Source organism: Armatimonas sp., assembly GCF_043757465.1.
Taxonomy (GTDB): Bacteria; Armatimonadota; Armatimonadia; order Armatimonadales; family Armatimonadaceae; genus Armatimonas.
The window spans coordinates 56,773-113,384 of the sequence record NZ_JAYVPL010000124.1; the positions used below are offsets into that span (position 1 = coordinate 56,773).

Below are 56,612 nucleotides of genomic sequence, written 5' to 3' on the forward strand. Positions count from 1 at the left end.
CCAACGAGCTGCTCACGCGGACGCTGGCGACATTCCACTTCATGAACCGGATTCATCGGACGCACACCATGCCGTCGCTGATGGAGGGACTCTATCTGGCGGATCGGGGGAAGCTCTCGGCCAAAGGCATGTTTCTGGCGCTCTTTCTGGCAATCCCCCTGGGCACCGTGGCGGGATTTCTGGCGCACATCTACTTTGGCTACCGCTACACGCCCGTGAGCTGGGTCTCCGGTGAGCTGGGCGGCTTTATCAGTAATATCCTCTCCACCCCGCGCCCGCCTAACCCCACCGCCATGCTCGCTGTCGCAGGCGGCTTCGGAACCGTGATGCTCCTGGATTTTGTCCGCTTCCGCATCCCCGGCTTCTGGCTGCACCCGGCGGGCTACGCGCTGGCCATGAACTTCGGCGTGGACTACTACTGGTTTGGCCTCTTAATAGTTCTCATCGTCAAAGTATTCGTCCAGCGCTTCTACGGCCTCAAGGGCTACGGCCAGCTCCGCCAGATCGCGTTTGGCCTGATCGTGGGCGAGTTCATGGCCGAGCTGATCTGGGCGACATTCTCCATGCTCAACGACAGACAAACCACATACTCGATCTCCATCAATGGCAAGATGAGCTGGGACCAGTGATTGACGCAGCCCCGGCACGCGGGGTATCCTTGGGGCGCTATGTCAAACCGCTACACACCCCTGCGCTGGGGAATTCTCGGGGCTGGGAGTATCGCCAACCGCTTTACCGAGTCCATCGCGCTGCTCTCGGATCAAAATGTCGTCGCTGTCGGCTCACGTGATGCCGAAAAAGCCGCCGCCTTTGGGAGCAAGCACAGTATCACCAACCGCCACGCCAGCTACGAAGCTCTCTGCAACGACCCGGACGTGGACGCGATCTATGTCGCCACGCCCCACACCTTCCACAAAGAGCACAGCCTCCTAGCCCTCAAGAGTGGCAAGCATGTTCTGTGTGAGAAGCCCTTCACGATCAACAAAGCCGAGGCCGAGGCTGTTATCGCAGTCGCCAAAGAAACGGGCCTCTTTCTGATGGAGGGTATGTGGAGTCGCTTCTTCCCGGTCTGGGATAAAGTGCGTGCGCTGATCGCCGAGGGCGCGATTGGCAAGCCACGCATGCTCTACGCCGACTTTGGCTTTCGCTGCGGGCCCAGCCCCTCCAATGTCGGCGACGACGGTAGAATCATCGGGCTGAACCCCCAGGCGCGCCTCTTCAACCCGGAGCTCGGTGGCGGAGCGATCATGGATGTCGGAATCTACCCGGTGAGCCTGGCCCAGATGCTGCTCGGGAACCCGGATCAAGTGGCATGCCTGGGGACGCTGGGACACACGGGCGTGGACGAGAACGCGGGGATGCTGCTGCACTTCCCCAGTGGCGCACTGGCTATCACCAGCACGTCGTTTCAGGTCAGCACGCCCCAGAGCGCGACTCTGATTGGCGAGAGTGGCAAGATCGAAGTGGCGGCCCCGTGGTGGACCCCGCGCAAGCTCACGCTGACCCGAGGCGGTGAGGCCGAGGTCTTTGAGCTGCCCTTCGACGGCCCCGGCTTCCAGTTTGAGGCCATCCACTTCGCCGAGCGCCTGCGCGCCGGCCACACCCAGAGCGATATTCTCTCCCATAGCGACAGCCTCGCCGTGATGGGTGCTCTGGACAACTTACGCGCACAAATTGGGCTAAAGTACCCGATGGAGTAGTTCCTCACCCCCATGAACGGGGGCGAAAAGAAAGAAAAACATGTCAATGTATTCACCCCTTCGCTGGGGATTTTTAGGCTGTGGCTCCATTGCCAACCGTCTGGGCGCAGATGTGTCCAAGCTAAGTGATCATAAGATTCAGGCAATTGCCTCGCGCGATCCTGAGAAAGCGGCCAAGTACGCCGCAAAGTTCGATGTGCCGACCCAGCACACCGACCCCGATGCCTACACCAAGCTCGTCAACGACCCGGAGATTGATATTGTCTACGTGGCGACGCCGCATAATTTCCACCGTGAGCAGGTGCTACTGGCGCTGAACGCAGGCAAGCACGTGCTGTGTGAGAAACCCTTCACGGTGAACCTCAAGGAGGCCGAGGAAGTGGTTGCCAAGGCGCGGGAGAAGGGGCTGTTCCTGATGGAAGGTGTCTGGAGCCGCTGCTTCCCGGTCTGGGTGAAGGTGCGCGAGCTGATCGCGGAGGGCACGATTGGAAAAGTGCGCCAAGTCTATTCGGACTTTGGCTACGGTGCAGGTACTCTGGATGATAAGAACCAGCTGATTATCGGCAATCCCAATGGGCGGCTTTTCTCTCGCGAGCTGATCGGGGGGGGGCTGATGGATGTGGGGGTCTACCCGATTAATATCGCCATGATGCTACTGGGGAAACCAAGTGTGGTGAAGGCGTTCGGGCAGCTTGGAAGCACAGGTGTTGACGAAAATGTGGGGGTCGTACTGGGCTTCCCAGACGGTTCCCTCGCTACCTGCACGACCTCGATTCAAGTCACCACGCCGTTTGTTACCACAATTATCGGCACCAAGGGCAAGATCGAGGTTCCGTTCTGGTGGCGCCCCAAGAGCCTGATTCTAACGGCGGATGGTCACACCCAGACACTAGAGTTTGAGCACGAGGGCGAGGGCTTTCAGTTTGAGGCGATGCATGTGGCGGAGTGCCTGCGCGCCGGAAAGACGGAGAGTGAGATTCTCCCGCTCGATGGGACACTGGCCGTCATGCGTACCTTAGACGCGGTGCGTGTGGAGATTGGCCTCAAGTACCCTGGGGAGTAGCCTTTGGGGCGCGTCTATGCCACGCCGCGAAAGCGCCGATCCGCCCAGCGGGTGGCGTACTGGAGCTGAAGCACATAGCGTGTCCGGTCGGAGAGATTCGGTGCGCCCCGGTGCCAGCACTGGTGGTTGGTGAGATACACATCTCCCGCCTTGCAGAACACTGGCACGGGGCCCTGTCCTTCAAACACGGGATTCTCTTCGCCTTTCGGGGGCCGACGGCCTGAGTAGTGGCTCCCGGGCACAAACTGGGTAGGGCCATGCTCCAGAGTCTCGATAGCACTCAGAGCCACTTGCACCGTCAGCCAGAGCACGGGCAGGCGAATCCGGGCATCGAAGCGCGGGATCTCCTCGGGGAGGGGCAGCTCCAGCACATCGTCCACGTGCCAGAGCGAGATCGCCTGCCCTGGCTCGTTACGGATCACATTGAGGGCATTGAAAGCGGGCTGTGGCCCCAGTGCCGCACTCGCCAGCGCTTGAATCTCAGGCCGCTCGACTAAGCTGGCGAAGAGCGGGTCGTACTCTGCGCCGCGCCGCAGTACAAACGCCCCGTAGACATGCGAGATAAACTTTGGGTCAACCTGCTCGCGGTTGGCAAAGCACGCGTCGGTTTTCTCACGCAGCGCCGTTACTTCGTCGGGCGTGAAGATGCCAGGGAAATGGAGAAAGCCCTCGCGGAAAAAGACATCAATGTCAGCGGTCATCTTGGGAGTTTACCTGAACTTTGGCGGCTGCTCCCTGAGTAGCTTGGGGTAGGCAACCGATCACACTCACCAATCGCCATGGGTTTGTTGCCGATAATCGGCAAAATATAGTCGTACCAGCTCTGGTTAAAGCCCTGATCGTAGACATCAAAGGCAAAGATCTCCCAGTAGCGTGCGCCGGTATTGTACTCCGCGAAGTCTCGGGTCAAGTCCTGCATGTCCCAGGTCCAGAGACCAGGGTACTTACCAACTCGCTTGAAGATCTCGTCGGTTTGGAGCGACGGCTTGCCATCAATGCTCTTAAGATAGTCTAAGACGGCAACTTTGTTCATGGTGTTATTGGACTGTGACATCGCAGAAAGTCAGGGCGGCGATTCCGTTGGCTCCTCGCAGGAGCCGCTTCTGGCTCCAGGCCGCGCTGTCAAGATAGGTAATTTTCTGCGCCGTCGTCGGCTCCGTGAGCGTGAGAGTCAGCCGATTGCCCGAAACCACGCCCGAGGCTATTTTACCTTTTTGACCATCGAGATAGAACTCGCTCGCCAGCGCACTGTCCCAGACAATGGCCTGATCGAACTCCAGAGTCAGTGAGTCTTTCTTGGCGCTGGTAAAAGTGGCACGCCTCAGACTTGGCGGCGTGATCGGCTCCGTAAAGATCTTGCCGTAGCTGTCGCGCTGGATTATCGGGAAGATCAGCCGTGCGAACTCGGCGTAGCCTGCCGCAGGGAAGTGGCAGCCACCGGGTGGATCAATGCCCAGTGTGGACATAATACTCATCTTCGAGAAGAGCGAGGGCAGCTGACGCTGGACATCGCGGAGCTGATTGTCGGAGCCGTCAATGCCCATCGCGCACGACTTGGGCCAGATCTGGAAGAGATAGTGGCGCTGGAGATTCGGGAAGTCCAGCTTCCAGGCGGCAGTGAGATCTATAAAGTACTCCCGATAAGTCTCCCAGCCAAAGCCGCCGGTGGGGCCATCCGCGCCCTGATCGTTCTCGCCCTGGTGCCAGAGAATCCCTCGAATGCCGTGGGTCAGCCCGGCCTGGCGCACACGCCCCAGCAAGCGCCCGTAGATGGTAGTGGGGTCGGTAGGGTTGTTGGGATTGCGCTGGTGCTGGTCAATACGCGTCCCCCCGACGGCACCATTCAGAATGCAGAGGGGAACCTTCTCACTCTCCATCAATCGCCGCGCCAGCTCCATCCCCCAGTAGCCGATCTCACCCGTCTTGCCATCTTGATTTCTATGGCGAGCGTCTTCCCAGCGCGTCCCGAACGTCCGAATCCACTCGCTCTGAAACGCGGGGGTTTCCTTGCCAAAGTCCGTGGCGACCGCGTTGGACTGCCCCTGGATCACAAATGCATCGCCGCAGACGAGATTCGAGGCCGTGCGCAGAACGGTCGCTTGACCGCCCGTGACACTCCCAGACTCCGTACGGTAGTGGATCAGACCCGGCTTGAGCGATACGGAGAGCGCATAGGCACGGCTCGCAGGGAGCTTCTGCGTGACGGTCTTGACCAGTGTCCCGTCAGCGTAGAGGCGCAAAAACACGGAGTCGGCGGGGGTGTTCAGCATGCCCTTGTCGTGGAGCGTCCCCTCGTTTCTGGCATTGCGGGCATAGAACTGGTTGTCCACGGGCTGCTCATCGGGGGCGGGCTTGCGCTCGATCCAGGGATCGGCCTTGGGCTCCGTCACCGCAAGTTTCACCGCCTGTGTCACGGGTGCGCCGCCGTTGTCCACCGAAACGCTCACCGTGAGTGTCCCGCTGTTTTGGGCACGAGTGAGGCGCAGCTTGCCGGGAAGCACCTCTTTGCGGGTCGCGAGCCCGTCCACTTTCCAGGCGTAGCGCAGTGGCAGAGCGCTCTTGTCCGCCGTCGCTATAATCTCAATCGGTGTGCGTCCGTCCCACTGGCGCGGGGCTTTGAGCGAGATCACGGGGTCAGCAATCGCCTCCTGGATCGTCACCGGAATCTCGCGGCTCTTGACGCCCTCGGGATAGACAGCTTTGAGCAAGAGTGTGTGTTTTGTGTCGCCGCTTACTCGGCCCGCGTCGAGCGTGTAGGCAAGCTGGTCGGTGGCGACAATCTTCTCTTGCCCCTTGTGCTTGAGCACCCAGAAGAGCTTCTGCGCCCCGCCTGCCTGCGCCGTGATCGTGGCCCGCTCGCCCTCGCGCACGGTGAGCTGTGGCGACGAGACGGAGAACTCACTGCCGGGCTGCACGAGCATTCCCACCAGCGTCTGCAAGGGTTTCTGGTTCTCGTACTCCAGGTTCACCCAGTCGGCAGAACGTGCAACAGAGGAAACTCTAACTTCATCCATCTCGCCCACAAAATCGTAGCTGTTGTACCAGCCACCGATCCAGAAGCGAGCGGGATTTTGGATATTCAGCGGCGCGGCTGATGACTGCGCTGTGCCGTCTAAGACACCGTTCACATAGACCCGCGCATTGCCCTTTTCGTAGGTGTGTACCACGTACAGCCACTCCCCCATTGGGAGCTTGCTCTTTCCCGCGACATTGGCATCGGAGAAGTAGCAGTCCATGCTGACATGCGGCGGACTACGAAACTGCATCGTCACTTTGCCCTGGCGCTCCTCGTTGCCCCAGCCAAGAATCCGCACGTTGGGGCGCTCCGCCCGAAACCACGCCTGCGAGCTATGCGGCTGGCTGCCCGCGGGGAGGCTCGTGAGCTTCTCGCCTCCGGCAACTCCCTGATTTTCGGCAAAGCGCCGCGCCACCCCAATCAGGCCAGGCGCGAGAGTGGTGCCTTTGTTCGTCGCCGTGAGCTTGCCCGTTGCGTCTGCCAGTGTTTCGTCCATGTGCCAGACACTCAGGTAGCCATTGGTTGCATTAAACACTGCCGGGCCGCTGGACTCGCTCTTTGCCGCCGGGTTGCCCCAGTGTAGCCGTAGCTCCTGGCGCGCATTGCCGGTGATCTGAGGGACACGCACCCAGACACTCGCCGTCCCCGCTTGCGCGTCCCACTGCTCGATCTGATAGGCAAGCGGCTGGCCCTTGCTGTTCGTGACCCGCAGATCCTCGCCGTGGGGCTGTGCCTGAGCAAACGCAAACGTCTCACGGCGGAGGCGAACCAGCACCGGAAAGTCCGTGAGTATCACCGATGCGGGCAGGTTTGCGCCGTCGGGAGTGGTGAGTAAGTAGACGGAGCCGGAGTGCTGCCAGGCTTGCCCTTGCGGACGGGCGGCAGGGCCGCCTTGCAGACCAAACAAAAAACACGCGAGAAACGCGAGAACCACAGGGGCATTTACCACCGAGGATTGCTGTGTTTTCATGCCACCACCCGTGCTTCGGCCCACGTACCCAGAACATTATCGCCGGTAAACTCTAGCATCAGGCAGCCTTTGTTCGTAACATCAATATCAATGGTCTTTGGTGGTGCATCGGGGCGGAGCTTGCCGCTGTCAAACAGCACTTTATTGCCGAAGAAGTCCTCTTCCAGAACGCGAAAACGCCCCTCAACGGTGGGCAGATTCGACGGATCAAGGCCGACCGTGGCTTGGAAGCGGCTCGCGCGGCCATTGAGCTTGTACATCGCGACCGACTTGCCCTGGCAACCCAGTCCCTTGCGGTAGAAGTTCCCATTGAGCACCAGCGGCTCGCGTTTTGCACTCTGGTCACTGACCGGCGGACGGTCACGTCGCCAGATGTAACAGAGATCGCTGAGATAGGTGACGCCGTTCTTGGTGACCGTGTAGCGCTCTAAAGGCAGCGGTTCAGGTGCGGGCAGAGGGCGGCCACGGGAGCCGATCTTAAGAAGCTGGTGCTCGTGCTGCGCGAGGCGTGGACTGGTGAAGGAGCCCTCAAAGGCACCGATGTCTTTGCGGAGCCACAGATCACGAACTTTTTGACGACCCGTTAGTCCAATCAGCTCCCACGGAACCGTGATCGCGGCGGGCTTATCGCTCTTATTGAGAATCAGCACGGCGGTTGTCCCGTCGGCGAGGGGCTTGTTGTAGATCTCCTGGCCATTGTTTTTCAAGACTTTGTAGCCCTGAATGCCGCGCGGATCCTGGTTGATCGCAATCACTTCCTTAGCCGTCAGAATAGTCCGCACGCTCTCGGGCATCTTGCGCAAGTCGTTGCCCGCCATGAGTGGTGCGGCCAGGATGCACCAGAGACTGAAGTGGGCGCGGCTCTGGGTATCTGTCTTGAGGTTGCCCACTTGTAGCATGTCGGGGTCGTTCCAGTGCCCCGGCCCGGCAAACTGCCCCAGGCCATTGAAGGCCGGATGGGTCACGTGGTCGCCCGCCGACGTCTCAGCGCAGTTGTAGACCGAGTCCATATTCGGGTAGATGTCATACGATGTCCGCCAGAGCTGGCCGATCTTCTCGCCATCCCAGGCCCACGCGCCACTGCCAAAGTCGGACATACTCAAAATCATCGGGCGGCCTGCCTTGGCAATCGCATCCCGGTAGAGCGTGTAGTCATCGCTACTGAGGCGCTTATTGAGCTCGGCGTAGCAGCTATCGAGCTTAAGATAGTCTACGCCCCAGCTTGCAAAGGTCTGTATGTCCGTCGTCTCGTGCTGGTAGCTTCCGGCGAGGCCCTGGCAGGTTAGCTTGCCCCGGTCTTCGTAGATGCCAAAGCGCAGCCCTTGGGCGTGAATGTAGTCCCCGATAGCCTTCATGCCGTTTGGGAACTTCATCGGGTCGGCCACTAAAATCCCCTTGCTATCGCGCTCCTTTTGTAGCCAGCCATCATCAAGCACTAAGTAGCGGTAGCCCGCATCGCGCATCCCAGAGCGCACCAGCGCATCGGCGATCTCCTTGATGGTCTTCTCATCAATCTTCTGCTCAAAGGCGTTCCAGCTATTCCAGCCCATCGGCGGAGTCTGTGCGAGTTTTTGGGAGGTAGTCATGATTTTTTCCTAGCGCGGAGGCGGATTGGATTGCCGCGTCGGCCTGCACTCACGGGATAGAGGTTCCACTGGTTGGCTCCAGCGGGCTCCAAGTGAAACTCTCGTGTGTTGTCACGCAGCTCAGCCTTGAGCTTCTCGGCGAATGCGCCGGTTTGCCGCGCGGTCTCCCACTGGTGGATCGCCTCAAGAATCGCGGGGATCGCCCCGAAGCGCTTTGCGGTCTCGGTGGAGAGAGGGTCGGCACTTAGCTGTGCGGTGCTGGCGAGGCTGGTCGCCAGTGCGAAGCCCGCATCGAAGCCCGCCGCCCGTGCCAGCAGCCACTCGGCGTCTTCGAGAGTGGTCTCAGGACGCAGGGCGAACCAACCCAGCATCCGGGGCATGAGGTTGCGGCTGTAGTGGAGCTGGTTCTTGAAGCGATAGAGTGTCTGGCTTTCCCGAAAGCCCGCGTACCAGGGCTCGCCCCAGTTCATGCGGGTGTAGACATGCCAGTTGAAGTGCCCGGGGTTACTGGCATCGTTGATCTGACCTTTTAGCTCGGGGGAAAGGCTTGTATACCAGCTCTGCGTGAAGAGCGTGCGCCCGTACTGTCCCATGCCCGTGGACCAGTTGCCCTCCAGACCATCGAGCGAGATCTGGAGAGTGCCTGTCTGATTACAGAGCGCGGCGATATTTTTAGCCATGTCTTGTGTCAGCAACGCATCCGTGAGAAAGACCTTGTAGTCGTGGTCCATCAGCTTGCCAACGGCGCTCTGGTTCGCGTGCGCCGTGGCTTGCGTCCCCCACGCCCCGCGCTGGCAACCCAGAAGCCGCCAGGGTGCGCTGGTCGAGACACTCTCAAAACGAATCAGCTCCTCGCCGATTGCCACAGTGCTCAGCGCGGTCTTCTTTACAAACGGCTCGGGGTCGGCAATCCGTAGCTCGGTCTGGGTGACGGAGATACTCGCCGTGAGTACACTCGTGCCGCTTCGGGCGAGGCGTGGGTCGGGGCGGGGCGTGACATACGGATCGTTGGGGGTAACAAAGTTGGAGAGCGTGTGAAAGCCGACTCGAACTCCGGCTTTTTTGGCACGCTCCACACACTCGCGCAGACCCGCGACCCCGTGAGGAAAGAGTGCTGGCTTCAGGCGAAAGTGCCCCCAGGTCTCAAACGGCGAGCTATGATAGAGATAGCGCAGCCCCGCCTTCAGAGTCATCTCAATTGCGCGATCAATCGTGCTCTCGCTAAAGTCCACGATGAGATAGGAGTCTGTGGCTCGGGGGGATTTCTTCGCCCAGACCCCATCGAGCAGTGGATGCGGCAGGCCCTCCGCGACTTCGATTGCCCCGAGCGTGTCCAGCGCTTTTGCGGCGGGGCAGGCAAAGAGCGCGATCTTGCTGCCGACCACGCCACCGTCGTCGAAAGCAGGTGCAGGGAATTTCTCGATGCCCCAATTGGCGATTAGCCGCGTCTGGCTGCGGTTGCGACAGTAGCACTGAATCACGCTCCCAAAGGCGGTGCGCCGTGCTGTGTCGCCGCGAAAGAGCTGGTCTTTCTTGAGCGCATCGGGCAGATCGGGGTAGCTGCCCGTGTCATCGGCGGTGTAGTCGGGTTCAATATCGCTCTCCTGCCCGGGAAAGCCCCCGAGGGTCTTGGTATTGAGCGCCTGAATGCCTATCGCCCACTCGGAGTCGCGCACCACCCCGATAATCTCGCCAATTGTCTCCCCGATCACGGTCGGGTACGGCCCCCAGACCACCAGCTCGACAGTTTCTTTTGGAGCCACTTCGACGAGCTCCAGCGTGAGATGGGTTGGCTTAGCCTGCACCGCGAGCGCCGCGCTGACGCCCGTCGCGCCAAAGCCAAGCGTCAGCCGCTTGGTCTTCGCGTTCCAGCGCGCGGTCTCGGGTGCGTAGAGCTTCCCAGCGATCCGTAGTTGCAGAAGCGGAGCGGGCTGCGTAGAGGCAAGATAGCTCCGGCCATCACGGCGGCGTGCCAGCGCGACCAAGGCGCCACTAGCACCCAGCACAAAGGTGGCATCGCGCGTTGTCCAGGTAACGACGGTCTCTGTCTTTATCACACGCTACTATAGCCCAAAAAACGAGAAATTCCTCTTCGCTGACTGAGGGGGCTAGAGGGTACGATATTGTGTACAATAAGCCACGCCATGCACAGACGCCTCCTTGCTCTTCTGCCGCTCGCTGTCTTGGGTACACTCGCGCTCGCCAGCCGCGAGAGTAGCCTCTGGTCGCTCCAGCCGGTGCAACTCCCCCCCATCCCCCGCCCGGCAGGGGGAATAAAATGGGCACGCAATCCCATTGATGCCTTTGTGCTAGCAAAGCTCGAAGCCAAAGGACTAAAGCCCGCACCGGAGGCCGATCGGCGCACGCTCATTCGGCGAGTGAGCTTCGATCTCACCGGCCTGCCGCCCACCCCACAAGAGATCGCCGCGTTTCTGGCGGATGCAGCTCCCAATGCCTATGAGAAGCTTGTAGAGAGGCTACTGGCAAGCCCGCACTACGGCGAGCGCTGGGGGCGGCACTGGCTGGATGTGGCGCGCTTTGGCGAGAGCCATGGCTTCGAGTACGATCATCTGCGAGAGCATGCCTGGCGCTACCGCGACTACGTGGTAAATGCCCTGAACGCCGACAAGCCCTACGACCAGTTTATCCGCGAGCAGGTCGCAGGTGACGTGTTGGAGAGTGCGGGCGAAGACGGTGTGATCGCAACGGGCTTTCTGGTCGCCGGGCCACAAGATGAGGCGGGAAAGGGCGCTCCGGGCCTGCAGGTGCGGCTCCGGGCACGCGAGGAGGAGCTGGAGGACATGATCGGGCTGGTCGGCCAGACATTTCTCGGGCTGAGTGTCAACTGCGCCCGCTGCCACGACCATAAGTTCGACCCGATTCCCGCCAGAGACTACTACCGCCTCAAGTCTGCGCTCGCGGGAGCCCAGCCCGGAAACCGCTCCGTGCTCACCAAGACGCAAGCAGAGTCACGCGCACTCCAGATGCAGCAGCTCCGTGCCAAACAGGCCGAGTGCCAGAGCCAGCTTCGGCGCATCGAGGAGCCCATTCGTGCCCAGTTGCTTCAGGAACGGAAAGGCACTGGCAGACCGATTCCCGTCGCTCCCCAGCCGCTACTGTGCTGGACTTTTGAGAACCTACCTGGTGGACGGCTCAAGCTCGACGGAAAGAGTGGGCGTTTTCAGAGCGAGCCACTGACGAGGGAGCTTCGGGAGAAGACACTCGAAGCCTGGGTGAGCCTAGCGGATCTCGACCAGCAAGGTGGGAGCGCACTGACAATCGAGACCGAGAACGGCGCACAGTTCGATGGTATTGTTTTTGGGGAGCGCCAGCACGCCCAGTGGATCTCCGGGAGCGAGTTTTATCACCGCACAAAAGATTTAGACGCGCCGCAAGAGACCGCTTCGCCCAACGAGCTGGTGCAGCTTGTGATTGTCTACCACGATGATGGCCGTATCCAGCTCTTTCGCAATGGGAAGCCCTACGCTGCCGCCTACCAGCCTGAAAACGCGGCCCGTACCTACCCGGCGGGCAAGACACACCTTCTTATCGGCCCACGCCACACCGGCTCCACGAACTTTCTGAGGGGCGAGATCGAGGAAGCACGTGTCTACGACCGGGCGCTCACGGATGCGGAGGTGGCGGAGTCCTACCGACAGACCCCCTTTAATGTAGCCCCCGAGATGCTGGAGGCCGCCCTCACCCCCGAAGAGCGCAGGCAGCGCGATAGGCTACGGGCCGAGAGTGAGCGTCTGGCAAAACAGCTAAAAACCCTAGAGATTCCGGTTCAAGCCTACGCAGTCGTGTCGCAGCAGCCACAACCAACGCAGCTTCTCTTGCGCGGCGATGTGCAATCAAAAGGTGAGATCGTCACCCCCGGTGGTCTCAGCGCGCTGTCGGCTTGCTCGCCTCACTTTGGCCTCGCCGCCGACTCCCCTGAGGCACAGCGCCGCCTCGCACTGGCAAGCTGGCTGACGGATTCACGCAATCCGCTGACGGCACGGGTGATAGTCAACCGGGTCTGGCAGGGGCACTTTGGGCATGGAATTGTCGGCACCCCCAACGATTTCGGCAACAACGGCGAGAGCCCCAGCCACCCGGAGCTATTAGACTGGCTGGCGACTGCGTTCTCCGGTCCCGGCGCCTGGAGCCTCAAGAAGCTCCATCGCGTGATTCTGCTCTCCAGTACCTACCGTCAGTCCGGGCAGTTCGATCCCAAAGCGGCAAAAATAGACGCTGACAACCACCTGCTCTGGCGCTTTTCTCCGCATCGTTTAGAGGCCGAGGCCGTGCGCGATAGCATGCTAGCGATCAGTGGACAGCTCAACCCCGCCCTTGGCGGCCCCAGCTTCCGCCCCTTTACCGTAAGTAACTACGGCTCGGATTTCTACCAGCTAATAGACAAAGACACGCCCGAGTTCAACCGCCGAACGCTCTACCGGATGGGGGTTCAGAGCGCCCGCAACCCGCTGCTCGAAACCCTCGACTGCCCCGATCCGTCTACCAAAACCCCGAAGCGCACGGTCACCACAACCCCTATTCAGGCCCTCGCCCTGATGAACGATAGCTTTGTCCTGCGCCAGTCCCGCGCCTTCGCCACGAGAATCATTCACGAGGCGGGCAGCACCCCCAGCGCACAGATCACTGCCGCCTACACCCGCGCCTTGGGACGCCTGCCCACGCCCACCGAGCGCACCCGTGCTCTAGCGCACCTCAAAGCCCACTCGCTCGATAGCCTCTGCTGGGCACTGTTCAACTCCAGTGAGTTTCTCTATGCCAGATAACCCGATCAATCGCCGTCATTTTCTCACCCAAGCCGCCGGTGGACTCGGCTCCATCGCGCTTACCGCATTACTGGCAGATGAAGTGAAAGCCTACCCCCTAACCCCCGCCCAGCGAGGGGACAATGAGGAATCTTCCTTTTCTCTCCCCCGTCGGACGGGGGGCGGGGGGGCAGCCAAGCGCGTCATCCAGATCTTTTGCTGCGGCGGCGTCAGTCATATTGACACGTTTGACTACAAGCCTGAATTAATAAAAATGGATGGCAAGGAGTGCAAGAAAGTCTTCGACACGTTCTTCGCCCAGCCGGGGAATCTGATGAAGAGCCCCTTTGCATTCAAGCAGCACGGCAAGAGTGGTAAGTGGGTGAGCGAGCTACTGCCGCACTTGGCGGGGCGTGTGGACGACATCACGTTTCTGTGCTCAATGAAGGCCAAGTCCGCTAACCATACCCCAGCCACGTTTCAGATGAACTCCGGCTTCACGCTCAATGGCTTTCCGTGTCTGGGCGCGTGGCTGAGCTATGGCCTGGGAACCGTCAACCAGGACCTGCCCGCCTTTGTGGTGCTCCCCGATCCGCGTGGCCTGCCCGCCGGGGGCGCGATCAACTGGACATCGGGGTTTCTACCGGCGACGCACCAGGGGACGGCCTTTAATCCCAAGGGCAATCCGGTGGACAATCTCTTCCCGTCCAGTGACGTGAAAGCCGCAGACCGGCAAGCAGCGCTGGGCCTACTCCACACGATGAACCAGGAGTTCGGAACCTCCAACCCCGGCGACTCCGCACTGGCGGCACGGATTCGTGCCTATGAGCTAGCAGCACGCATGCAAGTGAGCATTCCGCAAGTGGTGAGCTTCGAGAGCGAGCCCGAGCACATCAAAAAGCTCTACGGCATTGACGATCCTGTCGCGGGAGGCTTTGCACGCAACTGCCTGCTTGCCCGTCGGTTACTGGAACGCGGAGTGCGCTTTGTCCAGCTCTACCACGGCGGCGCGTTTGGCTCGCCGCGCATCAACTGGGACGCGCACGAGGACATTGTCGAGAACCACACCAAGCAGGCACGGAGCATGGACCAGCCCGTCGCTGCCTTGCTCGCGGATCTGAAACAGCGCGGGATGCTCGACGACACCCTGATCCTCTGGACTACGGAGTTTGGCCGAACCCCCATCACCCAAGGTGTCGGCAAGCCTGGTCGTGACCACCACCCGTTTGCCTACACCTGCTGGATGGCGGGCGCGGGCCTCAAGCCCGGCTTTTCCTACGGCAGCACCGACGAGATCGGCTACGACACCGCCGAAACCCCCGTGAGTGTCTACGATTTCCACGCCACGGTCCTGCACCTGCTGGGAATAGACCACACCAAGCTCACCTACTACCACAACGGCACCCGCCGCCGCCTCACCGACGTGCACGGCGAAGTGATCCACGGGATTCTGAGCTAGCCGCCGATTTCAATCGGCGGCTACACGAACTAAGCGCGGCCCAACATCACTCAGTTTCGGGCAACCGGCGAGGGCCATGGAGAGCTTTAGGTCATCGTGGAGGTGCGTAAGAACGTGCGCGACCCCGGCCTCTCCATTCACCGCCAGCGCCCAGAGGTAGGGACGGCCAATCAGCACGGCGCGGGCTCCGAGGGCGAGGGCTTTGAGGATGTCGGTGCCGCGACGGATGCCGCCGTCCACATAGACCTCAGCTTGGCCTTCAACGGCGGCGACGATCTCGGGGAGTGCTTCGGCAGTACTCACGACGCTATCGAGCTGCCGCCCACCGTGGTTTGAGACGACGATACCTACCACGCCGTGCTGGACAGCAAGAAGCGCGTCCTCGGCGGTGAGAATCCCCTTGACCACGATTGGCAGGCGCGTGACGCTCCGCAGCCAGTCCAAAGCGTCCCAGGTCAGGCTCGGATCGAACTGATCCGCAACATAGGCCAGGAGCGCCGAGCCTTCCGCCACATCGGGGATGGCTTGCTCGAAGTTGGCGGCGCGGACGTGGGGAGGAACTTTGAAGCCGTTGCGAATGTCCCGCTCCCGTAGCCCCGGCATCGGAACATCCACCGTCACACAGAGCGCACCAAAGCCCGCCGCCTCCGCACGCTCCACCAGCGCCTTTGTTAGCCCACGATCCCGGTAGCAGTAGAGCTGAAGCCAGCGCATGCCGCTCGATGCGGAAGCGAGCTCCTCCACAGAATACGACGAGAGCGTGCTGACAACTTGAATCACGCCTGCTGCGGAAGCCGCACGGGCCACGGCGAGCTCCCCGTCGGGGTGGGCCAGGGCATTGAGGGCGCACGGCGCGGTAAGAAGTGGCATCGAAACAGGCTGACCCAGAATCGTCGTGCTTGTCTGGCAAGCGCTCACATCCACCAGCACGCGAGGCCGCAGCCGCAAGCCCGCCCACGCCTGCTCGTTCTCACGCACCGTAATCTCATCGCCCGCTCCGCCGACGTAAAAGTCATAGATCGCCTGAGGGAGAATCTCGCGAGCACGCTGCTCGTACTCCCGTAGGTTCCGTGGCTGGGTCATGGGCGGCGCTCTTGGTAGGCTCGGGCAAGTGCCTCCCCCAGAAGTAAGGTTCCCTGCGTCCCAAAGTGCACACGCTGGTGGGGCAAGTGCTCGGTCTTGACAATAATGAGCTGCTTGTCGGTCTGCGCCAGCTCTCTCAGACTGGCGTTCAGTGCCTCCTCGTTCTTCCAGATCGCCTTCGGGTGCTGCTCGGAGACAAACCAGGGGAGATTTGGCTGGCCCAGATCCTGCCGCACCTGGGCCATAAGCACCTTCATCCAACCCGCGTAGCTTCTCTGGTAGGGCGTGAAGTAGGTATCGTTCTCGCCGGGGTGCCAGAAAACGCCCTCCCAGACTGCGTCGTAGCCCTGGCGCGTGAGATCAGCAAGTGCGTCGCGGAGAAAGGCGATAAACCGAGGATAGAGATTGCGGCGGCTCTCCGGCGAGCCCTGTGGCAGCCAGTCCGGCCCCTGCGCCCCGCTGTGGGTGAACTTGAGAAGCGCGACACCATCGCTGGCGGGGAGGGACTTTCGAAGCTGCGCCCCGAAGCTCAGCTCTGGGCCGAAGTTGCCTAGCGCACTCACCGGGCCAAGCGGCTCCCAGGCCTTAGATTTCTGGACGCCACCGCTCAGTGAGTAGCGAAAGAGCACGTCGTTCTGCGGCTGAGTGAGTGTGACGGGAAGCTCGCTCACAAACGCGTCCTCGCCCTCCATATTGCGCTGCCCTGCGAGCACGAACAGCCGGATACGGCCTTTCTTGGGAACCGGCAGGCTTTTTGCAAACTTGCGCTCTTTCGGCTTCGGAAGCTTCCCGATTTCTTTTAAGTACGCCGCCCCAAACGCCTCCCCGAGCTGAAGCTGGCCCTGTGTTCCAAAGTGGTAGTGCGGCTGCCCGCTGTTCATCACGTCGAAGGCAAGGTGCGAGGTCGGCACCCAGCGTAGCAGTGGGTCGGACGCGAGGAACTGGTCTTGCTGCTCGCGCAGAATCGCGAGATTCGCGCGGTTGTCCATGCCCCAGATGCCTTTCTCACTCACTTCACCCAGAAACCACTTGAGCTTCGGGAGCTTCAGATCGGCACGTAGGCGCTGGATAATCGTGCGGAGATTCGCCGCATAGGCTGTATTAATCTTGCGATCCAGCATGTCGTTCTCGCCCTGGTGCCAGACCACGGCCTCGAACTGGTAGCGAATGCCTTGTTTGTCGAGCGCGGCAAGCGCCTCACGGATGAGCTGGAGGGTGCGGGGATAGAGCTTCTGGCCACTCTCGGGCGCATCGGGGTTCCAGTCGTAGGCCACGGTCGTGCCCCCAATCGCGGACTTGATGATCGCCAGCGGGGAGTCATCGTGCTTTTTCACCAGACGAGCGAAGGTCAGCTCCGGCCCAAAGGCATCGAGAGGTCGCAGCGGCCCCCAGCCCGATGTCCCGTCCTGGAGCGTGCAGTAGCGGACATCGGGCTGGGGTGCACCAGCTCCTTTGAAGAGCGGGAAGTCGTTGATGCGCTCGGGGTGGGCATCCGCCCCCACCATGTTCGACTGCCCCGCAAAGAGAAAGATCTTAACCGGCTTAAGCATAGCCCCGATTGTAGCACACGTCACTTATACCGCGACAGGGGTTACTATTTTCGTAGCCGACTTCGGTGTCGAAACCTCGCCCTTTGCGGTGTAGGTAGCCCGCAACAAGACGCAAGGAACCGGGGGGAGCATCCGGTTTCTTCTGTACAGGTGCTTGTTTCATGTCACATTATAGCGCGGAGAATTTCGCGCTAGGCACGTTCTTACTTTCCAGAGCGACGTACGGTAAGAGTTGTCGAGGTGCGGCGCGTGCCTCGCTTTGCCTCAACTTGGTAGACTCCCGCAGGCACGTCGGTCTTGTGCTCGGTTTGCAGGTCCCAAGTGAGGGTGTTGGCTCCACGTAGCAGGTTGGCTTGCCACTGACGCACCACACTCCCCGACGCGCTGGTCACGGTGAGCGTGGCGGCTCCTGCGGTGTCGCTCACTACCGAGAAGCGGGCGATGGGCCGACCGCGCCGGTCGCCGGGGACACTATCCCAGGGAAAGGGGTCGAGGGTGATGTCGCGGATCGGGTAGAGAAAGAGCGGCTCGCTGGTCGGCTTGCGGATCGGAGCGAGATCCAGAATCCAGGCACCGCGACCGTAGGTGCCGATCACCAGCTCACTGTCGCGCGACTGCACCGTGAGATCCTGCACCGGGGTGGAGGGCAGGGTCGCACTCAGCGACTCCCAGCTCTGCCCGGCATCCCGCGAGAGATAGACCCCCAGATCGGTGCCCACATAGAGCAGCTTGGGATCGGTCGGGTCTTCTTTAATGACGTTCACGCACTCGGGCGGCAGGTTGCTGGCAAGGGAGCGCCAGGTACGGCCGGTATCCGTGGAGATAAAGACATAGGGCCGCGTGTCGTTCTCCCGAAAGCCGGTGAAGCTGAGATAGAGCGTCGCGGCGGCGTGGTGCGAGAGCGTCACCCGGCTCACCCACTTGCGCGGCAGTCCAGAATCAATGCGGCTCCAAGTCGCACCATCATCGGTGCTCAGCCAAACACGCCCGCCCTCCGTGCCGCCCACCAGAATTCCCGGCACCAGCGGCGACTCCGCCAGCATCGTGAGTGCCCCCGTGGGAACCGCATCCCGATCCTTGCCCGCTGGCTCCCCCAGCTCTGGGCTGATGGCCCTCCAGGTCGCGCCCCTATCCACCGTCTTGAGCACCTGATTGGCTCCCAGGTAAAGCGTGCGCGGGTTGTGTGGCGAGATAAAGAACGGCGTGTACCAGCTAAAGCGCAGGCCCGGCAGGCGCGGCCTCAGGCTCTCCGACGACGGCCCGCCACTGAGGATTGAGCTGCCCGTGGTATCCATGCGCATCAGGGCACCGTTCTGGTGCTCGTAGTAAACGAAGCGCTCGTCGGTGGGATCGGGCAGGGTGACAAAGCTATCGCCGCCCGTCCAGCGATCCAGATACACACTGCGCCATGGGTCGGGGGTCGCGTCGTCCAGGATCGCATCGCTCGGCCCCACCAGCGCCGCGTTGTCCTGCGTCCCCGCAAAGATTCGGTAGGGCGTCTGATTATCCGTGGCCACGAAGTACATCTGCGCCACGGGGATATTATTGAGGTGCAGCCAGCTCTCGCCCGCATCGTAGGAGAGAAACAGCCCGCCATCGTTGCCCAGAAGAAGGCGCTCCGGGTTAGCGGGGTCAATGACCAGCTCATGGTGATCCAGGTGTAGCGCCCGGCCCGGCGTCTCCTGCACCCGCAAGATCCGATCCCCGAGGCGCTGGAATGTCGCGCCACCATCACGAGACTGGAAGGCATGATTGCCCAAAATGTAGAGACGGTTCGCATCGCGCGGATCCACGCAGATATCCGTGAACTTCCAGCCAAACGCCCCAAAGACATCGTAGAGGTCGTCGGTGTTTACCTTGCGCCAGCTCTCGCCAGCGTCCTCAGAGCGGTAGACCTCGCCGCCCATAAACGGCCTGTCTTTCTGCGTGCTCGGTGCACGGTTGTCGAGAAACAGGTAAACGATCTTGGGACTCTTCGGCGCAACCGCGATACTCGCCCGGCCCAGCGGCCCGGTAGGGAGGCCCTTCGTCAGACGCCGCCAGGTCTTGCCAGCATCACGAGATTTAAAGAGCCCGCCGCGCCGCCCTTCCTCGATTTGCCATGCCCAGGCATAGAGCGTGTTGGGGTCTTTGGGATCGAGCGCAAGATCCACCACGCCCGTGACCTCGTCAATAAAGAGCACTTTCTCCCAGTGCGCCCCACCATCGAGCGTCCGGTAGACCCCGCGCTCGGGGCTGGGTATCCACTGCTTTCCCAGCGCGGCGACATAGGCGATACTCGGGTTGGTCGGGTGGAGCAAGACCTTCGCGATATGATGGGTCGCCTCCAGCCCTAAGTGCTTCCACGACGCGCCACCGTCAACGGACTTAAAGACCCCCGTGCCCGGATAGGCGTACCCCGCGTACCGTGGCTGCGCCTCCCCCGTGCCCACCCAGACCACACTCGGATGACTCTGCGAGACGGCCACATCCCCGATGGCAAAAGCGCTCTCATGCTCGAAAAGAGGCCGCCAAGTAAGGCCGTTATTCACCGTCTTCCAGAGATTGCCCGAGCCCACCCCAGCGTAGATCCTCCCTGTATCTCCCGGAGGAATCGCAATCGCCTCGACCCGCGCCCCGATCTTCACCGGCCCCACAGGTCGCCAAGCTAACCCCCGACAGAAAGAACTCTGAGCCAGTGCCTGGTGCGCCGCCCAGGCGGGTGTTGTCTGCTTACTTATCATGCCTTCTCCACTGTGGCGGCATTCTAGCATAAAAAAGATTCCCAGTCGCAGAGCGACTTTCCCCAAGGGCAGAGCCTGACAAAACTCTCTTCAGGGTTTCTTCAGTGATCTAGCCTATAATAACCCCATGCGGCTTTTGCTCATCGAGGACGAAATTCTGCTGGGTCGAGTCGTGGTTCAGGGACTGGAGCTGGCACGCTACGAGGTCACTTGGTGTCAGAGTGGCACTGCGGGCTACGAGCGCGCGTGCGAGGGAGGCTGGGCAGTGATTCTTCTCGATCTCATGCTGCCGGGCCGCGACGGCTGGTCCGTCTGCCGAGGGCTGCGTGACCGGCGCGATGCCACCCCCATTCTGATGCTCACGGCGCGCGATGACATTGACGACCGGGTGCGCGGGCTAGAGCTGGGTGCCGACGACTACCTCGTGAAGCCCTTTGCCTTTCCGGAGCTGCGGGCTCGCATTGCGGCGCTGATCCGGCGGGGACGGGGTCAGCGGCGGCGCTGCATTCATGTGGGGGAGCTCGAAATTGATACGGAAGTGCGAGAAGTGACCCGTGCCGGGGAGCTGCTGCCCCTAACTCCGCGCGAGTACGATCTGCTGGAAGTGCTCGCCAGCCGCGAGGGACATGTTGTTAGTAAGGAAACCATCCTGAATCTCTGGGGCGACTGGGAGAGCACCCCCAACACGGTGGAGGTGCACTTAGCGGCTCTGCGGCGCAAGCTGGAGCCCGAGAAACTGGTCCACACCGTCCACCGTCGTGGCTACCTCTTGCGCGATCCGAAGCGCGAGACGGAGCCTTCATGAGCCTCTCCGTACGCCAGAAGATTCTCTGGGGCAACGCGGCGTTTGCGGCACTCGCACTGCTCCTCTTTACCCTCGCCGTTCGGTTCCTCACGGCAAAGCTTTTGCACAGTGCGCTAGACCGAACACTCTTCGATCAGGCACTCCCCCTGGCCCAGCCCCTAGCCGCAGATCCTCCCTGGCTACGCCCCGGAGGCCACCGCCTACCTGTCCCCCTGCCTTTCTCCCCCGACACCGTGACTCTGATCGCCCCCCGCCGCCTGCCTGTACGACGAGGCGGTCCCCTGCCGCTCTCCCAGCGCAGCTTTGAGAGGGCCATCCAAGGTGAGCTGGTCTACGCCGACGAAGAGGTCGAGGGATGGCCGGTGCGTATTCTGTCCATGCCGGTCCGCGCGGATGATGGCACCATTATCGCCGTCATTCAGACAGGTGCACGCCTGACCTCGCTTGCCATTGCCCTGCGTGGGGTAGACCAAGCGCTTCTCCTGCTCTCCCCCATGGCGCTCCTCATCACCCTGAGCGGCGCGGCGCTCCTGACTCACCGGGCACTGGCTCCCGTCCGCGCCCTGACCGACGCGGCGGAGCAGCTGGCAGCCGCGGATCTTACCCGTCGCCTGCCTGAACCCGGCGGCGATGACGAATTAGACCGGCAGGCCAAAGTCCTCAACCAGATGCTCGCTCGCCTGGAAGCGTCTTTTACGCGCCAGAAACGCTTCACCGCTGATGCCAGTCATGAGCTACGGACGCCGCTTGCGGTGATTAAAGCCACAACGAGCTTGCTACTAGAGAGTGAGCTCAGCGCTCCGCAACGCCAGGCTCTCACGGGGGCTGACGAAGCCGCTGACCGTGCTGCCCGCCTGGTGAGTGATCTTCTGCTGCTAGCCCGCACGGAGAACGGCACTCTACCTGTCGTACGCCAGAAAGTGCTCCTGAGCGAGCCTATCGCGTGCGCCATCACGGATGCCCGTGCTCTCCATGAGGGCCTAGCAGCCCCTGTTCTACTCGACATCCCGGAGAATCTTCACGTCCACACGGATCCCCAGCTCGTCGTGCGCCTCCTCAGCAATCTCATCAGCAATGCCCTGCGCCACACCCCCGCCGAGGGCAAAATTGTTGTCGAAGCCACCCTAGACACAACCACACTGATCCTCACCATCACCGATACCGGGGAAGGCATCGCCCCGGAGCACTTGGAGAAACTAGGGCACCCGTTTTACCGACCTGACACCGCCCGTGCCCGCACCCACGGCGGCGCGGGGCTAGGTCTCTCGCTGTGCAAAGGAATCGTGACCGCGCTCCAAGGAGAGCTGAAGGTAGAGAGCAAGCTGTCTCAGGGAACTCGTGTGACACTTATCTTCCCTCTCTAGTCTTTACAGCATCGGAAGTGCTAGGCGATGGGGCTGCTCTAAAAACGTGCGGCTATCTGTGCGCTCGATGATGTTGTAGAGCGGGTCGCGCTCGACGGGATCACGGCCCGCCTCGACAATCATCTGCACAAGCTGGCGCTGGCTGAGGTTCTGCTCCTCGTTTTCGTCGGCGATCTCGTGGGTGATGACGTACTCCACAATCGTGCCGTCAATGTCATCGGCACCATACCACTGAGCAGTCTGTGCAACCGGTGGGGTGATCATCATCCAAAACGCCTTGATGTGCGGGAAGTTATCGAGCATCAGTCGCCCGATAGCCACGGCCTTCAGATCCAGATAGCCCGTGGTGCTGGGAATATGCGAGAGCTTCGTCCCCTTACTGGAAAACGCGAGAGGGATAAAGGTCAGAAAGCCGCCGGTTTCGTCCTGAGCCTCGCGCAGCTTCATCGTATGGATCACGCGCTCCTCTAGTGTTTCGATGTGCCCGTAGAGCATGGTCGCGTTGGTGTGCAGACCCGCGCGGTGCGCCGTTTTTGCCGTTTCGAGCCACTCGGCGGCGGTCTCCTTGCGGGGGAAGATCGCATCATGCACACGATCCGTGAGAATCTCCGCGCCGCCACCGGGCAGGCTACAGAGCCCGTGTGCCTTGAGCTCTAGCAGCATCTCGGTCATGGGTTTCTGGGCGAGGGTTTGAATGTGTAGGAGCTCCACCATCGTGAAGGCCTTGATATGCGCCTCGGGGCGGGTGGCCTTGACGGTATCGAGCAGCTCTAAGTAGTAGGAATAGGGCAGCTTTTTATTGATGCCCGCCACCATATGAATTTCCGTGACGGGCAAGTGGCGCGTGCGCTCCAGTTTTTCGCGCACCTGCTCCATGCTCATCGTGTAGGCTGAGGGACCGTCTTTTTGGGCATAGAACGAGCAGAACTTACAGCCCTTGTTACAGAGATTCGTGTAGTTAATGTGCTGGTTGCGGACGTAGTAGGTATCGTTGCCGTTCTTGGCCTCGCGGACAATATTGGCGAGTGCGCCGATGGCGGTGAGGTCATCGGACTTCCAGAGCGCAAGGCCATCGTCAAAGGAGAGCCGCTTGCCCTCCATTACTTTGTCGTAGATCCCCGCCAGTTCTCCATGCTGGAGATATTTATGCATAAAACTTGACGTTGCCATCGGTTTGCCTAACTTTGTGAACTTGTTCACAAATTCTATCGCTGGTGAGAAAGCCTGTCAAGCAAGCCGATCATCTAGTCTGTGCTACCTTGCTCGTTGTTCACCGATCCGCCTTTTGTGCTGGCCCTGCTCTGGCTGGCGCGTGCGCTCGGGCGGCAGATCGGGCGGGGGCGCTACGATCAAGATAACACTCTGCTCGAATTAGCTATAGGGTTAGGGAGCCTACAGTTCGTTTTCTTCGGTCTTGGCACACTTGGCCTGGCAAAGCCGCTGCCGATCCTGGTAACCCTGCTGCTACTAGCGCTCGGGGCACGGCGGGAGTTTTCCCCCCTGCCACGGCTGCGTTTCATCCCTCGGGAGCCACTGGAGTGGGCACTCGCTCTTGCGCTCCTCTGCTTTTTTCCCTTTGCAGTGGCTCCCGTGACGGATCACGATGGACAGTTCTACCACTTGACGGCGCTCCGGCGCTGGCTGATAACGGGGCGGCTGGACTACCTGCCGACGCTCACCATGACCCAGTGGCCAATGGGCGTGGACATGCTCTTTGGCCTCCCGCTGGCTCTTTGGAGCGACACTGCAGCCAAGCTCCTGCATTTTGCGCTGGGGGGACTGGCGCTGGGCACTCTGGCCGCACTCGGAATCGCTCTGGGAAGCCGTGGTGCGGGCTTACTGGCCGGAGCAGCGCTGTTGCTTCTGGGGCGGGGTGAGTTTTGTGCGGCCTACGTGGACCTGGGAGTCGCGTTTCAGACGGCGGCAGCACTGCTGGCTTTTGTCCTCTCAGTACAGCGCAACGACCGGCGGCTCTGGCTACTGGCGGCGCTTCTGAGCGGCTTCGCGGCCTCGTTCAAGCTCACCGGAGTTTTTCTCGGGCTGGGTTTACTTCTCGCAAGCGGCCCCCGAAGCCCCCGCGACCGCGTGATCTTCCTGGTTCTGACGTTCGCTCCAATAGCCCCCTATCTGCTCCGCGCCTGGTGCCTGACAGGTAATCCGCTCTACCCAACCCTAGCCAGCATCTTCCCGACTCGCGACTGGTCGGCGGAGCTCTCCAGGATCTTTCTCACGTTCAACCAGCTCTACAACTGGGGCAGTGGTCAGAGCTGGAATGCGGCCACGCGGCAAGCAATTCGTGGGGGGCTTATTCTCACAGTGCTGGGTGGGGGATTTTTCTGGAGGCGAGCCGAGGCGCTACAGCAACGCCTCGCTTGGATCCTAGCAGGCCTTCTGGCGCTCTCCCTCTGGCTGGTCGGCCCCTATCCACGCTACCTGCTCCCGCTTCTGCCCGTGGTGATCCTCCTCGTGGCGCTCCGTCTGCACACATTACGAGCACCACTCTGGCTGGCCAGTGTGGCTGTGCTAGGGGGGGGAGTTCTTCAGATACGTCAGCTTCCGGCCGCACTTCCGGCCATTTTGGGAGGCAAAGCGGCGCGCGCGACCTACCTCACGCAGCAGCTCTCCCTCTATCCGGTTCTGATCTGGATCAACCAGACAACCCCGAAAAACGCCCGCATCCTTCTGGTAGCCGACACCGCCTACTACTGCGAGAGATCCTGCTGGTTGCCACACCCCTATCTCCAGGGCGCCATTCGCCTCACGCGCTACGATGATTTCACCGCCGATGTGATGCGTGCTCGGCTCACTCATGTCGTTGTTGGCCGCAGGGAGCAACCACCACCCAGCCTCTTTCCCACGGAAAATCAGGTTCGGTTTAGTCAGCGCCTCGCACGAGAGCGGGGGGTTTTGATTTTCCAGAACGACGAGCTCGAGGTCTGGAAACTGCGCAATTGGTGAAACCTGCCGGGAACGAAAAGTCCCCGGCAGGGAAGAGTCCTACGGGAAGTCAGGGACACTCCCACTGGCACCTGAGCAGCCGTAGTTCTCCGGGCAACAGCTTGCGGAGTTACAAGCGTACCAGTTTGCGCAGACGGGGTTGGAGTTGCGGATTGTCAACTTCGCGCAGCCACGATCCAGGCGGGTCAGCTTCACGTGCCCGTCCACAAAGGCCATCATGTCCCACGCCGCTGGCCCCGTGCAGCAGTAGCGAACATTTCTATCGCCATCGTGCACCGTGTAGGTCTCGATCACCAGCACTTTCTGCGCCGGAAAGTCAATTCGCGCCAGTGGGCCTAGCCACTGATAGTTCAGGTTGTAGCTGTACTCCGAGGGATTGCCTGGGATCTTATTCTGGTTCGGGCAGAAGACCGCCATATCGGACTTGAAGTACGGCCTTGCCATCGCCGAGCCGCCGCCCTGCCAAACACAGCAGTAGCCCTTAGGCAGTCCGTTGTACATCAAAGGGCCGTAGACACAGTTGGTCGCCGTCACATTGAAAGGCGCGACACACCGCACACGAGCATCGGGGAAGCCCCAGTCCACGGAGATCCCTCCCGGCCCTGTATTTGAGGCATTTCCCCCACTGCCAGGAAACATCTCATCGTAGTCCTGAGCGTACATAATCGCCGCGAGAGCAATTTGTTTCAGGTTGCTCATGCAGGCCGTCTTGCGCGCGGACTCACGCGCCTTAGCAAAAACAGGAAAGAGAATTGCGGCAAGAATCGCGATAATCGCGATGACCACAAGTAGTTCGATCAAGGTAAATCCTTGAGACTTAGGGCTATTTTCCCTTCGTTGAGAAACCGACATTATCAAACCCTCCTGATACCTACTCAATTCACTGAGTAAAGATAAAGTAATTATAGCAAAAAGCCAGAATTCGTGCCGAATTTTTATTTCCTCCACTCTGGTAAAATGGCGGGTATGAAGAAAGCGTTTTTGGCGGTGAGCCTGGCCGTCGCGAGTCTGTCCAGCAGTGTGGCATGGGCGCAAGGGATCTCGGTGACGGTGAACGGGAGCCCGGTGGCTTTTCCCAAGCAGGGACCGATCCAAGCGCCCGATGGAAGCATTCTGGTGCCGCTGCGCGAGGTCTTTGAGCAGCTCGGGGCGGCAGTGCAGTTCTTGCCCAAGACCCGCATCATCACGGCATCGCGTGGGGAGACCAATATTTCGATCCAGCTCGGTGAGTCCGTGGGCTATGTGAATGGTAAGCCCAAGAGCCTCCCCACGCCCGCGCAGAACATTGCGGGAACCACCATGCTCCCGCTGCGCTTTCTCTCGGAGGCCTTTGGGGCGAAAGTGAAGTGGGATGCCAATGCGCGCCTGGTCGCGATCAACCTCACAGGCGCACGGCCCGTCGCCAGCACGGGTGTCGGCGGAACCCGGCCCGGCCCAGCGGAGGAAAAGCCCATTATTATTCCCGTAAAGGGACTCACGCCCGATGAGATCAAGGCCGCGACACCGCCTGCGCCCTCCAGCCCCCTTGTAAAAACGGATGCAGTCGCGGGCACCCTGACGGCGATGACAACCGGTAGCTTGACCGTACAGCCGGACGCCGGGCTTGCGGAAGTTTTGATGCTGGCTCCGGATGCCATTGTGCTGGTGAAGGCGGGGAGCTCTCCTCAGGTGCGCCAGGAGCTGAGCGCCCTCAAGAGTGGCGATTTTGTTCAGGTAAAGCGCGACAGCCAGGGCCGTGCATTTGTGATCGAGGTCAGCTACGAGGAGCGGATCGGGGTGATCAAGAGCCTGGAGGCACTGGGCAACCGCTGGATCGCGCTCTTTACCGACGGTGCTCCTGCCGAGGTCGAGACCCTCGCCGAGGTGAAGAAGCTAGGCAATCCCTCTAGCCTGAGCGAGATAAAGTCGGGCGAGCGGGTCAGCCTGCGGGTCAACCCCATAACCCATCGCGCCGTCGCTCTGGCCGTACTTGAGGCCGAGAAGCCTGTGATTCCCAAGGTCGAGGTGCTCAAGGTAAGCCACAATGTCGGGAAAAAATGGGTCAAAGCGGGCGACACGATCACTTTCGCAGTCGTGGGAACTCCCGCAGCCAAGGGCGTGCTCCGCGTCCCCGGCGTCCCTGGTGCGGAGGCGCTACCTCTTGTGGAAACGACACCGGGCAACTATGTCGCTAATCTCACGATCCCGGCGGGAGTTTCGCTCAAGGACACCACCGCCCTAGCAACGCTGATGGTGGACACGCTCTCGTCGCCCACCGTGGCGACGGCGGAGACCTTTGCCATTGACGCGATCGGGCCCACGCTGGGAACCTTCACTCCCACGGAGGGCAGTGATCTGACGGATGCCCGCCCGAACTTCACGGGAACCTACTCGGACATGGGCAGTGGCAGCGACCCGCATAAGATGCAGCTTCTGGTCAATGGCGAGGATGTCACGGCGCGCGCCATCTTCAGCGACACATTCTTCACCTACCAGCCCCAGACCGATCTGGCGCAAGGCTCCATCACCGCCAAGCTTACCGCACGGGATGCCGCCGGAAATGAGACCAGCCGCGAGTGGCGCTTCAGCGTCGTTGCCACCGTGATGCTCTCGTCGGTGGTGGCGCTCCCGGACGACCGACCGCTCAACTTCGGCGATATTCTGACCATCAAGGCGGCGGGCGCGGCGGGCTCTAGAGCGACTTTCTCTCTCGGGGTTAAAGTCAAAGACCAGCCGCTCAAGGAGGACTCCCCGGGGGTCTATGTCGGTAGCTACACGGTTCAGAAACAAGATGTCATGGTCGCCGCACCGGTGAGTGTCACGGTCACCGACCTGCGGGGACGAACCGCGACGCTCAAGGCAAACAACACGATTACGGTCACAGCGGGGCCACCCGACATTCCGATCATTGACCAGCCGCAAGATGGTGCCAATGTCGGCGGCAGTGTGGTGCTCTCGGGGCGCTGTCTTCCGAACGCCACCGTCAAAGTGACGGTGCGCTACGCGGGCAAGCGTGCCAATATCCTCGCCGCGTCGGGCCTGATCGGGGAGATCACCACCAAGGCCGATGCCAGTGGCCACTGGGCCACCGAGCCGATTCTGCTACGCGTCCCCAAGGAGCTGACGGGGCTGATCTTTACCGCCGAGGTCTCCGCCACTGGTACGGGCGGCAAGGGCTCCAGCACCGCGACCATTAAGTTTAAAAAGTAACCCAAGGGCCGGGATCAGCTCCTGGCCCGTAGGTGCTTCTCAATCTCCTCACGCAGCTCAACGACATTGGCAAGCGAGTGCCGCCAGGAGATCGGACGCTCGCCGTTGTGCGTGACCACTGTATCTCGCTCAAGCCCTGTCTCGATTTCTTTGATCTGCTCAAAGAACACCCGGCGCTGCCATTGAACTCTAACCTGCGTCACCGACTCACGATCCACGATGATCCGTTCGGCTTTATAGCTCCAGAGCGCAACGACCCAAGTGAAGAGTGAGGCTCCCCCCAGAGCCAACAGGGCAAAAACGGTGCGGTTGTCGTCCTCAAATTCCAAGCCTCGCAGCACCCACCAGACCAGGCCAGCTAGTACCCACCAGACCAGACCAGTGCACAGCCAGAGGCCCACGGTACGGCGGTTGGTGCGGGTCTGGTAGTGAAAAATGCGCTTGCCGCCGTCGCGCTCCGTGGGCACCAAAAGCTCACGCGGCGGGATTCGGAGACGGGCGATAGAGAGATGCGGGGCGTACTGGCGCACCATCGCCCGCAGAAGGGTGTGCTCTTTCAGCGCTGATGTAAACGAGGCACCCCAGTCGCGGGTTTCGAGCGTGTAGACCGAGCGCTGAAAGACCACCTGCGGATCGTGGAGCGCGAGCACATCACTCCAGGCGGCGGAGTGGAGCGTGTGGCCGTCGAAGTAGGTAACGCTCTGCTCATCGGCCTCAAAGTGCTCCCGGCGCTTCTTGCTTTTGTACCGAAAGGCATGTTGCCCGGTGATCGTTCCCTCTTTGCCACGCAGCAGCCATCCCGACGGCTTCGCGTGTGTCGCTTTTTGCGCTACCAGTGCCAGAAGTGCAGCCTGGTCGCTCCAGAGAGTCAGGCTGAGTTGCAGCGTACGACCATCCTGAAAGCGCAGGTAGTTTGTTCTGCCCGAACCCTTCTCTCCAGACACGATGAAATAGTCCTCGATCTCGTCCCAACGCGCCTCCTGCCAGCCGCCAAAGTGCCGCCAGCGCAAGCCGTTCTCATTGGTGACGACGGTAGCTCGGTAGGCCCACACAAAAAGAGAAAGAGTAGGGAGCACCGTGACACCAAAGAAAAGCATGCCAAACAACACCGGAGCTGACATCCAATAAAAAAGGAGACAGTACCCGAAGAGCACCCCTCCCACGCCTACGATCAGCTTGCTAGGGCGAAGCTGAAATCGCTCTTTCTGGCTCTGTGTTTGCATTGTCAGTCCGCGAGTAGCTCTTGCCAGGACTCCACTTCCAGCAGGCGGTCTACCAGAACCTCCAAGCGTGGCAGATCGGCGGCTTCCAGGACAGTGCGCACGGTGGCATCGGGCTCTCCAAAGCGCTTGGTCCCGAGTCTTAGAATCACTCCACGCTCGCCTTTAGCCTCACCTGTGGCCTCGCCTTTTTCAATCCATTCGTTGGTTAACGTTATCATTTTTTCTTTTTCCTCTTGGGGAAGTATCCCCAACTCTCTCTCAAAAAACGGTTGCTCTTGTGCGCTGAGGCGCAGATAGCTATGGACAAACCCAGCGATGAGCTGCGAGCGTGCTGGGTCGAGCTTAAGGGTCGCGATCAGTCGAAGGCACTGGAGCTTGACACGAACCCGATCCCGTCCTGAAATCTGCATCTTGGCCATCAGCGCTGTGGCCGCAGGGTTCGGCTGGCTCAGGTAGTCGCGCCAGCGCAGGCGGTTGAGCTGGATCACCCGGAACTGGAAACGGTTCACCACAAAGCGTGGGAAGGCCACCTGGTAAGTTCCCGGTTGCTTACGCCGGGGCCGATCAAACGAGTACAGAACCACGGGGTAGACAGGCAGATCGAACTTCTCGTGGAACCGAGCAAAATAGGTAAACATGCGCTTGGGAAAGTGTGACTGGGGCGTGGACTGGTTCTCGACTAGCAAGAGGAAAAACGCCTCCTGCCCCTGAAACCTTGCCTTCACTACCAGATCGGACTCGTAGCGCTGGCCCTGGGTAATATCCGTGAAGACCTCTTTGTCTAGAAACTCGACACTAGTCGGGTCGAGATACGCCGCGACATCAGGCAAGAACGCCGCGACAAAGTCCGTAAAGAAGGTTGTCAGAAGCTCTTTAAAAAGCCGGTCATGGTCAAGGGAAGTGGTCGGTTCCATGCGGCTCTATTGTATCGCTTGTGTGGCTTTTCGGGTGCAGGGTGCAGGAAACACGGAGTACATTCGCGTAATTTTCTGCGGGAGTAATTTTTATGCTAGATGCACTGGCGCTGATGGTCTTAGAGAACCAGAAGCTGCACCATAAACCAAAGGCGAAGCGGGTGGTGCAGCTCTTTATGTCCGGGGCGGCAAGCCAGTGCGACACGTTTCTCATTGACCAGTCCGAGCGTTTCGCCAAACGCTTGGCCGCTCTCCCCAAAGAGCGGCAGGTTGCTGAAGCGTTTCGGCTCGCGCTAGGCCGCTCGCCCAGCATCATGGAGCAGACAGACGCGCTGGCCTATGTCCAGAAAAACGGCCTCGAAAACCTCTGCCGCCTGCTCTTCAACACCAGCGAGTTTGTGTTTGTGGACTGAAAGATCACCTCGGTGATTCACTCCGGCAGGACTTCGCCCCGCTTTGCGCGAATTCTGGCGGCATGGGACCTTTCAATGTTGCCGTGATCGGCTACGGTTTTGCGGGACGGTGTTTTCATAGCTACTTAGTCGGGCTGACACCGGGGCTGAAGCTCCACGGGATCGCCTCGCGTGACCCACAGACACGCGAGCGGATTGTGCGTGATCGGGGCTGCATCGCCTATGAGAGCTTGGAGGACGCGCTGGCCGACGAGGTCGTGGACCTCGTGGTGCTGGCATCGCCGTCCGTGGTGCACTGCGCACAGGCGGTGGCGGCGCTCGATGCGGGCAAGCACGTGGTGACCGATAAGATCATGTGCCTCTCGCTGGAGGAGTGTGACCAGATGCTCGCTGCCGCAGAGCGCAACAAGAAGCTGCTCACGGTCTTTCAGAACCGGCGCTGGGACGGCGACTACTTAACGGTCAAGCACCTCATGCAGAGCGGCGAGCTGGGCAGTGTGCGCTGGATGGAGCTGGCTTGGCAGGGCTTCGGAGCGTGGGGCGGCTGGCGTGGCGCGGCGGCGATGGGCGGGGGGCGTTTCTTCGATCTGGGAGCACATCTGGTGGATCAGTTGCTCACGCTGCAAAACTCCCCTGCTGAGAGTGTTTATTGCCGCCTGCGCCGCGACTACGACGGCAGCGACATTGACTCCGAGGCGCTGATCGTGGTCACTTTTGCCAACGGAGCCACGGGAATCGCCGATCTCTCGGGGATGAGTGCGCTCTCCAAGCCACGCTTTCGCGTGCACGGCAGCCGCGCCACTTTTGTGAAGTACGGCCTAGACCCTCAGGAGAAAGCCATGATCGCCGGAGATATAGACAGCGCCGTGGAGCCGCCCGAGAACTACGGTCTCCTCCACGATGGCAAGAACGAGCGCAAGATCACCACACTTCCCGGCCGCTGGCGCAGCTTCTACGAGAATGTCGCCGAGCATCTGGCGGGCAACGCGCCCATCGCCGTTCCCCTTGCGGACTCCCGTGCCGGAATGCAGGTGATTGAGGCGGCGCTGAAATCGGCAGCAACGGGCGAAGTCGTGCGCCTATAGCACCCAGTAGCGGAGCAGTGTCTGCACCGAGAGCGCGATTCCGATCAGGATCACGAGCTTGCGGACATTGCTCGCGCCGAGCTTACGTGCCCCCCCAACCCCCAGCCAGCCGCCCAGCATCGCCCCGACCGTCATCAGGGCGGCGATTTTTAAGTCCACTTTTCCATTGAGCAGAAGCACCACGGAGGCAACCACATTCAGCCCTCCCGTGAAGACCGTCTTGAGGCCGTTCATCTGGTGGATCTCCTTCATCCCCAGCATTCCCAGCGCCGCCAGCGTTAGAATTCCGATCCCCGCCCCGAAGTAGCCACCATAGACCGCCACACAAAGTAAGTAGGCGGCAATTCCCGGTGTGATGCGCTCCAGCGTGCCCTCTGTGGGGGCTTTCCCGAGCTTTTTGAGCTTGTCTTGAAAGGCAAAAAGTAAAGTCGCCAAGAGAATCAGAAACGGGATCAAGCGGTCAAAGAGGCGCGTGGGGGTTGCCAGAAGCAAGAGTGCCCCGGCAGTTGCCCCGACCAGCGCGAGCAGCGCCAGTGGGAGCATCAGGTGGCGCAAGTTCGCCAGCTCTTTTCGGTAGCCCAAAAATGAGGTCAGCGCGCCTGGAGCCAGCCCGGCGGAGTTGGTGGCATTGGCGACAATAGAGTCTAGGCCCCCGGAAAGAAGCACCGGGAAAGTAAGCAGTGTCCCACCGCCCGCCACGGAGTTCACCCCGCCTGCTACAAACGATGCCACAAAGACCAGCCCAAGCGTGAGACTGGTCATGGAAGTGTCACTCGAACGTCCAGCGGCTTCTTCTCCCCGAGACGTCGCAATCGGATAGTCAGCCCCGTCTTCTCCGAGGCATCCAGCACCTTGAGCAGGTCTTCGTCTCGCTGAAGCGTTGCGGTCTTGATGCCATTGAGGCTCTCGATCACATCACCGGGCTTGATCCCCGCCTGCGCAATCGGCATCTCCGGGAGCACCGTTGCCACGAAGCGCTCACCGGTCTCGCGGACGATTCCTGTCTGCCAACCCCACTTGGGGACACGGCCCTGGGGAGCAGCTTGAGCGGTCTTTGCAGCAAAAAACTTCCCGTAAGCAACAATCCCAAAGGAGCAGAGAATCGCAAATACCGCCCCGATCCAGAGATCGCGCTTCTCCTGTTTGGTGAACGCTCCGTGGCGGACATTGGCGATCAGCACGGCAAGGCCCATCGGCACCAGCGCGGGCACCGGCAGGCTGGTCGTCTCCACCAGCACCAGCGCGGCTAGGAGCAGAGCGTACATCCAGCGCACCGTGCGGCCCAGAGAAAGCGCCCACTCGGGCTTGAGCCGAGGAAGCTGGGCCACCGCCGCCAGAAACATCGCCAGAAAGAGCACATCGGCGGGGCCAATCGTCACTGCGGAGACAAGAGGGACGGATTTCGCCCAGGGAGGCACAGGCACATTCCCACCCGCTCCCACGGAGACCGCCGAGATAATATTGGAGTTGGACTTGAGGACCTGAGCGACAGTCCCCATGCCCACGACCACTAAATCAAAGAAGATAGCAAAGCCAGAGGCCGCGAGAAGCGTGTTGGGGTGCTTGATAATGCGGCCTATGGCGGAGCCCACCAGCACGGCACCAATCGGCAAAAACAGATTGTTAGCCGTCAGGCTCAGTGCGAGCGACGACGGAAAGTGCCAGTAGTTGGCCAGCAGGACGCCACCCATAGGCAGGGCGCAGGCCAGGCCCACCAGCAACAGAAACGGCGTGCTCTGTTTTAGCTGCGCCGCGCCCCGCGCCAGGAGCAGTAATGCTGCCAGTAGCGCCGCCAGATAGACAAGAGAAAGAAAATGACTAGGAACGGACCCAACGGTGGGGAGGTTGGCGTAGGCGCCCGTGTAGCGGTTGACTAGGGTCAGGCAAAAAGCCGCTAGCGCACCGCCCCCCAGTGCGCCGAGCGCTTGAGTACGACGCGGTAGGGTGTCCATAGAGGAGGGTAAGGCTGTCATTGGTACCTGTTCATCGGTTCTTCAGTTGGCAAGGATGAGGAATTCAGTATACAATCGAAAGTTGTCGCGTGTCTACGGAGGAAGTTTTGACTCTCTACCGATGACACAATTAAGGAGTTTTGAATAAGTGGAACCACTGCGAATTGTGATCGCAGACGATGAACCGATCATCCGAATGGACCTCCGGCGAACGCTGGAGAACATGGGCCATATCGTGGCGGGGGAAGCTGGAGACGGTCGTCAAGCGATCGAAGTCACCCGCGAGCTCAAACCGGATGTCGTGATTCTCGATGTGAAAATGCCCCAAATGGACGGGATTGATGCTGCAAAGATCATCTCGACCGAGGGAGTGGCTCCGGTCCTGTTACTCACTGCCTACTCGGATCGCGAGCTGGTAGAGCGTGCCAAGGATGCGGGGGTCTTTGCGTATCTAATCAAGCCCTTCAAGGAGGCGGACCTCATGCCCGCCATCGAGATCGCCATCTCCCGTTTCGAGGAGCTCCTGGAGATCGAGAAGGAAGTGGCGGATCTGGAGAACAAGCTGGAAACCCGGAAAGCGGTTGACCGCGCCAAGGGAATCCTGATGGATCTCTACGGGCTGAAGGAGCAAGATGCCTTCCGCCGTATCCAGGTTCAGAGCATGAACACCCGTAAGTCCATGCGTGAGATCGCTGAGGCGATCATTATCGCGAACTCGGTCTGAGTGTGATTAAACAAACGGCGGAGGAGCTGACACGGCTCCTAGAGCGACGAGAGCACGAGCTGGCAGATGCCCGCCAGCGGATTCGTCAGCTCGAAGAGGCGCTCGATGCGCGCGCCTCGGAGGCAGCAGCCCTCCGCCGAATCTCCGAGGCCACCGGACAGGTGGTCACGACCGACGACATCCTCCCTCTGATCGCGGAGATCGCCCTGGAGGTCACCGACACCGAGTCGGCGCTTGTCTATCTCTTCAATGAGGCTGGCGATACTCTTGTCCTACGCGCCACCACCGACGAACCCATCAAACCTCTGATCGGGAAGCTGCGCCTCAAGGTAGGAGAGGGAATCACCGGCTGGGTTGCCCGCGAGAAAAAGCACGTGGCCCTTGCCTCCGAAGCCTGGAGCGATGAGCGCTTCAAGTTCCTCCCCGATCTCAACGAGGATCTCTACCAGAGCATTCTCTCCGTTCCCCTGATTTGGCGTGGCGAGTGCATCGGGGTGGTTAACGTTCGCACGAAAGCCCCCCACACCTACACCAAGACCCAGGTCCAGCTCCTCTCAGCCATCGCCTCACAGGTCGCGGGCTCCATTCACGCCTCACGAAAAGTCCGCAATGCCGAAAAGAGCGCCGCGCACCTCTCAACCGTGGCCGAAGTCTCACGCACCATCACGTCCAATCTTTATCTGGAAGAAATTCTCCAGCTCGCCGTCGCCGCCACGGCTCAGACCCTGAACTTTAAGATTGTCGCCCTACGCCTTGTGGATGAGGAAAAGCAGCAGCTCGTGGTCAAGGCCGTCCATGCCGCGTCCAAGGACTACGCCCGCCGTCCGCCCCTGCACATTGGAGAAGGGCTGGCGGGAAAAGCGGCGGAGACGGGCAAAGTGGTCACCGTGCTGGATGTCAAGAAGTCTCCTGATTACAAGTTCGGTGATATCGCCCGCGAGCAGAACCTCACCAGCCTCGCTTGCGTCCCTCTAAAAGTGCGCGACCGGGTCATTGGAGTCCTCAACTGCTACACCGACCGCCCTCATGAGTTCACGGAGAGCGAGCTGGCCGTTCTCTCTACTCTGGGCAACCAAGTCGCGGTGGCGATTGAGAACGCCAAGCTGATGGTGAAGGGTGCCCTCTTACAGGAGATGCACCACCGGGTAAAAAATAATCTTCAGCAGATCGCCAGCCTCCTGCGCCTGCAAAAACACTACGCGGGAGATCGGCCCGCCACAGAAGTTCTGGAGGAGTCCATTGGCCGCGTGATGGCCGTCGCCGCCGTGCATGAGCTACTCTCCCGCGAGGACCTAGACACGATCTCGATCCGTAAAGTCGCCGAACAGATCGTCCAGGCCACCAAGCAGAGCCTCACCCTACCAAACAAACGGATCGAGTTTCGTGTGGAGGGCCCCGAGCTGCGCCTCTCCAGCCACCAGGCAAACTCCGTCGCACTTATTCTCAACGAGATGGTACAAAACGCGGTGGAACACGGCTTCAAGCAAGCCGATGAGGGCACGATTCTCGTGCGGCTTATGGAAAAACCTAACGACTGGCTGCTCGAAGTGCGCAACACCGGCGACTCTCCCCGCCCGGACTTCAACCCCGACAAGCACCACGATCTGGGTCTCCAGATTATTCAAGGCCTGGTGCGCGGTGATCTTCAGGGGCAGTTCACACTGATCCGCGACGGTGAAGAGACCATTGCCTCGATCCGCTGGCCCAAAACTTAGTTGGTTTTTTAGAGGCGCTTTTTTGCTGCGATATAATGGGAGTTCGTAGAGGCGGATCATGTATACGATTGCTTATTTGGGAATGCAACAGATCGTCATCATCTTGGTGATAGCTTTGCTTATCTTTGGACCACAAAAAGTGCCTGAGTTGGGACGACAAATCGGGGGAGCGTTGCGCGACCTCAAGAAAATGTCCAACGAGGTACAGTCGGCGTTCGACTTAGACGATCATCCAAGCTATGATCGCTACGAGCCGCCAACCTACGAGTACACCCCACCCGTCAGCACAACGTACGGCCATGATTCCCTGGAGGGTCACGGGTCTCTGGATCAATACGGCCTACCCATCGCGTCGGAGCACCATGCTATAGAGATTGAAGCCGCCCCGGCGGTGACAATGGAGGCTGCTGTAGCGACAGAGCCTGATAGCTCCCCTCTACCCGAGCCTTCTGCCACCCTTGAGGAAGCGGCGGCAGCACCTTCCACGGAAGCGGCGGTGACGCACACCGAGGTGGCGATGGTATTAGAGGCGGAGACCACAGACCACGTTACCGACGCAGAAAAAGTTACCGGCGCAGACGCTGAGGCAAAAGCGCTTAAGGAGAAGAATTAAAACGCTATGTTGACCACGACATTTGCCTATTTCACTAGCTACACCGACTGGCTCATCGTCGGTGCAATCATTCTGGTTCTGTTTGGCGGAAGCAAGATCCCCCAGCTCGCACGCGGCTTGGGTGAGGGCATCCGCGAGTTTAAGAACTCCGTCAATGGCGATGCCAAAGACGAAGAAGACGAGAAGAAAACCGAAGACGAGAAGAAGCCCGAAGGGGATAAGATCAGCACCGGAGATAAGACGGGCAGCGAATCATGAACATCGTCATCGGTATATTAACCGGTGCCCTGCTCCTGCTCTCCTTGAGCTTGATCCTGGTGGTGACTTTACAGAACCCGAAGAACGAAGGACTGGGCGGAGGCGTGGCCAATACCCCCAGTAGCAACTTCCGAGGCAAGGCGGGCTACGACGAGATGCTCTCCCTGTATACCCGCAATATTGTGATCACGTGGATGAGCACCGCGTTGCTACTCTACATCCTCCATGAGATGGCGGGAGCCTAGTAAGCACTACCCCCGACGGCAAGCTGCCGTCGGGGGTATCTTAGTTTTTAGCCTCCGGGCGAGCAGTGGCCAGAAGATAGATGTAAAATGCTAGCGCCGCGGTCAAGTAGATCAGGACTCCGATCCCCATTGTCGTTCCCCCCTCGTTTTATATTCTAACGAAGGGTGCTCCTTTCGTCAAGGCATCTCGTATGCACCGTTCCCCCCTTATTTTATTTTGTACTGCCCTGGGAGCAGCCTCCGCGCAGGCGCAAGAGACCTCGCTCATCCAGCGAGTCGAGGTTAGCGGTGCCTCAGTCGTGCCCGCGAACCTCATTGCCCAGAGTGCAAGAACCGTGCTACAGGGAAAGCCTGCTGAGCCTGCCACACTCCGCCTTGCATTCGATGCGGTCAAGGCGCTCTACCAGCAGCGTGGTTACCCTCTGGCTCAAGTGATTAGCTACCAGCTCGCTGCCGACGGCACCCTGACACTCACGCTTGCGGAGGGACGCATTCGTCGGGTGATCGTCGAGGGCAATCAGCGTACCCAAACCCGTATCCTGCATGAGGCACTCTCGCTTCGTGCGGGGATGGTCTACCGCGAGGATGCGGTGCAGCGGGATCGGCTCCGGCTAAGCCGCCTGGGAATCTTCACCGAGGTTATTGTCAGCGGTCGCCCCCCCGAGGAAAGCGACGCCACAGATACCCTAGGGCTGATTGATCTTGTCGTACGCGTCAAAGAGGCACAGACTGGCAACGTCGCGGCAACCGTTGGCTACGGCGACGGCACGGGGCTGGTGGGCTTTGTCAATCTCAGCGAAACGAACCTTTTTGGAACCGCGCAGCAGTTCGCAGTGCAGTGGCAGCGCTTCGGGCGCGTCTTGCTGGACGACAACGGCTTTTTTGTCCAGGAGCCCCCCCGCACTGCCTTTGATGTGACACTCTTGCGCCCCGCCATTGGCCCACGCAGCCTGGCCTACGGAGTGAGTGTCTACGACCAGAACACGATTTTTCTGCCCACGTTTGGAACTCCCGTCGAGACCCTGCGTAGCTACGAGCGCCGCAAGGGGGGCAATGTTCAGATCGGTAAACCTCTGGGCGGGATTTGGAACCTGGCGCTAACGGGTCGGCGTGACGAAGTGGGCTACGACTCTATCCCTGACCGACTCAATCCACCTACAGACGCACTCACACGTGCCAAAGCCACAGTCGGCGCACTGGGCTTCGCACTCAGCACCGATACTCGTGACCGTGCCGACAACCCGCGCAGTGGCTCCCTCAACCGCCTGCGCTTCGAGGCGGCGGGCGCCGCTTTTGGGGGGAACCGTAACTTTAGCCAAGCAAGCCTGGACCTGCGTCGCTACAGTCCCCTAACGATTCCCAAAAAACCTGGCTCCGTCTTCGCCATGCGCCTGCTCGGGGGGACATCAACGGGCGATGTGCCCCTCTCCGAGCAGTTCTTTCTGGGTGGTTTTGAGCTGCTACGCGGCTACGAATTCTTCTCGGTGCGCGGTGACAGGATGGCACTGGGCTCCGCCGAAGTGCGCGTCCCACTAGGAGCGGACACAGCGGGTGTCCTCTTTGTGGATGCGGGCAATGCCTGGCTTCCCGGCCAGAATGTCTCCGCAAGTGGCCTGAAAGTGGGCGGTGGAGTCGGGCTGCGTTTTCAGAGCCCGCTCGGCCCGATTCGCTTTGATCTGGCTTTTGGCAACCGCTCCCGCACCTACATCTCGCTAGGACAGTCGTTCTAAATTTTAGAAACTATGGCAAGCACCGTCGAGCGCCTCGTGCAGCGCAAGCTCATCAGCCCGCCCAAGTGGCTCCCCGCCTGCATCGCCTACGAGACCATCATGGGCTCGATGGCCTACGGCGTTTCCTCGGATTCGTCGGACATGGATGTCTACGGTTTCTGCGTCCCCCCCAAAGACGATGTCTTTCCGCACCTGCGGGGCGAGATTCCCGGCTTCGGTCGGCAGCTCCAGCGCTTCGAGCAGTACCAGCAGCACCATGTCGAGGATAAAGACGCGCTGGCTGGCCGTGGCCGTGAGTACGATCTAACCATATTCTCTCTGGTGAAGTTCTTCCAGCTCGCTATGGAGAACAACCCCAATATCGTGGACTCCCTGTTTACGCCCAGAGAGTGTGTCCTGCACTGCAACTCCCTTGGGGAGCGTGTCCGCGAGAAGCGTCAGATTTTTCTTCATAGAGGCGCGTGGCATAAGTTCAAAGGCTACGCCTACTCTCAAGTTCATAAGATGGAGATCAAGACACCGCAAGAGGGTAGCAAGCGTGCCCAGAACGTGGATGTGTTCGGTTTCGACGTGAAATTTGCTTATCATGTAGTGCGTTTACTTGATGAAATCGAGCAGATACTAACATTAGGTGATCTTGACTTACAGCGCGATAGAGAGCGTATGAAGGCGATCCGGCGCGGCGAGTGGACTCTGGAGCAAGTCAAGGAGTTCTTCGTCACCAAGGAAAAAGAGCTGGAGAGCGCCTACACCGCCAGCAAGCTCCCGCATGGCCCCAATGAGGCGGCGATCAAAACGCTCTTGATGGAGTGCCTGGAAGCGCACTACGGCTCACTCGAAAACGCACTCTCCGTTCCAAACCAGGAGCGGGCGCTTCTCGCACAGATCAAAACCCTCTGCGAGAAGGCAGGCGTATGAGTATCCCCCTAACCCCCGCCGAGCGGGGGGAAAATAAGGAATCGGCTTCCTCCAATCTCCCCCGCCGGGCGGGGGGTGGGGGGCTGGTCGCAGTTCTTATCGCCGCATTCGTGCTCTCCGTGAGCTTTGCCGTCAATGTGCCCTTCGATCATAATCCCGATGAGTCGTCGCACCGGGACTATGTACGGCTTTTAGTGGAGCAAAAAGGGCTGGTGATGTTTGTCCCGAGCCAGGGCCGGAAGCACTTGCCTGCCCATGTGACGGAGACGATGCGGACACGTGAAGGCATGACGGAGCTTCCTGAGGGAGCACCCAGCCGCGACGAAACCCATCAGCCGCCGCTCTACTACCTGCTTGCCGCGCTGGTCTTTGCGGCGACGGGCGGGGGGAGCTTACTAGCACTTCGGCTCGTGGCGCTGCCATTTCAGCTGGCGACCCTCTGGGTGGCGTGGAAGGCAGGGAAAGAGCTGTTTCCCCAGCGCCCGGAGCTGGCTCCCGCGCTGGCGGCCTTTGTAGCGTTTTTGCCCACGCAGGCACAGCTCGGCGGTGCGATTAGCAACGATGCCCCAACGCACTTTTTCTGCGCACTGATTGTCTGGCGGCTTGCACGGTTCTTTGCGCCACACATTCCCCCACCGCATCGGGCCTATGCCTGGAGAGAGGGCACACTCCTAGGGCTGTTTTTTGGACTGGGGCTGCTCACCAAGCTCACGGTACTCCAGCTCTATCCTGTCTTACTTTTGGTGTGCCTGTGGCGACGTCTGCCTTTCACGGTGCTTCTGCTGCCCGTCTTGATTGGATTGCTCATTGCCGCGCCATGGCTGGTGCGTAATCAGATGCTCTACGGAGACCTTCTGGCACAGACGATCTACAAGGCAACGGGGCCGAATTTCTCCCCAAGCGAGATCAGTCAGATTTCCGGGTGGACGCCTGCGGATTACCTGAGAAACACGGGGCTGCGCTCGTTTGTCAGCTTCTGGTGTTTTCTTGACCCTCGGCTACCCACCGTACCGCTGGCTCGATTTATCGGCTCGCCCGTGCTCCTGTTACTAACGCTCGCTCTGGCCCTGACGCCTCTGTTTGGGCTCTATAAAGCAAGTAAAGAAAAAGTAAACGAGCCCGCGTTTGGGTTTGCCACACTGGTACCGCTGTGCCTGGTGCCGTTTTTTACGAAGTTCCTCTCTGAGGTCTTTCAAGCGCAGGGGCGGTATTTTCTCCCATCATTGCTGGCGGTGGCGCTGGTCTGCGTGGGCGGGTATGCGGCGCTACTAAAAAATAGCAAAGCGGCTTTTATTCCTTCAGCCCTGCTTCTCTTGCTCTCGGTGTGGCAGCTAGTTGGAGGAGGATACGCCGCCGTTCGCTGACGGGCGGGCTTGCTGCGGCGCCGTCAGATAACCCAGTCCCCAACCAGCGACAAAAAGCATAATCGCACAGAGTGCCAGAACCAGAGGGCGGTTCATCGCCGATGTGGTGAGCGGGTCGTCGGCAGCGAGCTCCTCCAGCTCCGGCAGTAAATGGGGCCGGAACGGGGCGGGCTGTTTTTCTAGACCAAACTCTAGCCGGGCATAATCACGTCCTATCCGCGCCATGCTCTCGACTGTCTCATTGGCCACCGTGGAGCGGATCCCGAGCGCCTTCAGGTTTCGTGCAATCCGTGCGGCGGTACCCGCGCCTTCACTAGTTCGTTGCCGCCAGACATCGGGCTCCATGGTCTCACCAAGGCGCATTGTCTCCCCGATCTGGTCGGCAAGCTCCGAGGCATCCTGCGTCAGAAGCTGTGTCAGCTCCAGGGTTAGTACATCATCGGGGTGGGGCGAGGGCAGCGCTCCAATCAGCTCCGCACCCAGCCGATCAGCCAGTTGTTTAATCTCCCCACGCCCGGGCAAGAGCAGGGAGGGTGCGCGGAGCACAACAGAGAAAACGCCACGCGGCGTCGGCCGCGTCGAAGGCCACCACGTCGCAAACGTGGCGAACTGGTTTACACCCAGAAGCTGCTGGAGCCAGCGCTTCAGCGCCGCTTCGTTCTCTGGGGTAAACGGGAGCTCAGGGGCAAGCGGCTCGGGGATAGCGGCCCTGGCGGTACTGGCGGGCGGAGGCGGGGGCTGGAGGTTTAGCAAGGTCAGGTCTTGAAGCTGCCCCTTCGTTCGAATCGCATCCCAGACTGCATCCGCGCTCATCAGAGTCAGTGGCCCACCCATGTTGAGGAGCTGCTCCGCAGGGAGCAGTAGGTGCAGGTACTCGACCCCGCGCCGCTGCCCTGCCAGCTCCTTGTCATCGGTGATGCGGGAGAGAGCCCAGAGATCCTTACGAATCTGCCAAAAGAAAAAGACTTTATTTGTCTCTGAGGGCATCTCGATATCCGAGTAGAACCCGTGGCAGAGAAAGCGAATGGACTCGGAGAGGCGCTCTTTGGTATCCGCGCTCCCATCTGCCACCATGGCCGTTACTTTGTAGTCGTCGTAAGGGCCACGTCCGCTACGAAACACCGCCCACTGCACGCCGATGTGCCCCTCGCTCATAGCTTACCTTCCTGTTGTACGGCGCTCTTCAATCGCTGTTTGCCAGAGTTCGACAACCTTCTCAATATGCCGAATCGCATCCAGGTGGCGCTGTGCTGTGGTATCGGTACTCCCCAGAAGCCAGCGCCGTAGCTCGGTAAACGTGGTCACGTTCCACCGCAGGGCCCGCGCCGTCAGCCAGAGCAGCGGGGTGGCACAGTTGGTAGGTGTCGTGTCCTGAGGGGAGATCATCTCAAATTTCCGGGTGGTATCCGGCTGCCCATCCGTACCATTGACGGGCCGGGAGGCCGTGATCGCAGTCGTCTTGAAGATCTCCACATCCGCAAAGCCTGGCCCCGTGGCGCGGCACTTCTCTTCCCACTCCTGCAAAATCCCAAAAGGGCCATCGTAGCGTAGCAGCGACGAGTTCACTTCGTCTTTGCCGCGCACCCGGCGCTCCCCGTAGATCAGGTTATCCATCTGCACATGGTTAGGCAGACCACTAGCAAGGTCCACACACTCATCACACTTGGTCATCACCATTCCGACAGGAATCACGCGGTTCTTGCCATTTCCCTCGATACGCCCCTCCGAATTGATTCCCATCTTCCGGTCGGTCTTGCCATCAATGAGAATATCCATCGCGGCTCGAAAGGCGTTATGAACATCGCTCAGGCCCTCTTCCTGAACACCGCGTCGCAGCGCGGAGATATCTCCCACGAAGAGAATCCCATCGGAGTCGGCGATCCGGTTCCAGTACTTGCGGTGGGCATCGGCGGAGTGGTCACTCGTCACCAGAAGGCTTCCTGGATAGTCCAGCAGGTTGATTCGGGCGACTTTGGTGGGCTGCTCCCCTTTACGCAGGCGAACAAAGACATCGAACTTGAACTCGCGCATTCCCTGCGTACTGGGTGGCCACTGGTTATAGGTATAGATAAGGTCAGAGAGGTAGTCGAGATTACGATCCTGGTAGAAACGCTGCTGGGCCTGATCGAGCTGCTCATAGTTCACCGGCGTGATATCCACCGGCTTGACAATCACCCCGTAGCGCTCCGCCGTGTTCTCCTGCCACTCTTTATAGGCACCAGCCAGCAGCACCGTCTTGCCCGATTCGCGGCCTCCGATAACCGTGAAGTTCATCTCCAGCGCCTCGCCGCCCGTGGCCACGTAGCGCGAGTCTCTGCCCTGCCTGCCCCCTTGCAAGAAGCGCAGTTTCTGGTCGGCTTTCCACGCCCATGCGAGTGTCAGCCCAGCCCAGCCAAAGCCAACCAGAGCAGGAATTCCCGTCGCCCAGGTCATAAAGGGCCAGTTCTGAATGATCCTATCAGTGAGGTCATTGAGCGGCAAGGTCAAGAGCGCAACCAAAGCGGCCTGCGGGAGAATCTGGATAATTCCCATTCCTCCTCCCGCCATGACCGCATCCCCGCGCACCGCCAGCCGCCGTGCGACAAGCAGCCCGATCGTGGCCGCAATCGCCAGCGCGATAAAGCGCGAGACATAGTAGGCAGCATTGCGGACATCCGTCGGTATGCTGGGGAAAATAGCGCGCGCCATCAAAATCGTGAAGACTGCCACAACCCCTGTGACGATACCGGTCACCGCCCAATCACGCAGCGCATCCACTGCCTTGTAGGTAGCTCCTTTACCCGCAGCGGCTTTCTTGGCAACCAGAGAGCGTAGGATCGCCGTGGCGATAAACGCCGCGAGGATCGCTCCTATAGGAACCAGGCTATAGGCAACCCGGAGCCCTTGTGAGGTCGTGGACTTAGCCATGGACCAGAGTAGCGCCTTAAACCACATCAGCAGGCCGCCCATTCCAATCAGCAGTGCCCACTTGGCCAGCTCCGCGACCTTCAAGCGCTCCATCGGATCCAAGCGCTGGATGAGCTTTTTGTCAGCCGTCTTGGCCGTCACCAGAGGAGCGGGCGTCTGCGCGGGACGCTCGTACTGAGAAAGATTAGGACTGGGAAGCTCCGTGGGGGGCGGGACGAGCACATCGGGATCCGCCGAAAAATCGGATTCTTTGAACGCCTCTCGTGGCATTTGAGTATAAACCTTTACAGGGCAAGTTGCCTGAGAGGATACCATAAAACTACCAGGTTGTAGCGACGGAATCCCTCGTGACAATGGTGCTGGGTTATAAGTCGGTATATTTATCTAAAAACTAAACCGTGGCTCCTGTGGCAGCCGTCTAGCGCTTGAGATACTTGTCGAAAAACGCAAAGAGTGCGCTGTCGGCTTGCTTTGCCTGCTCGCCGCCAAAGCCATGCCCTGCGCCTTGTAGCGTCACCAGTTCGGCATCTACTCCAGCAGCCAGCAAGCGATCCACCATCCAGATAGACTGCTCGTAGGCGACATAGTTGTCTTTCGTGCCATGGACGCAAAGAGTCGGTGGGGCAAGCGGCGTCACCCAGTAGAGTGGGCTCGCGGTAATATGTTTTGGGCGCTCTTTCTCCACATTGCCCCCCAGAAAGAGCGGGAGCACCTCGGCGGCATCCACGCTCTTGCCGTAGGACTTGGTGAGATCACTGGGTCCGTAGAAGTTGACCACACAGCTGACCTTGCTGGACTGCGCCGGGTTTCCGCCCTCGCCCTCCAGCTCTTTAACGCCCCCGGTCACTCCCAGATAGAGCGCTAGGTGCCCCCCCGCAGAGCCACCCGTCACCCCGATCCGCTCCGGGTTAATGTGGTACTTGGCCGCGTTTGCCCGCAGCCAGCGCACGGCAGCTTTCACATCGTGGATGGCCGCTGGAAACGGATACTTGGGCGCGAGCCGATAGTCTACCGTGATCGCAACATAGCCCCGTGCGGCGAGCTGCTTGATGAGGCCATCGTAGCCATCGCGGGTTCCTGCCCGAAAGCCTCCTCCGTGGATGCAGAGCACGGCGGGGAAAGGGCCATCGCCTTTTTCAGGCCGCGCCAGATCGAGTAGCAGGTGCTGGTTGTCGGGGTTGGTGAACTCGATCCCCTTCTCAAAGACCACGCCCTCTTGTGCCCGAACCGGGGCAAGTGCCAGCAGTAGTAGCGCCAGTGCGCCCAGTACGTTTTGTTTCATTTAGTGCATGTCCAGGCCACCGGAGATATCAATCGAGCCCCCGGTGATGTAGGCCGCTTTCTCGCTGGCGAGATAGGCAATCAGCTCCGCGATCTCGTCGGGGCGGGAGAGGCGCTTGACCAGCAGCTTGGCCATAAATGCCTCAACATCTTTGTCGCCGCCGGTCTGGCGGCGCTCGGCGAAGTTCTTCTGCATCATGCCTGTGTCCACGGCGGCAGGGCAGACGCAGCAGACCCGAATTCCCTCTTCGCCCAGCGAGATCGCTGCGGACTTGGTCAGATGAATCATCCCGGCTTTGCTCAAGCCATAGATGGTCTGCGTGGGCCGCCCGGAGCGCCCGGCAGCACTGGCGACATTGACAATCACACCACCATTGCCGAACTTCTTCATCTCGACGGCAACCGCTTGCAGGCAGAAGAATGCGCCTTTGAGGTTGATGTCCATCAGCCAGTCGTAGGTTTCTTCCGTGACATCCCAGATTGGCTCCAGGCGAAAGACACCGGCATTATTGACTAAACAGTCCAGCCGCCCCAGTTTTGCGGCCAGTGCAGCAAAGACCTCGCGGATCTGGGCGACATCGCGAATGTCCAGAACCGCCGTCTCCGTGCCCTCGCCCACTTGCTCCGCCGCACCCGCCAGTGCCTCGGCGTTCACATCCACCAACACCACTTTCCAGCCATCGCGGCGCAATAGCTGCCCCGTCACAATACCAATCCCCCCGGCCCCACCGGTCACTACCGCCACCTTTTGATTACTCATGCCGCTAACATTCCCTTCCGCAAGGGCGATTTCCTGTCACCAACGCGCAAAAAAACGCGTCTTTAACTTCCGAAGGAGTATTTATGACATGCTGACCCTATTTACGGCTCACGCCGCCCCTGCCTCGGCGTTCCGGGTAGACGACGAGACAATTCGCATCACGATCCAGAGCGACAAGAAAAAAGAAAAAGAGCAAGAAAAGGAAAAGGACAAATCCGAGAAGAAGCACAAACACCGCCATCGTGACGAGGACGACAACAATGACGACGAAGGCGAAGACGGTGGCAAGCCCGCTGTGACTCTACTCAGCGGCACCTACGACCCGCGCGGCGTGGGTTACGGTGCGCTACGTCAGGTCACCCTTTCGTCGCAGGGGGTGTTTCTGGACTACCTCAAGGGCAATGGCCCCACCAAGGCCGAGGTGATCGGAGTGGGCATCAATGGCGGTGCCTTTGTGGAGCGGCACAATCACGCACCTATCTCCCCGTTTCTCAACTGGGGCTGGGGCGTCTACCACGCGCGCGGCAACAGCTCCGAGACCAAGCTGGCCTGGCGGCTTGGGATGGGGATCACGACCAAAGTTGGGTTTGTCGCCAAGCTCCAGCTCTTAGACACCAAGCTCAAAAACGGCGACCTGCGCGGCTCCTCGCTGATGTTTGGCTGGCGGTTCTAGCCTCACCAGCCCTCACGCTTTGGACCCACCCGCCTCGTTCCTCGGCACCCTCCCTCAGGGCAGGGAGGGTTGGGGGAGGGTTTGGAGGGCTTCGAGAATACGCTGGCTAAGCTCCTGGTCAGAGAGACGCATGACCTCGGCGTTTGTCAGGCGCAAGAAGCTCAGATTGTCCTCTGATCGAAGATGTGATTCTCGGTTTTGGTCATATTGAGCGATGTCGGGGCGGAGATGAATCTCACCGTCAATCTCTAGGGCGAAGCGCTTCTGGGCACAGTAGAAATCAAGAATAAATCGTCCCACGACCCGCTGTCGTAAGAAACGATACCCGCCACAGCGCCGCTGCCGAATCACTTCCCAGACACGACGCTCCGCCCAGGTCATTTCCCGACGCATCTGTCGGGCGTAGTTACGAACTTGTAGATAGTTTTCTCTTCTCATGCCTGTAGAACGGTTGAGAAGTGCCCATTCTAATAAAAATCAAAAACTATTTTTTCCCCTCCCCCAACCCTCCCTGCCCTGAGGGAGGGTGCCGAGGAACGAGGCGGGTGGGTTCAAAGCGTGGGTCCAAGGCGGGTTCAGATCAGGCAGGAAATTTAGAGTGGGGTGAGGAACTGTGTGCTATGGTTCCTGTCATTCCCGCTCTCGTTTTTTTCGCGCAGGCTGCCCCACAGAACAATCCGAGCACCGCGCCACGCTACTTCACCAACGCAGAAAACGTCAGGCGTATCGCCGCAGGGAAGCGCTTTGTCGCCTTTGCCACGTCGGGCGGCGTCCGAGTTTTTGAGCGCGAAACGCAGAAGTGGCGCGTCTACACCCAGAACGACGGCCTCCCGACGCACAATATCCACGATGTGGTCTTCGATCCACAAAAGCCCGACACGCTCTGGATTCTGTGCGGCTCGTGGGGCGACTGGGCAAACGAGCAGCCGGAGCCAGACTTGCGCATTGCGACGCTGGATTTAGCAAGCGGCAAAGTCGAGTCCGTCGCGCCTCCAATTCTCGCACCTCGCACGGCACGCATGGGCTACCACTACTTTCTGGACTATCGCCTGAGCCTCTCCGACGGCTGGGCGTTTGTGTTCACCGACAAAGGCGCGGCGCTGGTGTGGGATCGCAACGCGAAGAAATGGTCACGTGAGATTACTGTCGAAGCCACGCCCCCACGCCCCAGCAACTACGCCGGGCACTCCTCCAGCCTACAGCTAGTCGGTAGCTCGGACAGCACCCTGGCTTTCTTCATCCAAACAAAGCTCACCTACATAAACCAGTCCCGAGTGATTCAGGGGGCAAATGGCGAACCTACTCAGGTTGTCAATCAGATGATTCCCATGGGCGATGGCCTGCCGCCTCATATCCTTCTCTACGACCGCCAGACTGGCCGTAGCACGCGCCACCCTATCGGCCAGGATTTGATGGGACAGCCCCGTGTTGTGTCAGATGGCCCCGGAAAACGGCCCACCATCATCAATGGAGGGCGGCCAGGGCGGCTGGTTCCCGACACACGCCCTGGAGCCTTTCTCATCGAGTCCCTGGCAAGTGAGCTCACCTCGTCCACGCCTGAAGGCGGCTACAGCGTCGCCTACACGCTGATTCGCCATCGGGTTGCTCCTAACTTGAAAGAGCCCGTGATGATTGGCTCCGAGAAGATCACCAATCAGCAGGCAGCACTGATCCAGCAGGCATCGCGCCAAAGAGTTCCGTTCTGGACAGATTTTCTAGTGGACGGTAACACACTCTGGGTGACGAGTTACAACGACCCCAACTACCCGCAGTCGGCGGGGATTGCGTGGCTGGACTTGGCGACTGGAAAGTGGGCCGGGCCAAAACCGGCAGAGAATGGTTTGAAGGCAAATTTTGCACGCCTGAGTCTTAATTCTAGCGATATCTTTGCCTGGCAACAGTTTTCCTTTGTGCGACGATACACGACCAAGGTGGACGACTTTCTACCCGTAACAGCATCTAATCCCAGAGATTTACCCTCTCCGCAGCTTTTCCCTGTCTTCTCTCACCCCGATCCCCGCGCAAAGCCGACCAATGACGAAGACCGATTTGCCTGGGCAGATCTCCGCGTACTGGGAACCAATGGGAACCAGGTGCTGGTTTTGGGACCGGCAGAGGCCAGTCGTCGTTATCAGAGAGAAGGCAATGGGTTTAAGTCTTTCGTCGTTAAGTACGACACTTATTACTTTTACGACACGCAAACCAAAAATCTCACTCCGCTTGAAATGAAAGGGCTGGGCGCACTGATTCCCCGCGCGGCAGGCTTCAGTGACAATGCCCTATTCTTTCTCACTGAGGAGCGAGTGCCGGGCGAGCGGCGCGGTGCGCCCGTGGTGGTGCGCTGGGACTCGAAAACCGGGGTCGTCACGCGCTACCCGGAATCTCTGTTTCGTGATGTCAGTGTTGCGGCGCAGCGGGCGGCGGGAACACGCCAGCAGGCGGACTTGAGGAAGCGCCAGACGGAGCGCAACGTGCGGCTGCTGCGCGACCCCAAAAGCCAGGAGCCCGCCATTGAGATCAAGGCTGTCCAGCAGTTTATCTATCCCTTGAGCAGCAGCTTTATCAAGGCGGCAGGGACAACCTGGCTGCGGCTCGACCAGCACTTGTTTCGTTACGATGCCAATAAAAACACCTGGCTCGCCGAGGGGCTGGCCGATAGCGTGAGTGCCGAGGGTGAGACGGCGCTCTGGAAGCAAGCCGGGCCGTCGCAGTGGCGCTTCGAGGGCGCCGAGGCACCGCGGCTACGCGGGGAAGTCTCACGGTGGAGCACGGAAACCGGCTGGCAGAGGCTGGAACTCGGCGAGAGTGCACGGCAGGCAGGCAGCAGCGTCCTCTTTCACGACGGGGCGCTCTGGCTCACGGGAGTCGGGGCGCTCCGATTGCCACAGAGCGCCTGGCAGCTCAAGTAAAGAATCAGTCGGGCAGGAGGATCATATTGGCGCGGGCTGCGATCTCGCCAATCCGCTGGGGGGTGACTTCCTCAGGAGTAAGGGCAGCAACCTCCGCGAGGCCATTCTCGACGCCGCCTGGGGTGAGAACTTGGAAAGCACGGGCGGGCTGACCGCCAGTAGCGCGGTGGGTGTGGGCGATCCCCTTGGGCAAAAAGATAAAATCGCCGGGCTGCGCGACAACGGCAAAGTCCTCGCCAGCGGTGATCGCGAGCTGGCCCTCCAGAACAAAGAACGCCTCGTCGGCATCCTGGTGCAGGTGCTTGGGGAGCTGGCTTCCGGCAGGCGATGTCCAGAGCATTATCGTGAGTGCGCCTCCAGTCTCGGCGGCGAGCGCGAGCGGGGCGAAGCCCTCACCCAGGACGGCGAGGGAGGAGAGTTTATCGGGCGCACTGGGGCGCAAGTACGGCTGACTCATAGTTTTAGGTTCCTTCATGCGGAGGATCATCCCCCCGACAGAGTTCACTTTAGAGCACCGTCCTTAACCAAGTCTTACAAGCCGCGGCCCACTAAAATAAAAGCGGCCCAGTAGTACGGATGCTCACGGTTTGGGGTTTTGCGGGCTGTCTGAGCGGCATGACACAGGGCGACGGGCTTGCTCTGGCCACGCTTGAGCGCGGTGTAGAAAGTCTCCATCCAAACGACCGTGGAATCATCGGCCACGGACCACTGGCTCAGCACGAGGTTGCGTGCGCCCGCCGCCGTGAGCGCCCAGCTTAGCCCGCGCACGCCCTCGCCCGTGAGAATCTGGCCCCGCGCCGTGTTGCACGCGGAGAGGGTCGCGAGCTCCACCCCAGAGAGATCCAGCCCCAGCAGCTCCCGGGCAGTGAGAAAGCCATCGTCGCGCAGGGGCTCGCTCGGGTCAGAGAGTACCAGGCAGGACAGGAGCGGCGCGGCATCGTTGATAAAGGCATGGGCCGCCAGATGCAGCCAGCGGCAGCGCACGGCGGCAGCCTTCACCTGGCTTTCCTGGGCCTGCTTGCCCACCAGCACGTGCGTGCCTGGAAAGAGCCTTGCCAGCGCCTGCACTTCCCGAGTCGTGCCCGGCAGCGCCGCCGTGGCAGCGCCTGCGGGTAAAAAAGCACTCCGCTCTGGCGCGATAATGGGCCTTTCGGGCGCAATTATCGGACGCTCGGGAGCAACTATGGGACGCTCTGGGGCGATAATCGGGCGGCTCCAGCCGGAGAGATTAGGCGCGGCCACTGCGAGCAGTGCAGTGGGACGTGGCGGGGGTGGCGGGAGGGTGCGCTGCGCGTGCCAGAGCGCCCCCGAGAAGGCGTAGCTCAGGGGAATTCCCTCCAAAACGACGGCGAAGGGAACCTCCCAGAGCACGCCATCCGGACAGAGAATCACCTGCTCAATGCCACGCAACTGCGGCTCCAGCGGCGTTATCAGCGCCTCCGCAACGGCTTTCGCGGCTTCCTGCCACGGACGCTCCGGGTGGCTACAGGCATGGCGCAGCCGGGCGATCCGACTCTGAAGCTCAGCCAGCGGTATCTCCAACGCGATCAAAACGGTACGCTCGCGGCGAACGGCCAGAACCTGCACTTTTTCCTGGCCGTGTGTTGTCCAGACAAAGTCTAAAAGCAGCTCTTTTGGGCCGAGCTGTGCTTGAACCTGCGCCCGTGTCGGTTCTGCGGCGGCGTGACGAAGCGCGGTCTGTGGTACAAGGGCGTGGAGCAAGTCGTAGAAGCGTGCCAGGGCGCTCTCCGCATCACGTAGCTCGCTCTGGAGTGCCGTAAAGCGCTTCTTGCCACCAATATCATTGGCGATCCCCTCACGCACCAGAGCGGCATTGAGCTGCGCACAGCGCGTCCGTAGCGCGGTCTCCTCCAGGCCGGGAGGCGCTTCTTGACGAGCTCGCCCCGCCACGAGCTGCTCCCGCAGCGCACGGGCCTTGAGCTTCTGCACCAGTTCAAATACCTCGGAGCTTTGTGCGGGAAGTAGCCCCAGCAGGCGCTCGTAGGGGGCGCGGCTTTCCTGGCGAAACGCCTGGTCGGCGGCATCTAGCCCGGCGTAGGTGCGGCGATGCTGCTCCAAAATGGCAATCGCGGCGCGGCAGGCAGCGGCGGCCTCGGAGCGCTTTGCTAGCTTTTGGAGCGCCTGGGCATGGCGTTCCTGGAAGTACGGCAGGTCGCTGCGCCAGCCGTAATTGACGCAAAGCACAATCAGCTCCGTACAGAGTGTCGCGACTTGAGCCCAGTTGCTCTCATAACCGGCAAAGTCCAGAGATTTTTGGAGTGCCCCCCGCTCCTCCTGAGGGCTCTTTTGCTGCTGCGCAAGCGCTTGGTGCTCCCGTAGCAGCTCCCTAGCTCTGGTTTTGTCGCCATAGAAATACTCAAAAGAGGCAAGTGCGCCCAGCGCCGCAAGCCGCTCCGGCCAGAGCTCGCGCTGGGTGCAGAGCTCAAGCTGCTCCGCAAAGCACAGCCGGGCTTCGCGAGGGCGCTTTAGCAGCCCCAGCACACTAGCACGCAGCCCTAGCATCTGCGCCTGCTCATGAAACGAGGCGGTGGGGATAGCTTTCGCCAGCAGCTCCACGGCTTCCGTGTAGGCAGACGGATCGCCCCAGCTCACCAGGAGATTTGCCTCCCCCCGTAGATTTTTCTCCCGCTGAAGTCGGCGACGATCACGCTCCAGAAAAACATGCGCTCGTGTTTTGTCTCCCTTTCCCAGATAGGCGCGCATCAGCCGGTTTGTCCCAAGCTCTCCCGCGGCTTCGTAGAGCGCAATGGCCTGATCCTGTAGGTGCAGCTCCGTGTAGAGATCGCCCAGCGCAATCGAGACCGATGCCTCGCCTGGCAAGAGCGTGTGGGCCTCGTACAGACAAGCGAAGGCGATGAGCGGCTGGCGGTTGCTCTGGCAGTCCCGGGAGAGCTCGATCAGGGCGGCGACGATCTCTGTCGGATTTTCTCGCTGACGCCAGCCTTCGATGCGTTGCCGGTTGAGGAGGATCGCCTGGTCATAGTTCAAGACACGTCGTGCCTCACCCGCCTCTCGTCGTAACAAGTCCAGCTCGGCAGGAGTAGGGAGCTGCTGTGGGCTCATCCGAGCTTCTCCCTAAGCTGTGCTGTGTACTCTGCAAGAGGGCTTCCGAGATCCCGGAAGCGGCGCTCGGCCTCGGTGTAGAGTGCTCGGGCTTTCTCTGGCTCGCCCTGCTGCTGCGCGACTTCCCCTAAGTTGCTCAGTGCCCGCGCCACCCCCGAGGGGTTTTCCAGTGCCTCTTCCAGCTCCTGCGACGCCGCATACGCCTGGCCTGCTGCCACCCAGTCGGAGCGCAAGAAGGCGAGGTTTCCTAGGTTATTGAGCGCGGAGCTGACGGCGTGCTGATCGCCGGTCTCTTTGAGGATCGCAATCGCCTCCCGTAGCGCCGTCTCCGCTGCTGTTCGATCCAGGGTCGCATCCAGAAAGGCAAGATACCCCAGATTGTTGCGCATCCGCGCCGCCGCCGGCCACTCCCCGACGGCAGTATAGAGCGCCAGCGCCCTCTCAAAATGCGTCCGGGCTTGTGTATAGTCTTGCTCCTGCTCGGCAGCCTGGCCCAGAAGATTCCGTGCCTCCGCCTCGTCCGCAGGGCCTGCCGCTAAGGCGAGGGCTTTCTCAGCACAGGCGCGGGCCCGCTGCGGCACTTGCAGGTCCAGGTGAAGCCCGGCACTCTCGCAGAGAAGCCCGTGGTGCGTGGGGGCACAGGCAAGCGCTCTCTCCAGCGGGCTCACCGCCGCCTGGGCGTAGCCGCGACGGCGCAGAAACCGCCCGAGTGCCAGCCCCAGGCAGCGGGTCGTCTCCACAGTCACAGAGCGAGAGAGTGCCGCCTCCAGGTTCGCCTGCTCGCGGGCCAGTGCTTGCAGTGCAGCACTCTCGCCGTGTGTGCGAAGCGCACTCAGGTGTTGGGCTGAAAAAGCACAGAAATACGTGGCGTGACGTACCAGCAGCTCCGGCCTACTCGCCTCGGGAAGAGCGGAGGCGAAGGCACGCAGCGGCTCCAGAAAACGATAGCGCTTCTCACTCAGTACCACGAGCGAGCGCCCCACAAGCCGGGTCAGCAGTGGCGCGATCTGCTTCGTCTCCAAAGCGGGATCTCCACAGACTGCCTCCGCTGCCTCTAGGCTCCAGCCCCCCGAGAAGACCGACAGCCGGGCAAAGAGACACCGCTCGCTCTCGGAGAGCAAGTCCACCCCCCACTGAATTGCCGCCTCCAGTGTGCGGTGACGTGGGGGAGCGGAGAGATCTTCTCCCAGCAGCAGCAGGAAGCTCCCCTCCAGGCGCAGTGCCAGCTCCGTGGCAGAAAGCGCAGCAATCTGCGTGGCCGCCAGCTCGATCGCCAGAGGAATGCCATCTAGGCGACGGCAGATGATCGTGATGGCTTTTTCCTCAGGGAAGGTCGGCTGCCACTGCGGACAGGCTTCCTGTGCCCGCTCGCAAAACAGCGCCTCCGCATCGGTGAGGGTCAGGGAAGGCACCCGCCAGACGGCTTCCCCAGGAATATGCAGCGGCTCGCGACTGGTTACCAGGAGCCGAACCTGCGGTGCCTGCGTGAGGAGTGTACGCACCAGTAGCGCGGAGTCCGAGAGGACTTGCTCACAGTTATCAATAAAAATAAGAACTTGTTGCTCTTTCAAAGCACGAAGTACGGCAGCGTGCCCCTCACTCGCCGCTCCGAAGCGCAGCCCCAGTGCTTGCGCGAGTGTGTCGGTCAGCCGTGCCCCAGGGGTGAGCGCACTAAAATCGGCGAAGACCACCCCATTACGAAAGTGCGCCGCACTCAGGCGAGCCACTTCCTGAGCCAGCCGGGTCTTGCCCACACCGCCTGCACCCGTGAGAGTGACAAGCCGACTCTGGAGTAGCAGCCCACACACGCGCTCCAAGTCGCGCTCGCGGCCCCGCAGTGGAGTGAGCGGCAGTGGCAGATTATCATGGCGTTCGAGATTCAGTATCTGTACTTGCTCACGATGCGTCCGCTCATTGAGCACCCACTCATCGCTCCAGCCCGCCAAAAATGCCCCGCTGTGACGAGCCGCTTGGGGGTCTTGCAGATCGGTGTGGCAGTGTAAGCGCAAGCGGCTTCCCTCAGCGAGGAGAAGGCTGTCCGCTGCCTCACCCAGCGCCACGCGTAGCTCCAGGAGTGTCCGGCGCAGGTAGAACCGCCCCCGGGTCTCGTCGGCGTCCGGCCAGAGTGTCTCCGCCAGCCACGCGCGCTCCACCTCGCGGGGCGCACGCAAAGCCAAGAGTGCTAGCAGCCGCGCCGCCAGCCGCCCACAAACCACAGGCGCCTCCCCAAACCGGGCATCCCATCCTCCGAAAAATTTAACCAAGAGCGCCATTCGCACTATTTTACGCCGAATTTGTAACAGAGCGAGCGGTATAATCACCGCGACAACGATGAACATCAATCTGCAGCACAGAGTCGCGCTGGTAACGGGGGCCGCCCGGGGCATTGGCAAAGCAATCGCTGAGTGTCTGGCTGCCAACGGTGCGACGGTCTACGTCGCCGATTTAGGCCGTACCGAGGCGCCACACTCCCTCGTGATGGATGTCACCGACTCGGCACAGATCGCCGCCGCGCTGGCGCAGATCGAGCAGGAGCAGGGGCGGCTGGATATTCTGATCAACAACGCGGGGGTCAACACGCTAGCGCACCGAGTGAACCTAGACGCTTTCCCTCAAGCCGAGTGGGATCGGATTCTGGCCGTGGATCTGACGGGCGTCTATCAAGTCAGCCGCGCCGCGATTCCGTTTCTACGCAAAGCTCCTGAAGACGGGCGGCGCATCGTCAATATCGCCTCAGTGGCCGGGCTAGTGCCGCTACGGCTCCAGTGCGCGTTCACGGCAGCCAAGGCGGGCGTCATCAACCTCACGAAAGCTATGGCACTGGAGCTTGGCCCGGAGAATATTCTCGTCAACGCCATCGCCCCCGGTTCGATCTTGACACAGGGAACGGAGCAGCTTTTCTACGGCGACGACGGTCTGTTTAAAGACTCTGTCCAGCGGCTCCTTGATCACATTCCCCTAGGCCGCCCCGGTACGCCTGAGGAGATCGCCCATGCAGCATTATTTTTGGTCGCCCCCGAGAGCAGCTACATCAACGGCCACTGCCTCACCGTGGATGGCGGCTGGACAGCGGGCTACCACCGCGAGTTTTAGGAGAACAAAATGGCAAAGATTACCGAATTCAAGGGCTACCAGAGCGACGCCCCTCCGATCATCCCCAAGCCCGAGACCCCGCCCGACCCAATGATCGTCACCGTGCAGGAAGGCGTCCCCGTGGCCTATCCCAACTGCCACGGCCTCGGGGTGCGCGTGGTGCATCCGGTCAACCCCAACGCCCCCGCTAAGAACATGGGCCTTGTGATGTTCTATATCCCGCCACATGCCCTGCTCTCGCCCGGCTCCCACGAGACCGAGGAGACCTACGTGATTTTAGAGGGCAAGGGCAAGATGACCTTCGCCCGCTACGAGCGTGAGGTCAAAAAAGGCGACTTTGTCTACCTGCCCCCGTGGTGCGTCCACGGCATCGAGAATAGCGGCGCCGAGACGCTGGTCGTGCTAATTGCAACGTCCCCCCCGAATCCATAATTAAACGACCGAGGGGACTGTCTGCTTTAGCTGACAGGGGAATCGGCAACCGCACGGCACAGGTGCGCTGCGCACCATGCCGCATAGAAA

At 60.6% G+C, this 56,612-nt stretch carries 45 protein-coding genes and 1 pseudogene (1 of these 46 running past the window's edge); 23 read left to right on the forward strand and 23 right to left on the reverse strand.

Annotation, left to right across the window (positions count from 1 at the left end; translation table 11 throughout):
• The 3 genes in view from ACH2ED_RS17045 to ACH2ED_RS17055 are tightly spaced (at most 46 nt apart) and all read left to right on the forward strand, a layout consistent with a single transcriptional unit that may run on beyond the window.
• Positions 1-629 carry the 3' end of a DUF6785 family protein gene (locus ACH2ED_RS17045; protein ID WP_395093724.1) on the forward strand. Its footprint begins 1,294 nt before the window's first position, so only the last 629 of its 1,923 coding nucleotides appear in the window; its start codon lies beyond the left edge, outside the window; the stop codon is at positions 627-629.
• A gap of 39 nt (positions 630-668) precedes the next feature.
• Positions 669-1,700, forward strand: coding sequence for a Gfo/Idh/MocA family protein (locus ACH2ED_RS17050; protein ID WP_395093727.1), 1,032 nt, complete (start codon positions 669-671; stop codon positions 1,698-1,700).
• Between the two features lie 46 nt (positions 1,701-1,746).
• The gene (locus tag ACH2ED_RS17055) at positions 1,747-2,763 is read left to right on the forward strand and encodes a Gfo/Idh/MocA family protein (RefSeq protein ID WP_395093729.1); all 1,017 of its coding nucleotides are present in this window, start codon (positions 1,747-1,749) and stop codon (positions 2,761-2,763) included.
• A 14-nt stretch (positions 2,764-2,777) separates the two neighbouring features.
• Here the strand turns inward: ACH2ED_RS17055 and ACH2ED_RS17060 are convergent, their stop codons facing one another.
• Genes ACH2ED_RS17060 through ACH2ED_RS17080 form a run of 5 tightly spaced genes read right to left on the reverse strand, consistent with a single transcriptional unit; the run spans position 2,778 to position 10,392 of the window.
• Entirely contained in the window at positions 2,778-3,464 is a 687-nt protein-coding gene (locus ACH2ED_RS17060; RefSeq protein ID WP_395093732.1) for a phytanoyl-CoA dioxygenase family protein, read from the reverse strand.
• Complete coding sequence (locus tag ACH2ED_RS17065) at positions 3,461-3,796, reverse strand: hypothetical protein (protein WP_395093735.1); 336 nt, start codon at positions 3,794-3,796, stop codon at positions 3,461-3,463. The genes ACH2ED_RS17060 and ACH2ED_RS17065 overlap by 4 nt, the downstream gene beginning before the upstream one ends.
• Before the next feature lie 4 nt (positions 3,797-3,800).
• Positions 3,801-6,749: a DUF2341 domain-containing protein gene (locus tag ACH2ED_RS17070; protein ID WP_395093738.1), complete on the reverse strand. Its 2,949-nt coding sequence runs from the start codon at positions 6,747-6,749 to the stop codon at positions 3,801-3,803.
• Positions 6,746-8,335: an NPCBM/NEW2 domain-containing protein gene (locus tag ACH2ED_RS17075; protein ID WP_395093741.1), complete on the reverse strand. Its 1,590-nt coding sequence runs from the start codon at positions 8,333-8,335 to the stop codon at positions 6,746-6,748. Before ACH2ED_RS17075 ends, ACH2ED_RS17070 begins: the two co-directional genes overlap by 4 nt.
• Positions 8,332-10,392, reverse strand: coding sequence for a hypothetical protein (locus tag ACH2ED_RS17080; RefSeq protein WP_395093744.1), 2,061 nt, complete (start codon positions 10,390-10,392; stop codon positions 8,332-8,334). Before ACH2ED_RS17080 ends, ACH2ED_RS17075 begins: the two co-directional genes overlap by 4 nt.
• An 87-nt stretch (positions 10,393-10,479) precedes the next feature.
• On the opposite strand from ACH2ED_RS17080, the gene ACH2ED_RS17085 reads away from it, so the two are divergent.
• Together ACH2ED_RS17085 and ACH2ED_RS17090 are read left to right on the forward strand one after the other, a co-directional pair.
• Positions 10,480-13,119, forward strand: a complete 2,640-nt coding sequence (locus ACH2ED_RS17085; protein ID WP_395093746.1) for a DUF1553 domain-containing protein — start codon at positions 10,480-10,482, stop codon at positions 13,117-13,119.
• Positions 13,109-14,557 carry a DUF1501 domain-containing protein gene (locus tag ACH2ED_RS17090; RefSeq protein ID WP_395093749.1) on the forward strand — a complete coding sequence of 483 codons (1,449 nt, stop codon included), beginning with the start codon at positions 13,109-13,111 and terminating at the stop codon, positions 14,555-14,557. Before ACH2ED_RS17085 ends, ACH2ED_RS17090 begins: the two co-directional genes overlap by 11 nt.
• A gap of 9 nt (positions 14,558-14,566) precedes the next feature.
• Here ACH2ED_RS17090 and ACH2ED_RS17095 read toward each other — a convergent pair whose 3' ends face one another.
• The 4 genes from ACH2ED_RS17095 to ACH2ED_RS17110 are packed head-to-tail and all read right to left on the reverse strand — an operon-like array spanning position 14,567 to position 19,913.
• Positions 14,567-15,640, reverse strand: a complete 1,074-nt coding sequence (locus ACH2ED_RS17095; RefSeq protein WP_395093752.1) for an alpha-hydroxy acid oxidase — start codon at positions 15,638-15,640, stop codon at positions 14,567-14,569.
• A complete protein-coding gene (locus ACH2ED_RS17100) occupies positions 15,637-17,190 on the reverse strand; it encodes a sialate O-acetylesterase (RefSeq protein ID WP_395093755.1) in 1,554 nt (517 codons plus the stop codon). Before ACH2ED_RS17100 ends, ACH2ED_RS17095 begins: the two co-directional genes overlap by 4 nt.
• The gene (locus ACH2ED_RS17105) at positions 17,183-17,353 is read right to left on the reverse strand and encodes a hypothetical protein (protein ID WP_395093758.1); all 171 of its coding nucleotides are present in this window, start codon (positions 17,351-17,353) and stop codon (positions 17,183-17,185) included. The genes ACH2ED_RS17100 and ACH2ED_RS17105 overlap by 8 nt, the downstream gene beginning before the upstream one ends.
• A gap of 40 nt (positions 17,354-17,393) precedes the next feature.
• On the reverse strand, positions 17,394-19,913 hold the full coding sequence (locus ACH2ED_RS17110) for a hypothetical protein (RefSeq protein WP_395093760.1): 2,520 nt from the start codon (positions 19,911-19,913) through the stop codon (positions 17,394-17,396).
• A gap of 127 nt (positions 19,914-20,040) precedes the next feature.
• Between ACH2ED_RS17110 and ACH2ED_RS17115 the strand changes: the two genes are divergently transcribed.
• Positions 20,041-20,718 (forward strand): response regulator transcription factor, encoded by a 678-nt coding sequence (locus ACH2ED_RS17115; protein ID WP_395093763.1) that lies wholly within the window; start codon positions 20,041-20,043, stop codon positions 20,716-20,718.
• Complete coding sequence (locus tag ACH2ED_RS17120; RefSeq protein WP_395093765.1) at positions 20,715-22,082, forward strand: sensor histidine kinase; 1,368 nt, start codon at positions 20,715-20,717, stop codon at positions 22,080-22,082. The genes ACH2ED_RS17115 and ACH2ED_RS17120 overlap by 4 nt, the downstream gene beginning before the upstream one ends.
• 3 nt (positions 22,083-22,085) lie before the next feature.
• Here the strand turns inward: ACH2ED_RS17120 and mqnE are convergent, their stop codons facing one another.
• Positions 22,086-23,252 carry an aminofutalosine synthase MqnE gene (mqnE, locus tag ACH2ED_RS17125; RefSeq protein WP_395093768.1) on the reverse strand — a complete coding sequence of 389 codons (1,167 nt, stop codon included), beginning with the start codon at positions 23,250-23,252 and terminating at the stop codon, positions 22,086-22,088.
• 81 nt (positions 23,253-23,333) lie between these two features.
• Here mqnE and ACH2ED_RS17130 point away from each other — a divergent pair, with 81 nt between their 5' ends.
• Positions 23,334-25,040 (forward strand): hypothetical protein, encoded by a 1,707-nt coding sequence (locus ACH2ED_RS17130; RefSeq protein ID WP_395093770.1) that lies wholly within the window; start codon positions 23,334-23,336, stop codon positions 25,038-25,040.
• A gap of 39 nt (positions 25,041-25,079) precedes the next feature.
• Here ACH2ED_RS17130 and ACH2ED_RS17135 read toward each other — a convergent pair whose 3' ends face one another.
• Positions 25,080-25,892 carry a DUF1559 domain-containing protein gene (locus ACH2ED_RS17135; RefSeq protein ID WP_395093773.1) on the reverse strand — a complete coding sequence of 271 codons (813 nt, stop codon included), beginning with the start codon at positions 25,890-25,892 and terminating at the stop codon, positions 25,080-25,082.
• A gap of 114 nt (positions 25,893-26,006) precedes the next feature.
• Here ACH2ED_RS17135 and ACH2ED_RS17140 point away from each other — a divergent pair, with 114 nt between their 5' ends.
• Complete coding sequence (locus ACH2ED_RS17140) at positions 26,007-28,229, forward strand: stalk domain-containing protein (protein WP_395093775.1); 2,223 nt, start codon at positions 26,007-26,009, stop codon at positions 28,227-28,229.
• A gap of 14 nt (positions 28,230-28,243) precedes the next feature.
• On the opposite strand, the gene ACH2ED_RS17145 is transcribed toward ACH2ED_RS17140, so the two are convergent.
• On the reverse strand, positions 28,244-29,326 hold the full coding sequence (locus ACH2ED_RS17145; protein WP_395093778.1) for a hypothetical protein: 1,083 nt from the start codon (positions 29,324-29,326) through the stop codon (positions 28,244-28,246).
• 128 nt (positions 29,327-29,454) lie between these two features.
• Positions 29,455-30,366, reverse strand: a complete 912-nt coding sequence (locus tag ACH2ED_RS17150) for an Rpn family recombination-promoting nuclease/putative transposase (protein ID WP_395093780.1) — start codon at positions 30,364-30,366, stop codon at positions 29,455-29,457.
• Positions 30,367-30,458: 92 nt separating this feature from the next.
• On the opposite strand from ACH2ED_RS17150, the gene ACH2ED_RS17155 reads away from it, so the two are divergent.
• A complete protein-coding gene (locus ACH2ED_RS17155; RefSeq protein ID WP_395093782.1) occupies positions 30,459-30,779 on the forward strand; it encodes a hypothetical protein in 321 nt (106 codons plus the stop codon).
• A gap of 62 nt (positions 30,780-30,841) precedes the next feature.
• On the forward strand, positions 30,842-31,864 hold the full coding sequence (locus ACH2ED_RS17160; RefSeq protein ID WP_395093785.1) for a Gfo/Idh/MocA family protein: 1,023 nt from the start codon (positions 30,842-30,844) through the stop codon (positions 31,862-31,864).
• Here the strand turns inward: ACH2ED_RS17160 and ACH2ED_RS17165 are convergent.
• Both ACH2ED_RS17165 and ACH2ED_RS17170 read right to left on the reverse strand, forming a co-directional pair.
• Positions 31,859-32,626, reverse strand: coding sequence for a sulfite exporter TauE/SafE family protein (locus tag ACH2ED_RS17165; protein WP_395093788.1), 768 nt, complete (start codon positions 32,624-32,626; stop codon positions 31,859-31,861). The two genes, ACH2ED_RS17160 and ACH2ED_RS17165, sit on opposite strands and share 6 nt — an antisense overlap.
• Positions 32,623-33,816 (reverse strand): PDZ domain-containing protein, encoded by a 1,194-nt coding sequence (locus ACH2ED_RS17170; RefSeq protein WP_395093791.1) that lies wholly within the window; start codon positions 33,814-33,816, stop codon positions 32,623-32,625. Before ACH2ED_RS17170 ends, ACH2ED_RS17165 begins: the two co-directional genes overlap by 4 nt.
• A 148-nt stretch (positions 33,817-33,964) precedes the next feature.
• Between ACH2ED_RS17170 and ACH2ED_RS17175 the strand changes: the two genes are divergently transcribed.
• The 8 genes and pseudogenes from ACH2ED_RS17175 (at position 33,965) to ACH2ED_RS17210 (ending at position 41,383) form a co-directional block, all read left to right on the forward strand.
• The gene (locus ACH2ED_RS17175; RefSeq protein WP_309698191.1) at positions 33,965-34,540 is read left to right on the forward strand and encodes a response regulator; all 576 of its coding nucleotides are present in this window, start codon (positions 33,965-33,967) and stop codon (positions 34,538-34,540) included.
• A gap of 2 nt (positions 34,541-34,542) precedes the next feature.
• The gene (locus ACH2ED_RS17180) at positions 34,543-36,255 is read left to right on the forward strand and encodes a GAF domain-containing protein (RefSeq protein ID WP_395093794.1); all 1,713 of its coding nucleotides are present in this window, start codon (positions 34,543-34,545) and stop codon (positions 36,253-36,255) included.
• Between the two features lie 82 nt (positions 36,256-36,337).
• A pseudogene (gene tatA, locus ACH2ED_RS17185) lies at positions 36,338-36,475 on the forward strand (twin-arginine translocase TatA/TatE family subunit); the annotation flags it as partial.
• A gap of 399 nt (positions 36,476-36,874) precedes the next feature.
• The gene (locus ACH2ED_RS17190; protein ID WP_395093795.1) at positions 36,875-37,126 is read left to right on the forward strand and encodes a twin-arginine translocase TatA/TatE family subunit; all 252 of its coding nucleotides are present in this window, start codon (positions 36,875-36,877) and stop codon (positions 37,124-37,126) included.
• Entirely contained in the window at positions 37,123-37,371 is a 249-nt protein-coding gene (gene secG / locus ACH2ED_RS17195) for a preprotein translocase subunit SecG (protein WP_395093797.1), read from the forward strand. The genes ACH2ED_RS17190 and secG overlap by 4 nt, the downstream gene beginning before the upstream one ends.
• Positions 37,372-37,562: 191 nt before the next feature.
• On the forward strand, positions 37,563-39,101 hold the full coding sequence (locus ACH2ED_RS17200) for an outer membrane protein assembly factor (protein WP_395093800.1): 1,539 nt from the start codon (positions 37,563-37,565) through the stop codon (positions 39,099-39,101).
• A gap of 12 nt (positions 39,102-39,113) precedes the next feature.
• The gene (locus tag ACH2ED_RS17205; RefSeq protein ID WP_395093803.1) at positions 39,114-40,019 is read left to right on the forward strand and encodes a DNA polymerase beta superfamily protein; all 906 of its coding nucleotides are present in this window, start codon (positions 39,114-39,116) and stop codon (positions 40,017-40,019) included.
• Entirely contained in the window at positions 40,016-41,383 is a 1,368-nt protein-coding gene (locus ACH2ED_RS17210; RefSeq protein WP_395093806.1) for a glycosyltransferase family 39 protein, read from the forward strand. The genes ACH2ED_RS17205 and ACH2ED_RS17210 overlap by 4 nt, the downstream gene beginning before the upstream one ends.
• On the opposite strand, the gene ACH2ED_RS17215 is transcribed toward ACH2ED_RS17210, so the two are convergent.
• From ACH2ED_RS17215 to ACH2ED_RS17230, 4 genes are all read right to left on the reverse strand, one after another.
• Entirely contained in the window at positions 41,351-42,538 is a 1,188-nt protein-coding gene (locus ACH2ED_RS17215; RefSeq protein WP_395093809.1) for a hypothetical protein, read from the reverse strand. The genes ACH2ED_RS17210 and ACH2ED_RS17215 overlap by 33 nt on opposite strands.
• A gap of 3 nt (positions 42,539-42,541) precedes the next feature.
• Entirely contained in the window at positions 42,542-44,560 is a 2,019-nt protein-coding gene (locus tag ACH2ED_RS17220) for a hypothetical protein (protein WP_395093812.1), read from the reverse strand.
• Positions 44,561-44,708: 148 nt separating this feature from the next.
• The gene (locus ACH2ED_RS17225; protein WP_395093813.1) at positions 44,709-45,572 is read right to left on the reverse strand and encodes an alpha/beta hydrolase fold domain-containing protein; all 864 of its coding nucleotides are present in this window, start codon (positions 45,570-45,572) and stop codon (positions 44,709-44,711) included.
• Positions 45,573-46,331, reverse strand: coding sequence for an SDR family NAD(P)-dependent oxidoreductase (locus tag ACH2ED_RS17230; RefSeq protein WP_395093815.1), 759 nt, complete (start codon positions 46,329-46,331; stop codon positions 45,573-45,575). It lies immediately after the preceding gene.
• Positions 46,332-46,419: 88 nt separating this feature from the next.
• Here ACH2ED_RS17230 and ACH2ED_RS17235 point away from each other — a divergent pair, with 88 nt between their 5' ends.
• Positions 46,420-47,004: a hypothetical protein gene (locus tag ACH2ED_RS17235; RefSeq protein ID WP_395093817.1), complete on the forward strand. Its 585-nt coding sequence runs from the start codon at positions 46,420-46,422 to the stop codon at positions 47,002-47,004.
• 54 nt (positions 47,005-47,058) lie between these two features.
• Here ACH2ED_RS17235 and ACH2ED_RS17240 read toward each other — a convergent pair whose 3' ends face one another.
• A complete protein-coding gene (locus ACH2ED_RS17240) occupies positions 47,059-47,442 on the reverse strand; it encodes an endonuclease domain-containing protein (protein WP_395093819.1) in 384 nt (127 codons plus the stop codon).
• A gap of 182 nt (positions 47,443-47,624) precedes the next feature.
• Here ACH2ED_RS17240 and ACH2ED_RS17245 point away from each other — a divergent pair, with 182 nt between their 5' ends.
• On the forward strand, positions 47,625-49,913 hold the full coding sequence (locus ACH2ED_RS17245) for a hypothetical protein (protein ID WP_395093821.1): 2,289 nt from the start codon (positions 47,625-47,627) through the stop codon (positions 49,911-49,913).
• Positions 49,914-49,917: 4 nt separating this feature from the next.
• Here the strand turns inward: ACH2ED_RS17245 and ACH2ED_RS17250 are convergent, their stop codons facing one another.
• From ACH2ED_RS17250 to ACH2ED_RS17260, 3 genes are read right to left on the reverse strand one after another with little or no spacing between them, the layout of a single operon-like run.
• Complete coding sequence (locus ACH2ED_RS17250; RefSeq protein ID WP_395093822.1) at positions 49,918-50,388, reverse strand: cupin domain-containing protein; 471 nt, start codon at positions 50,386-50,388, stop codon at positions 49,918-49,920.
• Positions 50,389-50,444: 56 nt separating this feature from the next.
• Positions 50,445-52,997, reverse strand: coding sequence for a CHAT domain-containing protein (locus tag ACH2ED_RS17255; RefSeq protein ID WP_395093823.1), 2,553 nt, complete (start codon positions 52,995-52,997; stop codon positions 50,445-50,447).
• Positions 52,994-55,270 (reverse strand): ATP-binding protein, encoded by a 2,277-nt coding sequence (locus tag ACH2ED_RS17260; RefSeq protein ID WP_395093825.1) that lies wholly within the window; start codon positions 55,268-55,270, stop codon positions 52,994-52,996. The genes ACH2ED_RS17255 and ACH2ED_RS17260 overlap by 4 nt, the downstream gene beginning before the upstream one ends.
• Positions 55,271-55,328: 58 nt before the next feature.
• Here ACH2ED_RS17260 and ACH2ED_RS17265 point away from each other — a divergent pair, with 58 nt between their 5' ends.
• Positions 55,329-56,090: an SDR family NAD(P)-dependent oxidoreductase gene (locus tag ACH2ED_RS17265; protein ID WP_395093827.1), complete on the forward strand. Its 762-nt coding sequence runs from the start codon at positions 55,329-55,331 to the stop codon at positions 56,088-56,090.
• Positions 56,091-56,099: 9 nt separating this feature from the next.
• Positions 56,100-56,522: a cupin domain-containing protein gene (locus ACH2ED_RS17270; RefSeq protein ID WP_395093829.1), complete on the forward strand. Its 423-nt coding sequence runs from the start codon at positions 56,100-56,102 to the stop codon at positions 56,520-56,522.
• Positions 56,523-56,612 lie beyond the last annotated feature (90 nt).

Coding starts and splice junctions, on each gene's coding strand:
- ACH2ED_RS17050 (WP_395093727.1), top strand. CDS start 669: ATGTCAAACCGCTACACACCCCTGCGCTGGGGAATTCTCGGGGCTGGG.
- ACH2ED_RS17055 (WP_395093729.1), top strand. CDS start 1,747: ATGTATTCACCCCTTCGCTGGGGATTTTTAGGCTGTGGCTCCATTGCC.
- ACH2ED_RS17060 (WP_395093732.1), bottom strand. CDS start 3,464: ATGACCGCTGACATTGATGTCTTTTTCCGCGAGGGCTTTCTCCATTTC.
- ACH2ED_RS17065 (WP_395093735.1), bottom strand. CDS start 3,796: ATGAACAAAGTTGCCGTCTTAGACTATCTTAAGAGCATTGATGGCAAG.
- ACH2ED_RS17070 (WP_395093738.1), bottom strand. CDS start 6,749: ATGAAAACACAGCAATCCTCGGTGGTAAATGCCCCTGTGGTTCTCGCG.
- ACH2ED_RS17075 (WP_395093741.1), bottom strand. CDS start 8,335: ATGACTACCTCCCAAAAACTCGCACAGACTCCGCCGATGGGCTGGAAT.
- ACH2ED_RS17085 (WP_395093746.1), top strand. CDS start 10,480: ATGCACAGACGCCTCCTTGCTCTTCTGCCGCTCGCTGTCTTGGGTACA.
- ACH2ED_RS17090 (WP_395093749.1), top strand. CDS start 13,109: ATGCCAGATAACCCGATCAATCGCCGTCATTTTCTCACCCAAGCCGCC.
- ACH2ED_RS17095 (WP_395093752.1), bottom strand. CDS start 15,640: ATGACCCAGCCACGGAACCTACGGGAGTACGAGCAGCGTGCTCGCGAG.
- ACH2ED_RS17100 (WP_395093755.1), bottom strand. CDS start 17,190: ATGCTTAAGCCGGTTAAGATCTTTCTCTTTGCGGGGCAGTCGAACATG.
- ACH2ED_RS17105 (WP_395093758.1), bottom strand. CDS start 17,353: ATGAAACAAGCACCTGTACAGAAGAAACCGGATGCTCCCCCCGGTTCC.
- ACH2ED_RS17110 (WP_395093760.1), bottom strand. CDS start 19,913: ATGATAAGTAAGCAGACAACACCCGCCTGGGCGGCGCACCAGGCACTG.
- ACH2ED_RS17115 (WP_395093763.1), top strand. CDS start 20,041: ATGCGGCTTTTGCTCATCGAGGACGAAATTCTGCTGGGTCGAGTCGTG.
- ACH2ED_RS17120 (WP_395093765.1), top strand. CDS start 20,715: ATGAGCCTCTCCGTACGCCAGAAGATTCTCTGGGGCAACGCGGCGTTT.
- mqnE (WP_395093768.1), bottom strand. CDS start 23,252: ATGGCAACGTCAAGTTTTATGCATAAATATCTCCAGCATGGAGAACTG.
- ACH2ED_RS17135 (WP_395093773.1), bottom strand. CDS start 25,892: ATGTCGGTTTCTCAACGAAGGGAAAATAGCCCTAAGTCTCAAGGATTT.
- ACH2ED_RS17140 (WP_395093775.1), top strand. CDS start 26,007: ATGAAGAAAGCGTTTTTGGCGGTGAGCCTGGCCGTCGCGAGTCTGTCC.
- ACH2ED_RS17145 (WP_395093778.1), bottom strand. CDS start 29,326: ATGCTTTTCTTTGGTGTCACGGTGCTCCCTACTCTTTCTCTTTTTGTG.
- ACH2ED_RS17150 (WP_395093780.1), bottom strand. CDS start 30,366: ATGGAACCGACCACTTCCCTTGACCATGACCGGCTTTTTAAAGAGCTT.
- ACH2ED_RS17155 (WP_395093782.1), top strand. CDS start 30,459: ATGCTAGATGCACTGGCGCTGATGGTCTTAGAGAACCAGAAGCTGCAC.
- ACH2ED_RS17160 (WP_395093785.1), top strand. CDS start 30,842: ATGGGACCTTTCAATGTTGCCGTGATCGGCTACGGTTTTGCGGGACGG.
- ACH2ED_RS17165 (WP_395093788.1), bottom strand. CDS start 32,626: ATGACCAGTCTCACGCTTGGGCTGGTCTTTGTGGCATCGTTTGTAGCA.
- ACH2ED_RS17170 (WP_395093791.1), bottom strand. CDS start 33,816: ATGGACACCCTACCGCGTCGTACTCAAGCGCTCGGCGCACTGGGGGGC.
- ACH2ED_RS17190 (WP_395093795.1), top strand. CDS start 36,875: ATGTTGACCACGACATTTGCCTATTTCACTAGCTACACCGACTGGCTC.
- secG (WP_395093797.1), top strand. CDS start 37,123: ATGAACATCGTCATCGGTATATTAACCGGTGCCCTGCTCCTGCTCTCC.
- ACH2ED_RS17200 (WP_395093800.1), top strand. CDS start 37,563: ATGCACCGTTCCCCCCTTATTTTATTTTGTACTGCCCTGGGAGCAGCC.
- ACH2ED_RS17205 (WP_395093803.1), top strand. CDS start 39,114: ATGGCAAGCACCGTCGAGCGCCTCGTGCAGCGCAAGCTCATCAGCCCG.
- ACH2ED_RS17210 (WP_395093806.1), top strand. CDS start 40,016: ATGAGTATCCCCCTAACCCCCGCCGAGCGGGGGGAAAATAAGGAATCG.
- ACH2ED_RS17215 (WP_395093809.1), bottom strand. CDS start 42,538: ATGAGCGAGGGGCACATCGGCGTGCAGTGGGCGGTGTTTCGTAGCGGA.
- ACH2ED_RS17220 (WP_395093812.1), bottom strand. CDS start 44,560: ATGCCACGAGAGGCGTTCAAAGAATCCGATTTTTCGGCGGATCCCGAT.
- ACH2ED_RS17225 (WP_395093813.1), bottom strand. CDS start 45,572: ATGAAACAAAACGTACTGGGCGCACTGGCGCTACTACTGCTGGCACTT.
- ACH2ED_RS17230 (WP_395093815.1), bottom strand. CDS start 46,331: ATGAGTAATCAAAAGGTGGCGGTAGTGACCGGTGGGGCCGGGGGGATT.
- ACH2ED_RS17235 (WP_395093817.1), top strand. CDS start 46,420: ATGCTGACCCTATTTACGGCTCACGCCGCCCCTGCCTCGGCGTTCCGG.
- ACH2ED_RS17240 (WP_395093819.1), bottom strand. CDS start 47,442: ATGAGAAGAGAAAACTATCTACAAGTTCGTAACTACGCCCGACAGATG.
- ACH2ED_RS17245 (WP_395093821.1), top strand. CDS start 47,625: ATGGTTCCTGTCATTCCCGCTCTCGTTTTTTTCGCGCAGGCTGCCCCA.
- ACH2ED_RS17250 (WP_395093822.1), bottom strand. CDS start 50,388: ATGAAGGAACCTAAAACTATGAGTCAGCCGTACTTGCGCCCCAGTGCG.
- ACH2ED_RS17255 (WP_395093823.1), bottom strand. CDS start 52,997: ATGAGCCCACAGCAGCTCCCTACTCCTGCCGAGCTGGACTTGTTACGA.
- ACH2ED_RS17260 (WP_395093825.1), bottom strand. CDS start 55,270: ATGGCGCTCTTGGTTAAATTTTTCGGAGGATGGGATGCCCGGTTTGGG.
- ACH2ED_RS17265 (WP_395093827.1), top strand. CDS start 55,329: ATGAACATCAATCTGCAGCACAGAGTCGCGCTGGTAACGGGGGCCGCC.
- ACH2ED_RS17270 (WP_395093829.1), top strand. CDS start 56,100: ATGGCAAAGATTACCGAATTCAAGGGCTACCAGAGCGACGCCCCTCCG.